Here is a 45,323-nt window from a genome sequence, read left to right as displayed (position 1 = left end):
AAAAAGGTAATGAGCATCGATAAGCAAGCTTTATAACTTTAATAATTAATTTTTTATAAATTAATTTGTTTAAATGTTAAATAAAATCCGTTTAAGTTAGATCATTTTTCAACTTTACTTTTAATATCAATAGATAGGCCATAAACACGGTTTTGTGATCATCGGGTTTGTTGTTCTATATCTTCTATTTACCTACTCTTCTTAAGATACTTTCCCATTAAAATAGATAACAAATGTTAAATTGATGTTGCAAAAAGTTAAACATATACTATCAATAAGTAACTTAATTAGATGTTATGAATGATTTTTACACACGATAATGCGCTTGTTTATCAAGGTGAATATAATGAAGAATATAAAATCTGTTAATAGCCAAATATTTAGGGATATTGTTGCCGTTAATAAGCAAAAGGAACACGAATTCAACAATGGTCAAGATGGGGCAATTATCTTATCTCTGCTGGTGATGTTTTTTACGCCTTTCTTACTACTGAATGAGGCTCGCCAGCTTCTACACATAGATTACAGTTTTGCTGCTATGGCTGGTATAGCAGTGGTTAGTTTTGTATTGGCGGGGATCCTCTATAAGGCATTTAATATTAGCCAGAAATTTGCGAACAAAGAAATATCGCTAAATATATTATTATCAATGTATGTACCTAATAACAAATCTGAGTTCGAGAACTTTAAAGTCGAAGTAAAAAACCAACCAGCACGCTTTTTTGAGTTAGTTGATGAGTGGGTAAACACTGAAAAAATGACTTATGCGAGATAACGTGGTTTTATACAGATTAAAAAAGCGGCTTATTAAGAGCCGCTTTTTTTATGTTTCTTTCTAGAGGTAATATTAAGGGTTAGTGAGATTTACCTTGCTCAATACCTAAGCCAATTTGTGAACGTACAAATTGCTCTCTAAAGCGTTCTCTCTCGAATTTGCCTCTTTCTGAGTTATCTGTGATAGAGAATAACCAAGAAGCGACAAATGCCACTATCATCGAGAAGAATGCAGGATACTCATAAGGATAGATAGGTTTCTCATGATGTAAGATGCTTACCCAAATAGTTGGCCCTAATATCATCAGCACAACGGCGGTAATAAGTCCTAACCATCCGCCTGCTAAGGCACCACGTGTTGTTAATTTCTTCCAATACATCGATAACAGGATGATAGGGAAGTTACAGCTTGCAGCGATAGAGAATGCGAGGCCTACCATGAAGGCGATATTTTGGTTTTCGAACAAAATACCTAACCCGATAGCAACAAAGCCTAAGATCACTACCGTAATTTTGGATACACGTAACTCCTCTTTTTCATTTGCCTTACCGTCTTTGATTGCCATGGCATAAAGGTCATGGGAAACCGCTGAGGCGCCGGCGAGTGTTAGCCCCGCAACAACAGCTAATATCGTGGCGAAAGCAACAGCAGAAATAAAGCCAAGGAAGAAGTTCCCTCCGACGGCATCTGCAAGGTGTACGGCGGCCATGTTTGTTCCACCGATCAATTTGCCTGCTGCATCTTTAAAGTCAGGGTTTGCACTAACAAGAACAATCGCACCAAAACCGATAATGAAAGTTAAAATATAGAAGTAGCCAATGAAACCTGTTGCATAGAACACACTCTTACGAGCTTCTTTCGCGTCACTGACCGTAAAGAAACGCATAATGATATGAGGTAGCCCTGCTGTACCAAACATCAGCGCTAGCCCAAGTGATAAAGCCGATATAGGATCTGAAACTAATCCTCCTGGGCTCATAATGGCAATGCCATTTTTATGTACTTCGACGGCTTCTTTAAATAGGGTATTGAAATTGAAACCAACATGTTTCATGACCATTACGGCCATAAATGTTGCGCCTGCTAATAAGAGAATTGCTTTGATGATTTGTACCCATGTAGTGGCTAACATTCCACCAAATAGGACGTATAACACCATCAAAATACCTACAATTACGACGGCAACATGGTAATTAAGACCAAACAGTAGTTCGATCAACTTCCCTGCACCAACCATTTGTGCAATGAGGTAGAGTGCAACGACAACAAGAGAGCCAACGGCAGACAGTATCCGTATTGGTCTTTGTTTTAATCGATATGACGCAACATCGGCGAAGGTATAACGACCGAGGTTACGTAAGCGTTCTGCAATTAAGAAAAGAATAATAGGCCAGCCAATTAAGAAGCCGATGGAGTAGATCAAGCCATCATAACCGGAGGTGTAAACCAGTGCTGAAATACCTAAGAATGAGGCTGCGGACATAAAGTCACCCGCAATGGCCATCCCATTTTGAAAACCTGTAATTTTACCGCCTGCGGTGTAGTAGTCTGAGCGAGAACGTGTTCTTTTAGATGCCCAATAAGTAATATAGAGAGTAAACCCGACGAATAACAAGAACATGATAATGGCTTGAATATTCACAGGTTGCCGCTCGACATCCCCTGTCAGTGCATCAGAAAATGCGGCTGAAGAGGCGAAAAGTAAGATGAGAGGAAGGAGTTTTATCATTTTTGCACCTCTTTTAAGATTTCAGCCGTTAAACGGTCGTATTCACCATTTGCCCGAATAACATATAGGCCAGTTAATAAGAAAGAGATGACAATCAATCCTACACCAATAGGTATACCTCGTGTGATATAGGATCCTTCACTAATCGGCGTTCCAAGCCAACTTGGGTTAAAAGCAATAAGAAAGATAAAACCGACATACAATATTAATGTGATAGCTGACAACAACCATGAAAATCGACCGCGTTTCCTTACCAATTCTTTAAAGCGAGGGTTATTCTCTACCTCTTGATAAGCAGTAGCATTCATCAGAGTTCTCCTCTGTTATCGTCTTATTGGAATGTATGTAAGGTCGCCATAAAGGCGACCTTCAGGCTTATGACATACTCATTGATTGTTTTTCTTCGAGTAGTTTTTCGACAACGCCAGGATCTGCCAGTGTGGAAGTATCTCCTAAGTTACTAGTATCTCCTGAGGCAATTTTACGTAGGATACGGCGCATGATCTTACCGGAGCGGGTTTTAGGTAAAGAGTCCGTCCAGTGTAGAACATCAGGTGTTGCAATTGGACCGATTTCTTTTCGAACCCAATTACGAACTTCGGTATATAGCTCAGGTGAAGGCTCTTCCCCCGAAATTAAGGTGACATAAGCATAGATAGCTTGCCCCTTAATATTATGAGGAATACCAACAACGGCTGCTTCTGCAATTTTTGGGTGTGCAACTAATGCAGATTCAATTTCAGCAGTACCTAGGCGGTGACCGGAAATATTTAATACATCATCAACACGGCCCGTGATCCAGAAATAGCCATCTTCATCGCGGCGAGCACCATCGCCACTGAAATACATACCTTTAAAAGTAGAAAAGTAGGTTTGCTCAAAACGCTCGTGGTCACCAAATAAGGTACGTGCTTGACCAGGCCATGAATCAACAATGACGAGGTTACCCTCTGTTGCACCTTCTAATGGTTCCCCAAGATTATCAACAAGAGCAGGACGAACCCCGAAGAAAGGTAACGTTGCTGAGCCTGGTTTTAGCATGGTCGCTCCCGGTAGCGGAGTGATCATAAAGCCGCCAGTTTCTGTTTGCCACCATGTATCAACAATTGGGCAACGACTATCACCAATCTTCTTATAGAACCATTCCCATGCTTCAGGGTTGATAGGTTCACCAACGGATCCTAGGATACGCAACGAGCTACGGTTGGTGCCTTCAATGGCTTTATCACCTTCAGCCATTAGGGCGCGGATAGCAGTCGGCGCGGTATACAGGATATTGACTTGGTGCTTATCGACCACTTGGCTCATGCGATTGACCGCAGGGTAGTTAGGCACGCCTTCAAACATCAATGTCTTGGCACCATTAGATAGAGGGCCATATAACAAATAGCTGTGACCCGTTACCCAGCCAACATCGGCAGTACACCAATACACTTCACCGGGATGGTAGTCGAAAGTATATTTAAAGGTGAGTGTTGCATAGACTAAATAACCGCCAGTAGTATGCAGTACACCTTTTGGTTTACCTGTTGAGCCTGAAGTATACAGAATGAATAATGGGTCTTCTGCGTTCATTTCTTCAGGTGGGCAGTCGGCGCTGACGCCATCAATCACATCGTGCCACCATAAGTCACGCCCTTCTACCCAGCTTGGAACATTCCCAGTACGACGGTAGACAATGACATTCTTAACGGTGGTGACATTGGCATTGGTTAATGCGTCATCAACGTTTTTCTTGAGAGGTATTGAGCGGCCAGCACGTAGGCCTTCATCGGCTGTAATAATCAGTTTTGCTTTACAGTCGATAACACGACCCGATACCGCTTCTGGAGAGAAGCCAGCAAAGATAACAGTATGAATTGCCCCAATGCGAGCACAAGCTAACATTGCGACGGCAGCTTCAACCACCATTGGCATGTAAATCGCGACAACATCGCCTTTACGAATACCATGTTGTTTTAATACGTTAGCGAACTGACTAACATCATGATGCAGTTCACGGTAAGTGACATTTTTTGATTGAGAAGGGTCATCACCTTCCCATATGATTGCGGTTTGATCGCCCTTATCTGCCAGATGACGATCTAAACAGTTAGCGCTTAAGTTAAGGGTGCCATCTTCAAACCAGCGAATGCTGATATGGCCAGGATCGAAGGAGGTGTTTTTTACTCGGGTATACGGCTTAATCCAATCAACAACCTTTCCTTTCTCCCCCCAAAACGTTTCAGGGTCTTGAATAGAGAGTTGATACTCATTGTTGTACTGTTGCTCGTTTATCAGGGCATTTTCTGCAATTTCAGCAGTAACGGGATGCTTAGTTATTTGAGTCATATTTTTATCTCCTTGCAGATGTTAATACTATGTCAAAAAATGGTTAACTAAAGCAGGAAATATAAATTTGTTTTTCTTTTGAGCGGGAGATCACGTATTAATTGTAATGGATTTAACAGGATTATCATTTGATGCGAAATCGTCAATTAGATTAATCATCTGATTATCTGTATAAGGGTAGAATTAAAGAAAAACAAAGCAGGGCGATATTGGTATTAGTTGCTAAATAAATCAACAATGATAGTTGATGAGAAAGACCATATAAATATCATGGGTTTGATAATGATTTTCATTAACAGTAAAATAACTATAATTGATACCGACTCACAAGGTGTGAAGTTTCTGAAGTGTATACCCTATGTGTCTTGGCATTGAGTGAGAGATATAGAGGTATATGTCAATAAGTCACTGGAGACAAATACAATGAGCTATACATTACCTGCTTTACCTTATGCTTATGATGCGCTGGAACCTCATTTCGATAAGCAAACAATGGAAATCCATCACACCAAGCATCATCAAACCTACGTTAACAACACTAACACTGCGTTAGAAAAATTACCTGAACTGGCTAACCTAGACATTGATGATCTGATCCAACAATTGGATAAAGTTCCTGCTGATCAACGTACTTTTGTTCGTAACAATGCTGGTGGTCACTCAAACCACAGCCTGTTCTGGAAAGGCCTAAAATTAGGTACTGAACTAAGCGGTGATCTGAAAGCAGCTATCGAGCGTGATTTTGGTAGTGTTGACGCTTTCAAAGAACAATTTGAGAAAGCAGCAGCTTCTCGTTTTGGTTCTGGCTGGGCATGGCTAGTTCTAAAAGATGACGGTAAGCTAGCGGTTGTTTCTACAGCTAACCAAGACAGCCCTCTGATGGGTGAAGCGATTTCTGGTACTTCAGGTTATCCAATTATTGGTCTTGATGTTTGGGAACACGCTTATTATCTGAAATATCAAAACCGTCGTCCTGACTACATCAAAGCATTCTGGTCAGTCGTTAACTGGGATGAAGCTGCAAAACGTTTTGCAGAAAAAACTAAATAATTCATTAAATTAAATGATAATTAGATGGGCGTAACCCTTTTGGGGTTGCGCTTTTTTTATGCCTCTCTTTTTCTTTTTTCTATTAATCTCAGCTTTGTCTCGTTTTAATATCTTGTGTTTTGTTCATAATGTGTCTCATAAGTACAAAAAACAGATTGATATTCTATCCAGTAATAATTCAATAAAGTGAATGATAAGGGAGATAATATGGCGGCTGACATGGTTATGGGGATTGATCTTGGGACCAGTAATAGTGCAGTGAGTTTATGGATTGAAGGGCGAGCGGTATTGGTACCCAATAAACAAGGTGATGTTTTAACGCCATCTGTTGTTGCTCTTGATGATGATGACCAGATCTTGGTCGGAAAATTCGCTCGTGAACGTCTACAGAGTCACCCCCATTTAACCCAAGCCAGCTTTAAGCGCTTTATGGGCACGGATGCAACGTTATCATTAGGCTCTCTGACTTTTCGGGCTGAGGAGCTTTCTGCTTTATTATTACGGCAATTAAAAGAGGATGTTGAAGCTTGGCTTGGTTACCCCGTTAAAGATGCAGTGATCACGGTTCCTGCTTATTTTAATGATGTTCAGCGTCGGGCGGTTAAAACAGCGGGACAACTTGCTGGGCTAAATGTTTTAAGGTTATTGAATGAACCTACTGCGGCATCGTTGGCCTTTGGGTTACTCGAAAACAAAGAACACAAATACCTAACCTTTGACCTTGGTGGGGGAACGTTTGATGTTTCGATAATTGATATGTTTGAAGGCGTCATTGAGGTTTGCGCGAGTAGTGGCGATGTCCGTTTAGGCGGTGATGATTTCAGTGAAGCTATTTATCTGTGGATGTTAAAGCAGCATCCTGAACTGAAAGAAGCCCAAGCAGATATTCGCGCGGAATTACTCAAACAAGCAGAAACATTAAAAATCGCATTAGGTCAAAGCAATGAAGCGACGGCTTCGCTACGGTGGAATGATCAGGATTGGCATTGGACAATGACAGATCAGGAGCTAGCTTCTTGTTGCCAATCTTTATTAGCACGATTGCAACAACCTATTTTGCAGGCTTTGCATGATTCTCGTTTTACTCTCAATGATTTGGACGACATCTTATTAGTTGGTGGTGCAACACGAATGCCACTTATCCGACAAACGGTAGCGCGTCTGTTTGGACGTTTTCCTCGCCATGACCTTAATCCAGATGAAGCCGTTGCATTAGGTGCAGGGGTTCAAGCGGGTATGGTGATGGCAGATACAGCCCTTGATGATGTTATTTTAACCGACGTAATGCCATTTTCTTTGGGGATTGAAACCTCAAAAAGAAACGGAACCCATTATGATTCGGGTTATTTTTTACCTTTAATTGAGCGAAATACCTTTTTACCTGTGAGCAAGATGCAAACGGTCAGCACGATTGAAGATAACCAAAAAATGATTTTATTAAAGATTTATCAGGGGGAAGCGCGTCGCGTCCAAGATAACGTATTTTTGGGGGAGATGGCGATTGATATCCCTCAGAAGCCTGCTGGAGAAGTGGATATTGATGTCCGGTTTACCTATACCGTTGATGGATTACTAGAAGTTGAGTGTCGTTATCAAGGTAACCCTGAGGTGTTTCGGCTAGTGATAGAGAAAGTTCCGGGGCAAATGAATGAAGCGCAAATCGAACAAAGCTTATTAAAAATTGCTGATTTAAAACAGCATCCGAGGGATAGAAAAGAGAATCGCGTGTTATTGTCACGCTGTGCTCGGTTATATGAGTTTTTACTGGGTGAGGATCGCTATTGGATGGATCAAGTCACAACGGAGTTTGAAAGAGCACTCGATAGCCAAGATCCACGTCGTATTGCGGCCATTCGTCAACAAGTGGAACAATTTTTGAGTCGCTATGAGGGAGACTCGCATTAATGAGTATATGGCAAACATTGGGAATCACTCAAACAAACGATGAAAAGGAAATTCGGCGTGCTTATGCGCGGCAGGTAAAAAAATATCGACCCGATAGCCACCCTGAAGAGTATCAACAATTACGTGAAGCTTTTGAGGAGGCAAAAAGATATGCCGCTTACGCTATTTATGATGATGAATCTGCCGATGATGAATATGTTGAAGAGCAGGCGAATATAGACGTTGATGTGCCTCATTTAGAAAGCCTCTTACACCAAGAGGCTGTTAATGAAGAAGCCGTTAATGATGATCAACAACAGCAAGAGCTGTCTGAAATTCGGATTACTTACCCATTTTCAGATGTGTTGTTAGATGATTATCAACCATCGATTAATGAATTACCGGTTGTTGAAACAGCTTATACCCAAGAGTTAATTGATTGGCTCGCGAAGCTGTTTATTATTGATGAAAACGCGGCAAAACGTGAATTAGTCGAATTGTGGGAAAACGTCTCTCAAAAAGGCAGTTTGCAGACACATCAGCAATTTCATCAAGATTTTGCGTGGGCATTATCAGAGCAAGAAGGTTTAACCGAAGCTGTTGTGGAACATGTTTCGTCTCTATTAGGCTGGCGGCTTGATGAATATAACTCAGAGCAAATTATCCCGTTTTATATTCAAAACGCATTAACTGAACAGCTACGCCAGACTGAGGTGGCTCGAGCATGGAAGCAGTGTCAGATTGATGCTGTCCATGGAGACTATATCGTTTCTCAATCTTTACGTGTACTGACGAGTAAAAATGAGAAAGTTTCTTATAAAGTTCGCTTGATACCTGGATTGATCCCTCAAATCGCTGAGCAAGTGAAACAACGAACCAGTGAATACCCAGAGCTAAAGGATAAATTTAACCCTGCTATTTTATCTTTCATACAGCAGCCTAGGCTAGCGTTCAACTGGCGCGGGGTCTTCTTATGTATTTTTTGGGGATTGTTATTGAACATGGTTGCTACTCAGCCTGATGTTAATAGCGGCGTGGCAATAGTTGCTGGTGTGATTATTTTATTCTATTTATTTTTCAATGACCTGATTATGTTTGGGCTTCATTCTAGGAAAAAAGCATTCACTGTATTTTTGGTCAGTGAATTTTTTATAACGTTATTCGTTATCCTGATCTTTTTTCTTGGTCTGTCTGAGGTACTCTTATTCTTTATCACTGGCTTGGATATTGGGCCTGCACATGGTGCACAAGCGATGGTGATTTTTATTCTTATGTGGCTTTTTTGGTATGCATGGCCGAAAGATAAACCTAGTATACGCAGACCGGGCATAATGATGTATCGGGTGTTTGCGAGTCCATGGAAATTTTTGGAGTACTTTAAGTTTTCATGGTTTTCACTCGTTTGGTTAGTTATTATCTATTTGATTTATTATAGTGCTATGCATAACTTATTGAAGTATTGTACAGAATTTCTAGTAAATTGAACTCTGATGCTCGTTCAACGTGATAATGATGAGTTCATTGAATTTAAAGCCACGATAAAGGTGTAATCGCAATGCAAATTCATCCTCAAGTCTATATCGGCGAAGTCAAAGCCACATTAGATTGTGGTCAGAGCGCTATTCATAAGCGTCAAGTGGATGGGCCGTTGCCATTAGGGCAATTAGGGCTTGAGGGAGATGAGCAAGCTGAAAAACGCTTTCATGGTGGCCCTGATCGGGCGCTATGCCATTATCCGGCAGAGCACTATCAATTCTGGGCTAATGCTTATCCTGAACTTGAATCTCTTTTTACGCCACCAGCGTTTGGTGAAAATATCTCGACTCAAGGTATGACAGAAGAGAATGTCTTTATTGGTGATATTTATGCTTGGGGTGATGTTCGTATTCAAGTCACCCAACCACGCTCGCCATGCTATAAGCTCAATGGCCTGACAGGCGTTGAAAACTTTGCTCAAATAATGCAAGAAAATGGTCGTTGTGGTTGGTTGTATCGAGTGATAAAGACGGGGTCAGTCAGTGCCGCAACACCGATCACCCTTTTAAGTCGTAATAGCGATATTTCTGTTCAAGAAGCGATTATGATCGCTTTTCATGCCCCATTCGATGAAGAGTTATATCAACGTTTGCTAGGAGCCGCGGGGCTGTCTGCAAGTTGGAGCCTGACGATGCAAAATAGGCTTGAGCATCGCCGTATTGAAGAGTTCAGCCATCGCTTATTTGGTAAGCGAGGCTGATATTCTTAAAGGCTGCCGCTGATAAATTGTTGATACCAAGGCTCACGGGCTAATAATTCTGCATGTGTTCCTTGGTCAACGATTTCGCCAGATGCCATCACAATAATATGATCGGCTTGGCTGGCAAGCATCGGTTGGTGAGTCACAACAATACGTGTCTGCTGGTTGGCAGTGAGTAGCTGTTCAATAACAGCGGCAGTATTGATGTAATCAAGGCTAGCTGTCGGCTCATCCATCAAAATAATATCAGGACGGCTTAATAGTAGTCTTGCAATACACAAACGTTGCCTTTGTCCACCAGAGAAAATTTGCCCGCCAGCACCTACCTCTCCATCTAGTAAAGTATGATCTGCATCGATATTGAGTTGTTGAAGCATGGCGATGATTGATGGATCATCGATCTCTTCTGAACTGGCAGTCATATTTTGCCGTAAACTGCCTTTAAACAGCCGGTTATCTTGAAATAATATGCCTCGCTTACTACAGAGCACTGCTTGCGATAATTGAGCGATATCTTTATTGCCATACCGCACTACGCCTTGTGAAGGGTCTTGCAAGCGCGCCAACAAATTCAATAACGTGCTTTTTCCAGCGCCAGACGCCCCCACAATGGCCGTGAATGTATTTGCTTTAAAAGTTAAGTCGAGCGGTTTTAATAGGACTTTCCCCTCCTCTGTACGCTGAGATAAGGCGTTACAGCTCACGGTATTTTCAGATGGGGTTTGAGATGAACGAACAAAATTAAGCTCAGGTGTTTCCAGTGCTTGGGTTATCTGATTGAGCGATTTTTTAGCTTGGCGTAATGCTTGGTCTAAATGGGAAAGCAACCAGAGTGGCTCAATAAAACGCGCTAATAACAGCATGGCGGCTAACCACATAGGTAGGGTAAGTGTTTCACGATTGACCGCCAATAAGCCGAAAGCTAATAAGCCGATAAAGGTTACTTGAATAGCGAATGAAAATAGCAAATGAAAAGGCAAGCTACGGCGTTGAAGTTGTTTTTGTGTCTGATATTGCTGAGTCAGGCTCTGCTCTAAACCTTGTTGTTGCTGTTGACTGACACCCGCTCTGCGAAGCAGCGGTTGATGTGTGGCAAAGTGGCCTAATTCATCGATAACCTTCTGCTGTGAGGCGTGTACTTGCTTTTCGGCGAATGACACGTGTTTGGCGGAAAAACGTAAAATAAGTAATAACATGAAGCCAATCATTAACAGGATGCTTCCTAGCCAAAAGTTCAGAATCAATGCCCCTAAGATCACGGTTAAAGGGGTGACAATACCGCTAATGATTGGGTGTAATAAGTGAGCAGGAATGGACATCACATGGGAAATAGGCCCAGAAACTAAACTTGTCGCACTTGGGATTGGTTTTAATGAGACAGGTAGATGGCGTATTAATGCGTTGGTGAGCGTGCGCATAACAATGCCACCTGCAAGGTAGCCTTTCTGAGTGGCGATAAAAATAACGGTTAATGACACTAAGCTACTCACCAGTAGCCAAATCAGCGCACTTATATCGTCGGAGCCCCAATTGATGATCACAGGAACGAGTAGCAACCCGCTGATACCATCTAAGATAGCAGCGAATATCATCCATAATAGCGCACGACGGACGGTACTTAAGAACAGACGGATCATGCGGCGTCCTCCAATGCACTTAGTAATTGTTGATATTGGGGAGTATGTTCAGATAACTGTAGGTGTGTACCTTGAGCAATTATTTGCCCTTCTTCCAGTAAGATCACCGTATCTGCATGGCATAAATAGCTCAGATCATGGGTGACCAAGACTCGTGTACGCTGCTCTTGGTTTAAAAGCTGGAAAAATAACTCGGCATTTTGCGGATCTAATGCAGATGTTGGCTCATCAAACAACAAAATAGGGACTTTAGAGAGCAGCACGCGAGCGATAGCTAAACGTTGAGCTTCACCACCTGATAAGGTGATATCATGACCGACTAAACTGTCTAGCCCCTTTGGTAATTGCTGGAGCCGTGTTAGTAGATTTAATTTTTCAAGGTAGTCAGTGATTTCGACCGCTGTCGCATCGGGGGCAAATAGCTGTAGATTTTCTTTCAGCGAACACGGCATAGGTTGAGTATTCTGCATCACGATAGATACTTGCTGGTTTAACCCTGCTAATGAGAATTGAGGTAGGGGCGTCGTATTAAAGTATAACTCGCCACGAGTTGGGTCGAGGAACCGTGCCATCAATTGTAAAAGTGTACTTTTTCCTGCTCCCGATGCACCAACAATAGCGACAAGCTGACCGGGTTGAATGGTTAAGTTGATGTTAGAGAGTAAAGTTTTATCCTGTACACAATAATCCACATCGTGAATATGAACGGCACAAGGCGCTCCTTGCAGTGATTTATCACCATACTGCATTTCTGTTTGCTCAAGAAAATGGCGAATACGCTCTGAAGCGGCGACTGCATGGTTGAGGGCATCGGCACCATGCCCCATGGCAGCGATTGGAGCGGTAATGCTATGCATCAAAAGAATAAACAACACCATTTGCGACAGTGACACCGAGGTCGGCACTACCAACGACCCAATAATCACCCATAACGTCAGTAATGTGGTACTCATTCCAATTTGAGTCAGTGAACTGAATGCGCCGATTTTGTTAATCCAGCGATTAAAGGCCACGAGAAAAGCGGAGAGTGCTTGTGTCACAGCAAGTTGAATGGCGCGGTTTGGATACTGTCTTGCAAGTAATGGGTTATCGGCAAACTCTGCATATTGAGCATATAAATTCCCCATCGTCTGGTCACGAGCAGTGAATAGCGATTGATAACGTGGTGAGCGTAGCTGGCGGAAAAGGTAAATGGTGATGATTAAAGGAAGTAGGCAAAAAATCATTAATGCCCAGTTGGTCCATAATAAGATCAGCGTTGCAGTTATTGGAACGACAAACAGTTGAGCCAAGTCGGCAGGTGCATGGGCGGTGAGTTGATGCAGCAAGCGCACATCGCGATCAACAATTTTTTGGATCCCTTCTTTACCTGAATAAACAAACTCACTCAAAGGAAGTCGATTGAGTTTATTGAGTATTTTTAGCCTTAATTGATAGCACAATTGGTTATCCGTTTGATGGGTTAGGTATAGGGCAAGTGTTTGGCAAACGAGCCATACGACTCCGCTAATAAATGCAATAATGACCCAAGTGTTCCCTTGTTCAACAGGGGATAAGGCGATTTGGCTAATTGCAACCCAAGGGATCAGGGAGCTAATGCCAGCGATAGCTTGTAAAATAACAGCAAATATTAAAACAAAACGATAAGGGCGTAACAATGCCCAAAGTGCGCGGTACATAGAAACCTCCATAGCCGGGTAGTTACTTTAATTGATTTCCTTGTTTAACTGGCAATGAGTTGTTTCGATACCGAAACTATTTGTTTGGCTAACGGGTCTTATTGACGGGGTAAATGGCGTAATTTAAGCAGACTTATTATCGATTTTCAGTAATATAAATAGGTTTTAGTAAAAAGGGGAATAGGGATGCGGTACGATTTAAATGACCTCTACTACTATGTCAAAGTAGTCGAGCATGGCGGGTTTTCACAAGCAGGTCTTGCTTTGGGGATCCCGAAATCTAAACTTAGCCGCCGTATTGCTGATCTTGAGCAGAAACTCAATGTTTCCTTAATTTATCGTTCAACACGTCAGTTCCATGTGACTGAAATCGGCCAAACCTTTTATCAACAATGCAAAAATGTTGTCGATGAAGCGAAAATTGCTGAGGAGCTGATCTGCTCTGTACAAACTGACCCGAAAGGGATCATTAAATTGTCTTGTCCTGTCGCTTTACTCCAAGTGTATCTGCAAGATTTATTAGTCGATTTTATGGTGAAGTATCCGGAGATCGATGTACAAATTTTAGCTGTTAATCGGCCCGTTGATGTGATCAGTGAAGGGTTAGATATGGCGCTGCGAGTGCGTTCGCTGCCGTTAGATGATTCGGGTTTAATGATGAAAGTATTGGGTTATTCACGGCGGGTTTTGGTCGCTAGCCCGCTGTTATTTAAAGGCGGAGAGCCGCTGCAACAACCTGAAGAGTTAGTGAATTACCCAATATTGGCAAATACCGAACATTCCCAAAATTATACGGTGACACTGAAAAACAGTGAGGACTTAAGCTTCACTCAGCACTTTATCCCCAAATTAGCAACAACCGATATTTTGACCTTGTATAAAGCCGCATTAAAGGGAATTGGTATTGCTCGATTGCCTTATGGTGTGGTGGAAAAAGACTTAAGTTCAGGGGCATTGATTGAGATATTACCTGAATGGCGTTTTCCTGAAGATATTATTCATGCGGTTTACCCATCAAGAAAAGGTTTATTGCCATCAGTACAACTATTATTAAATTATTTGGCTGAGAATATTTCACCAACTGTTAAATCATCATAATCCATCACCGTAAAAAGATAACTCCTCAATAGTCACCCTATCGAGGAGTTATTATCTTATTGATTTTGAGGGATTCGGCCAAATTTACCACGATTAAAATCATTAACCGCTTCGATAATTTCTTTATCGCTATTCATCACAAAGGGACCATAGCCGACAACGGGTTCATCAATGGGCTCACCGCTTAAGAAGAGTACAACAGCATCTTCCGTGGCTTCCATAACAATATTACTGTCACTACTATCAAGGATGAGCAGCTCTCCTTCATTTAAACTAGCGTGACCATCAACAATTAACGAGCCATGTAACATCACTAAACCAACATTACGACCGGCTTTAGTTTGTAACCCTACTGTTTTACCTTTTTTCAGTTTGAGATCCCAAACATCTAAAGGGGTAAATGTACGTGCAGCACCATTATTTCCTAGATAGTTACCTGCAATGACGCGTAAATAGCCTGCATCATTAGGTAAAGCAATATTCGGAATATGGCTACTTTTTAGCAGTTGGTATCCCGGAGACGCCAATTTATCTTTAGCCGGTAAGTTGACCCACAGTTGCACCATATCTAAGGTGCCGCCATTTTTCATAAAATCATCGGATTGGTATTCTTGATGTAAAATACCGGATGCCGCGGTCATCCACTGAACATCTCCTGGACCAATCACGCCCCCTTCACCTGTAGAATCATGATGTGCAACCTCACCATCATAGACGATAGTTACCGTTTCGAACCCTTTGTGCGGATGCTCTCCAACACCACGGTTCTCAGCATCTGAGCTTGGGAAGGTAAAAGGCCCCGCTCTATCAAGTAAAAGAAATGGGTTGAGATATTTCCCGTGGTTGTTATAGCTAAATAATGAGCGAACAGGGAAGCCATCTCCAACCCAATGACTGCGAGGTGCGTTATAAATACCAATGATCTTTTTCATGGTTATGCTCCTAAAATAGATTCTGATGTATTTATCATAGGGGCACGATTTCGTTATCAGTAGTGGTAAAAATAGGTTTCATTGTTTCATTATTAGAACAATAGTTCTGGTTTCCATTATCCTATTTTTAGAACAGTGTTTACTAAAAACCGGACTACTCAACAAAAAATCGATGAATTAATGTAAATAACAAGAGAGCGGGGCAACGATTGTTCTATTTCTCGTTTAAAAGCATTTCATTATTTTATTGATTGAGAGGTTTCATTATGAGTAATCCGGCAAACTTCAATGGACAGCGTCCTGTTATTAATCCAGATGATGCAGTGATGTTATTGATAGACCATCAAAGCGGCTTGTTCCAAACTGTCGGTGATATGCCAATGACAGAGCTGCGAGCGCGTGCTGCTGTTCTCGCAAAAATAGCTTCATTGGCAAAAATGCCTGTCATCACAACAGCATCTGTACCACAAGGCCCGAATGGCCCTCTGATCCCTGAAATTCACCAAAATGCGCCACATGCACAATATATTGCACGTCGCGGTGAAATCAACGCATGGGATAACCCTGAATTTGTTGAAGCAGTTAAAGCAACGGGTAAAAAACAACTGATTATCGCGGGCACGATAACCAGTGTTTGCATGGCTTTCCCTGCTATTAGTGCGGTAGCTGACGGTTACCAAGTTTTTGTCGTCATTGATGCATCTGGTACTTATAGCAAAATGGCACAAGAAATCACCTTAGCACGCATGGTTCAAGCTGGTGTTGTACCAATGGATACAGCCGCGGTCGCGTCTGAAATTCAGAAAACGTGGAATCGTGAAGATGCGGCAGAATGGGCACAAGCTTACACGCAAATTTTCCCTGCATATCAACTGCTCATTGAAAGCTATATGAAAGCTCAAGATGTTTTGAAAAACAATGAGCAATTAGATTCAGAACGCTAAGCCTTATTTTTAACTCGAATTATCCGTAGCCTTTACTAAAAGTAGAGGCTACTTATCTGTATTAATTTAGATAAAACAAATAATTAGGATGTATTCCATGAAAAAGATTGTATTGCCATTATTGGCTTCACTATTGGTAGCCGGTACTGCTCAAGCCGCAAATTATCAGTTAGATCCAACCCATACTAAAGCGGTTTTCTATATTGATCACTTTAATACATCGACCAATAGCGGTGGTTTCTACAACATTCGTGGTGATATGAGCTATTCCCCAGAAAAAAACAAGGGAAGCATTAATGTCAAAATCCCAGCGGAGACATTAAATACCGGTCTAACAGCGTTTGATAACCATATTAAGAGCGCCGATATGTTAGATGTAGCGAAATACCCAACCATCGAATTTAAATCAACTAAATGGAACTTTGCGGATAATAAACCTGTTTCTATTGATGGCATTTTAACCATGAAAGGACAGTCTCATCCCGTTCAGTTGAAAACAACGAAATTCGGCTGTTATTTCAGTCCTATTTTTAAAGCGGATGTTTGTGGTGGTGACTTTGAAACGACCATTGACCGTACAAAATGGGGGGTGGACTTCCTTGCAAAAGAGGGAATGGCAAAAGAGGTAGTGATAAAAATACAAGCGGAAGCTATCAAACAATAAGTTGAGGAGGTGGAGTATGTTACACAGAGCAAAAAAACAGCCCATTGCGGTGATGTCATCGGCGATACTGGCTTTGACCTTATCTGTTGGGGCTGTACAAGCCGCGGATTATCAAGCGAGTACCAAAGAAGGACCGATTAAAATTATCAATTTAGATGAGTTAGAAGACCAAGTTGCGAAAAACATGGAAAAAGGGGCTTTTGGCTATATTCGTGGTGGGGCCGAAGATGAGCTGAACCTAGATAAAAATACGCGTAGCTTTGATAGAAAATACATTATGCCACGGGTAATGCAGGGGATTGAAATTAAAGATATTGACTTATCAACCCAATTTTTAGGGATTAATTTAAAAACGCCAATTATTCAAGCCCCAATGGCAGCTCAAGGTTTGGCCCATCAAGACGGTGAAATTGCGACAGCCAAAGGGATGGCGAAAGCTGGCTCAATTTTTTCATTAAGTACTTATGGTAACAAGACTATTGAAGAAGTCGCCGAAGTTTCAGGGGAAAGCCCATTCTTCTTCCAACTTTATATGAGCAAGAATAATGCTTTCAATGAGTTTACCTTGAAACGAGCTAAAGAGAGTGGTGCTAAAGCGATTATTTTAACGGTGGATTCGCCAGTTGGTGGCTATCGCGAAGATGATATTCGCAATAACTTCCAATTCCCACTTGGTTTTGCCAATTTAGAACTGTTCGCTAAACAAAATGATGATGGCTCTAAAACAGGTAAAGGGGCAGGGATCAGCGAAATTTATGCTCAAGCTAAACAAGCCTTTACCCCAGCAGATATTGCTTACGTGAAAAAACTATCGGGTTTGCCTGTGATAGTGAAAGGGATCCAATCACCTGAAGATGCAGATAGAGTGATCAAGGCTGGTGCAGATGCGATTTGGGTATCTAACCATGGTGGGCGACAATTAGATAGCGGCCCAGCTTCTTTTGATGTTTTGCCTTCCATTGCAAAAGTGGTCAACAAACGTGTTCCTATTGTTTTTGATAGTGGTGTTCGCCGTGGCTCCCATGTGTTTAAAGCGCTAGCAAGTGGTGCTGATGTTGTCGCGGTGGGTCGTCCAATTTTATATGGATTAAATTTAGGGGGCTCGGAAGGGGTGAATTCCGTTATTCAGCAACTGAATAAAGAATTATCCATTAATATGATGTTGGGTGGCGCGAAAAATATTGAAAGTGTAAAAGCAACGAAGCTTTATACCGATATGGATTTTCAATAAATTTCATTAAGTGAAAAGACGGGAGATGCCTCCCGTTTTTTTATGCTGTTAAGATAATTAGATGCTAAATCCACCATCAATATTTAAGCTTGCACCTGTGATATAAGCAGCGGCAGGGCTGGCTAAATAAACGACAAAACTGGCTATTTCATCGGCGCTGGCATAACGTTTTAATGCCATGATCTGTTTTAAACTCTCTGCAAACTCACCTTGTTCAGGATTCATGTCCGTGTTGACAGGACCGGGCTGGATATTATTCACAGTAATGCCTCGGCTAGCGACATCACGAGCCATCCCTTTAGTAAGCCCTACGATAGCGGCTTTGCTCATCGCATAAGCACTACCGCCTTCAAATGGTACTCTTTGTGCGTTAATGCTACCAATATGAATAATGCGCCCATTATTATTCATCACTTCTAATGCAGCTTGGCTGGCAATAAATAGGCTGCGAACATTGAGGTGATAGGAGCGATCGAACGCTTCTAATGATAGGGTATCTAATGTTCCTAGCTCTAAAATACCAACATTGTTAACTAAGATATCAAGGCTACCAAATGTATTGGCGGCTTGTGTGATGGCGGCTTTTATTTCATTTTCATCAGCGCTATTTGCTTTGATTGCCAATACGTTACCTGAAAATTGCTCAATTTCAGCCACTAAAGCTTTAGCTTTATCGTCAGAAGAGGCGTAGGTAAAAGCGACACTGGCCCCAGCTTGAGCAAATTGTTTGACGATAGCAGCACCGATACCTCTTGATCCACCTTGAACAAAAGCATATTTATTTTTGAATAACATAGATTCACCTTAACGTTATTACATATCAATGAGTGAGCTATTTGACTGAGAAAAGCACAGAGACACCAGAGAGATAAATCGATGAGGTTGTTGAAAATAATTGAAGGTGAAGAGAAAGGTGAGTTTTTAAATTAAAAGCCCTTACCTTTTAGAAGAGATAAGGGCGTGTATGAATTACAGCTGAGGGCGTTTTACAAAACCAATGGCTTCATAAACTTTATCAACGGTTTCTTGCGCGCGTGCTGCCGCTTTGGTTGCGCCTTCATCCATAATTTTGTTGAGCAGCGCTTCGTCATTACGGAATTGATGATAACGCTCTTGGAGTGTAGCCAACATGCCAGAGACGGCATCTGCCACTGCCCCTTTAAGATGACCGTACATTTGACCTTCAAATTCGGCTTCAAGCTCGGCAATCTTTTTACCCGTTACGCCAGATAAAATATCTAGCAGGTTTGAAACACCTGGTTTGTTTTCGATGTCATAACGAACACGAGGCGGCTCTTCTGAGTCAGTGACCGCACGTTTGATTTTTTTCGCTGCTGATTTTGGGTCTTCAAGCAGGGCGATAACGTTATTGCGGTTATCATCAGACTTAGACATTTTCTTCATTGGATCTTGCAAAGCCATGACACGAGCGCCACCTCCAGTTGGAATAAAAGGATCTGGCACGGTAAAGATATCGCCATAAATCGCGTTAAAACGCTGTGCAATATCACGGCTTAACTCAAGATGCTGTTTTTGGTCGATACCAACAGGAACTTGGTTAGTTTGATAAAGTAAAATATCGGCAGCCATTAATACAGGATAATCAAATAAACCAGCGTTAATGTTTTCTGCATGACGCGCTGATTTATCTTTAAATTGTGTCATACGGCTTAGTTCGCCGAAGTAAGTGTAACAGTTTAGCGCCCAGCTAAGTTGCGCATGTTGCGGCACATGGGATTGAACAAAAATAGTGCTTTTATTCGGGTCAATGCCACAAGCGAGGTAGAGTGCTAAGGTATCGAGGGTTCTTTTGCGTAGCTCGTCAGGGTCTTGACGTACAGTGATCGCATGTTGGTCAACGATACAATAGATGCAGTCGTAATCATCTTGCATTTGTACCCACTGACGTAGCGCACCCATGTAGTTACCGATGGTCAATTCACCGGAAGGCTGCGCGCCGCTGAATACGATAGGTTTTTGGGTTTGCTTTTGTTTTTCAGTGGGTTCACTCATTTCTTTTTATATCCTTTAATTATTTTGTGTCAGATAAACCGATGGTAGGCAGGATATCTGAAAAGTGTGTTAATACACAGTCAGGCTCACTCAGAGCGATTGATTCACCATAGTTATAACCGTAAGTTAGGCCAACGCTAGGGCATTGTGCGCTTTTTGCCGCAATAATATCATTACGGGAATCACCGACAAAAAGCAATTCCTCTTTACGTAAACCAAGCTTGCCCATGGTGAGATACAGTGGCGCTGGGTGTGGCTTTTTCTCTTTCACATCATCGCCGCCAAGCACTAACGAAAAATAGCGATCAATGGCTAATTTTTTCAGTAATGGCGCGATAAAAGGTGTGGGTTTATTGGTCACTATGGCCATAGGGATGTTATGGAATGCGAGCTTTTCTAACGTCTCTTTGACTTCTGGAAATAGTTCGCTGCCCGTTGTCACAGCGGTGGCATAGAATTTATCAAAACTGTCACGGGTCGCTTGGTGAAGCTCGGGAGTGATGGTTGCTCCCGCCCATGTTAATGCGCGTTCAATCATGACATCGGCACCGTTACCTACCCAAATTGAAACACGCTCTTTCCCTGCTGGTGGAAAACCTTGTTCTTTTAATGCGTTATCTAGCGCTTCAGCTAATCCACCGGCACTGTCAACGAGAGTACCATCTAAATCAAAGGCAATTGCTTTGATGTTTTCTAAACTCGGTTGTGTCATTGAGATACCTTTTGTAATTCCTTACGCATTTGATCAATGACGGTTTTGTAATCAGGCTGACCAAAAATTGCAGATCCTGCAACAAAGGTGTCGGCACCAGCAGCGGCAATTTCGGCAATATTATCAACTTTAACACCGCCATCGATTTCTAAACGAATATCATAGCCACTTTCATCGATCATTTTACGGACTTGGCGCAATTTAGTCAGCGTATGTGGAATAAAGGATTGACCACCAAAGCCTGGGTTTACCGACATGAGTAGGATCATATCGACTTTATCCATCACATACTCTAGGTGGCTCAATGGTGTTGCTGGGTTGAAAACGAGGCCAGCAGTACAGCCATGTTCTTTGATTAACTGTAGTGTTCTATCGACATGTTCGCTGGCTTCAACGTGGAAGCTGATATGATTTGCGCCTGCTTTTGCAAAGTCAGGGATAATTCTGTCGACAGGTTTAACCATCAAGTGGACATCGATTGGCGCAGTAATTCCGTAGTCGCGTAGGGCTTTACAAATCGGTGCACCGAACGTGAGGTTAGGAACATAGTGGTTGTCCATAACGTCAAAATGCACGATATCCGCGCCAGCGGCTAGTACTTTTGCGGTATCTTCGCCTAAACGGGCAAAATCTGCAGATAAAATAGATGGGGCAATGAGAAAATCTTTCATTATTGTCTCCGATTATTTAAACGTCACCTGAGAGTCATTCCACGCCAGACGAGAGGCGCTTGATGTTTTTCTTATCAGCGTTTTTGGGGAGTTTTAGCGCAGGCTCCCCGTTATATAGTGCCAACAACTCATTGACTTTCGCGCGATTAAGTATGTTTCGACTGATTGTTCGACGCACTTTGACAATGTGTAATTTAGCTTGATGATACCACTCTCTTGTTGCTGGCGTGTCATGATTTGAAATCAGAACCGGAATTTTGCGATCTGAAGACAAATAATGGGCTAATCGCGCAAGATTTTGTTGTTCTTGAGCGCTAAAGGCATTGGTGTGATAGGCCGTAAAGTTCGCTGTTTCGGAAAGCGGAGCATACGGAGGGTCACAATAAACGACCGAGCCTGATTCCGCAGATAGCAGCGTACTTTCATAATCTTGGGTCACAAAGGTCGCTTTTTGCGCTTTATCGGCAAACCACAGTAGTTCTTCTTCTGGAAAGTAGGGCTTTTTATAACGACCAAAAGGCACATTAAATTCGCCGCGTGAATTATAACGACATAGCCCGTTGTAGCAGTGGCGATTTAGATATAAAAATAATACGCTACGTTTGATAGGGTCTGTAGATTGGTTAAATTCTTGACGTTTAATGTAATACTGCTCGGCGGTATTAAATTCAGGCGTAAAGATCTCGCGTACTTCTCCGATGAAAGAGTCTGTACGGTATTTTACGGTATTGTAGAGGTTAATGAGGTCGCTGTTGATATCAGCTAGGACATAAGCATCGTAGCTGGTATTTAGGAAAACAGAACCTGCTCCTACAAAGGGCTCGATCAAGCAATCACCCTGTGGAAGATGTTTTTTGATATCTTCCACTAGAGGGTATTTGCCGCCGGCCCATTTCAAAAAAGCGCGTGTTTTTTTCATGCCGTCTTATTGTTACAAACGTTTAGAGTAGTATTGGGTACTCTGTCAGGACAGCATAATGCGCCCGCTATAAAACGTTGTTATTTCTGATCCTGTTGAACTTGCTTCATATTTCTAACCCATGGTTTTTTCGCTTGAATTTCGGCTGGTAAAGTCGCAATAGCGCTTTTAGCTTCATTGACGGAGCGATAGTTGCCGTGGATCAGAACATACCAAGTTTGCCCATTACGGATTGTTTTATAAACTTTATAGTTATTGAGTTTATGTTGTTTAGCGAAAGCTTCTAGTGTATCAGAACGGCTTGCACTGCTTAATTGTAATGTGTAGTTACTCGCAGGCGCTGACATTAAGTTACCACTTTGATTTTGGTTCGCCGTGGTTGTTTTTGCTGGCTGCTTAGGTTGAGCCGGTTGTTTAGTTTCAACAGGCTTTGTTTGCGTCCTCTCTGGTTTTGCAGGCACCGTTTGTGGCTTTTGGGCCGGTGGCGTTTGTGTCACAGGAGGCGGTGCAATATTTTGTGCCGGCGTATTCGCCGTGCCTTGGTTGAGTGATTGACCTTGGTTTAGAGCATCGACAACATCACCCGGGATTTCAATCCGTTCACCATAATTATTTGTTTGTTGCTGTTGAGTACCTTGGGTAGGTACTGGGTTCACAGGCGGTACGTTTATCTCTTGTGCCTGGCCTGATGGGCTTTGATTATTGCTAAGCGATGAAGAGCTAGACAAATCGATATTACGCTCGTTTGCCGTTGTATCAGTTTGCTGCTTTTCATGCTCAGTTGGAGCTTTTAAGGCTGAGCTAATGGCGATAATCAGTAATAACAGCACCAAAACACCTACACCAATCATAATATGTTGGCGAGATATCGTGAGTTTAGGTTTTGCTGTTGATGATGGACGGCTACGACCTGCCGGTCGGTCGGATGTATCTGGCCGTAGATCATTTTGTGTATTAGGCTGATTATCTGGTTTAAATTCGTCCATTTTGCCCTCCCGAATAAATATCACCTTGTAATCGAGATAAAATTTCTCTTTTCATTACGGCCTCTTCACGAGTAAATAGTGTATACCCGCGATGTTGCAAAGGATAGTCTTATACTTGTCATATCGTCTTCATATGATTAATACGACATATGATATTGCATGTCTAAAAGTCTAAGTGTTTGAGAGTGTGTTGTAACCTGAAACTTTAGGCATAGCTTATAATTTAACGATTTTAAGACATATCTGCCAGAAACATTTTAAAACCTCAAATTGTCTGGATGGTTTTATCTGTTTCTGGCTGATAATCACACAAGATGGCTTAGGTTTCGGGTAAACAGGACGATATCGCATCTCGTACTGTTTGTGTTTCAATATCTGAGCGCATTTCTGCATGGCCGATTGTGGTAGGTAAGATAAGATGGAGTTTCCCGCCCATGACCTTTTTATCCCGCATCATATGAGGTAAATAGTCATCCGGTTTCATTTGCTCAGGACCCGTCACAGGTAGCTCAGCGCGTTCTAACAAGGCGATAATTCGCTGAGTTTGGTGTGCGGTGAATGTGCCTATGCGTTCTGCCGTTTTAGCCGCCATCACCATACCTGCTGCAACGGCTTCACCGTGCAGCCAAACGCCATAGCCCATATGGGCTTCAATAGCATGACCAAAAGTATGGCCAAGGTTAAGTAGCGCCCTTAAGCCGCTAGTCTCTTTCTCATCAGCCGCGACGACCTGTGCTTTTAATTCACAGCAGCGACGGATGCAGTAAGCCATGGCTTGATTATCAAGAGCCATTAGAGCGTCGATATTCGCTTCTAGCCAGCTGAAAAACTCCCCATCAAGGATGATGCCATACTTGATGACCTCAGCAAGACCAGATGAAAGTTCTCTTTTCGGTAACGTTTTTAAGCAATCAAGGTCGATGATGACAGAGGCGGGCTGATAAAATGCCCCGATCATATTTTTGCCTAATGGATGGTTTACCGCGGTTTTGCCGCCTACGGATGAATCTACTTGTGATAACAAGGTGGTTGGTACTTGGATAAAACGAACCCCACGTTGATAACTTGCTGCGGCGAAACCTGTTAGGTCACCGATAACACCCCCACCAAGTGCTATGAGGGTGGTATCGCGATTATGGCGTTTTTCGAGTAAGGCAGTGAAAACATCGTTCATAATGAACAAGGATTTATACTGTTCCCCATCCGGTAAAATGATTGAATCTACTGTTATCCCTGCTGCTTCAAGAGCACGCGTCACTTTCTCAAGATAGATAGGCGCAAGTGTCTCGTTGGTCACCAACATAGCTCGTTGACCCGCTTTGAGTGGCCAAAAAGCATCTGGTTGGTTATAAAGACCCGGAGCAATTGTGATTGGATAACTGCGTTCATCCAGAGTAACAGTGACTTTTTCCATCTTGCTTTACCTTGTTGCCATGAGTAATGTTAAGTTAGTTTTTTTCTAACAGCTCAATGATTTGGCTTGCGACAACTTTGGCACTTTGCTCATCAGTATGAATGGTGATATCAGCAATTTCTTCATACATCGGGTTGCGTTCAGATGCCAATTTTTCAAGAACTTCACGAGCCGGTTCATCCACTTGTAATAGTGGCCGTTTTTTATCACGTTGAGTTCGAGACAACTGTTTCTCGATAGTGGTTTCGAGATACACAACAACACCACGAGCAGATAGGCGATTGCGAGTTTCTTTCGATTTTACTGAACCGCCACCCGTTGCCAGTACGATGCCTTGTTTTTCGGTAAGCTCATTGATGATTTTTTCTTCGCGCTCGCGGAAGCCTTCCTCGCCTTCTAGGTCAAAGACCCAGCCTACATCTGCACCTGTACGTTTTTCAATCTCGTGATCAGAGTCGAAAAACTCCATATTAAGCTGTTGAGCCAATTGACGACCAATAGTGCTTTTGCCGGCACCCATCGGTCCAACCAGAAAGATATTGCGTTTCTCTGCCATGTTTTTTGGTATTACTACGATTATTCGTTAATGATAACCCGCCCCGCCAATCGAATTAGCGACGGGACCTAAACTGAAACCTCATGAGTGATAAGTGAGATCAGATAAGAAAATTATCTCAATACATCAACCTGAATTGCAACTATATAAATGTGGCACTGAGCGAACAAAGTGCCACATTTGTGTTACTGGTTTCTTTTATTATGCCGTCTATTTTGCCTAACGTTTTGTTCAACATGAGTTTTAACAGTATTGCCACTGCATATAAAAGCAGAGGAACGTGTTAATTTATAGAGCAAATTGATTGCGGCTATTTTATAAGCGGCTGATAGCTTGTTCTTTAATCTACTGATAGTTAGAACACTCAATGGGTAACCTTGTATGCTAAAACGACGTCAGCGTCAAATTTATCCGGTAAGTTTATGGCATAAAAAATAATTTTCTCTGCTCACATTTCCTTTATATTCATTCAACTACTTGAAGTATCAATATTATTTTTTTATCTAAATATTGATCAGCTTTGGTGTGATAAAAACCACAAGAACTCTACGGTCAATATGTTCACCTGTATTGGTAAATAACTTTCCCAAAAGGGGAATGTTGGAAAGAAAAGGTAGGCCTGTTTCTGTTTTTTCTTGCTTCTGTTGAAAAATGCCGCCGAGTATCAATGTTTCATTGTTGCGTATCGTGACAGAGGTAGCGATTTCTTGCTTATTGATCGCTAAATAGTGTTCATCACTGGTGGTAATCGCTTTATCAGGGGAGTTATGACTGATTTTCAATAGTAGCTCAACGTGATCTCCGCGTGAGAGAGTTGGCGTGACCTCCATTCCTAATACCGCATCTTTAAACTGAACGTGTGTTTTCTTTTCTGTGCTAGTGACATAGGGGATTTCAGACCCTTGCTGAATACTGGCAGGGTGTTTGTGTGAAGCCATCAAACGAGGGCTTGCGATAATAGAGAGCAAATTTTCTTTTTCTAAAGCATTAAGTTTAAGTTCTAACAGCCCTTCGCCCAGCCGAAGTAAATTAAACTGACCTGATGAAGAGTCATAGCGGTTATAACGCTGGTAGCGGCTATTATTGGGGCTACCCGATAACATTCCCCACTCCAAGCCTAACTCTTGCAGGGCTGTCCGGCTGCTGCTGATAATGTGTGCGGTAATTTGGACTTGCTGTTTAGGAACATCAAGTTGCTTTAACCACTCTTCAATCAGCTGTAAGCGGGTTTTTGTCTCTTTTATCACTAAACTATTTGTTGCAAAGTGGCTGATGGCGGTAGCTTGGCTCGATAATAAAGCATTTTCAGGGTGTTTTAACTGTTCGAGGGCATCTGTTGCACTTATGGATGTGAGTTTAAAGATTTTTTCGATGAATGGATTCTCGACGGGTTGATGAGAGGGAGTTGGTGAGGGAGAGGCGAGCTTTTGGTGAGTTTCATCTAAAGGCAGAGGGATGAAGGGGTCGCGCATCTCTTGAGCGATCACGTTTAAGGGAATAGTAAAAACAATGATTACAGCTAAAAACAGTTTATTGTTCATTAATATCATCCTTGATAAATGAGAGGGTGAATGTGGCTGTTAACTCGCCATTACGAGGCGAAAAACGTACCTCAGAAATGAGACCTGTTTGGTATGATGCGGGCGTGATAATGGCATGGATGAAGCGGTAAATTTGCGGGTAATCACCTTGAACTTCAACCTGATAACGCTGCTCATTGGCCGCTACAGCCGGCGAGGGTTGTAAACGGTTAAGTACGACCTTTGTTTGGGTAACCATGTGTTGTATATGAGCCACAAATTGTGTTGCGTTTTGTTTTGATAATGTTAATTCTTGCTCCAGAGCCACCATTTGTTGCTCAAGTTGATGGAGTGAAGGAAGTTGTGTTAGTGCCTGCGTATATTGTTGTGATTGAGAGGCGATATGCTGAGTTTTATTTTTAAGTTCAGTCAGTTGAGACTCCACTTCCTGCCAATAAAAAAAGGTGTAAGCCAGTAAGATAGCAATCGTAGCAACCCAAAGAGGAATAGTTTGTTGCCAAAAAGGGCGATACCAAAACCCAGAGGCATTATCATTCATTCGTCTCCTCCTGATAGTGTGCACTTACATGCAAGTAGTTAACCTGACGAGTTTTCCCCATTTTTATGAGTTGTACTTGATGCAATAACGGGTTGCTTTCTAAGCGAGTGATCAATTGGCTAATATCGTGAAAATCATAGCTAACAGCAGCTATTTCTAGGTTATTACCAGTGAGTGAGACCTTCGCGAGCCAGCTTTTTTGCGGTGTAAGTTCAGGTAGCTTATAAAGAAGATTTAACCGAGTTCGGTTACTTTGTGCTTGCCGATTAAGGTGTTGTCGGTGCGTTTGCCATTCAGCGAGCTTGGCTTGTTTTTCGTTAATCACCTTTATCTGTTGCTGCTTTTGCGCGACATGTTGTTCGAGTTGCATTTTGGTGATCTGCCACTGTGTTTGTTCGAACTGCTGTTGTGAAGAACTGTAGATAACCACGATCGCGACTAGACAACTTTGCAGAATAAATAGCGCGAAACACCGCCGTTTATTGCGAGTAATACGCTGTTGCCGCCAAGGTAAAAAATTAACTTGATACATGGTCACGATCCTTATCGCGTAACGCTAAACCTGTTGCAACCACAAAATCACCGAGTTGGTGAGGGAGCCTAACGGTATGGTTATGAAAGGCTTGCAATAGGCTCCATGAATGTACTGCCTGAGACTTATGGTGATCGCCGATATAATAGAGAGGCAATTTTAGTGGCCCATTGTTTTCATTGAGTAGAGCGATAATTTGTGGAAGTGTGGTGATGTCATTTTCTTGGATTTGATTATAAGTTGCAGGTTGACTGACGGGGCCAGTCCATAGCCACTCCCCTTGGCGATAATGTATTAGCCAACTCTCATCGGGTAACCCAGCATAGCGTGCAATGTAACGTAAGACACAAGGGGCGACATCAATTGCGGTTAACAAGAAGCCACTGTCATGTAATAAATTTTGCCAAAACACGATCTCTGACTTACGTACCCCGTTTAGGTAGGCTCGATTGTCTATCACACGATAATCGATCACCAAATCTTCTGAACTTAGTGGAAACAATTTTTCGGCGCAGCTTTGTAAGTACCAACCTAGCTCAGGTTGCTTTAAAGTCACTTGTTCAGGTAAAGTCACTTGCTGTTTTAATGTTCTCAGAGCAGAAAATGCCATTGAGACCTGACAATTTTTAGGTAATTTCCGACGCCATTGTATTAAAATTTTCAGTAGCATCTCGTATCTATCATGTTCAGATTGGCTGGTGATTTCGTTTGGAATATTATGTTGCCAACACTCGCATAAGTACCGCCGTTTGCGGTTTTGTTTTGTGGCAACAAGTTGAATTGAGGCTTGGCAAAGGTCTATTCCGATGTTCCATTTTTGTGAATACATAGATAATTTCCTTATCATCAACAAATAAATTACGATTTCTATTGAGCTGTATAAGCTTTATACTACGCGCCAGCTATATCTAAACCCTCCTGTCTGTTGAGTATGGGAATTATCCGGTGAAGTTCGTAAAATATTTTTTTATTATTGTTATTTGTTGCATTTTTTTGGGAACCGCTTCGATTTTTGGCATGTACAAATATGTCGAAAATGAGTTACCTGACGTCGCAACAATGAAAGACATCCGCCTACAAACGCCGATGCAAATCTTCAGTGCTGATGGTGAATTAATTGCACAATATGGTGAAAAACGCCGTATTCCGCTGCCATTAGCTGATATCCCACCCCTGATGATCAAGGCCTTTATTGCAACGGAAGATAGCCGTTTTTATGAGCATCATGGTATCGACCCTGTGGGTATTTTCCGTGCCGTTACGGTAATGGCATCTTCGGGTCGTGCTTCCCAAGGGGCGAGTACAATCACCCAGCAATTAGCCAGAAACTTTTACTTAAGCCCAGAAAGAACCATAATGCGTAAGGTAAAAGAGGTCTTTCTTGCGGTGAGAATTGAGCAGTTATTCACCAAAAATGAGATCATGGAACTGTATCTCAATAAAATTTACCTTGGTAACCGTGCATATGGGGTTGGCGCAGCCGCGTATGTGTATTTTGGTAAAACGGTTAATGAATTAACGCTCAGTGAAATGGCGATGATTGCGGGTTTACCAAAAGCACCTTCGACATCAAACCCTTTATTCTCTTATGAAAAAGCGATTAGCCGTCGTAATGTGGTGCTTGGGCGTATGCTAGAAGAAAAATACATCACCCAAGCGGAATATGAACAGGCAAAAAATGAGCGAATTGAAGCGTCTTATCACGCACCGAAAATTGATTTCTCAGCACCCTACCTCGCCGAAATGGCACGCCAAACATTGTATGAGCAACATGGTGAAGATGCTTATACTGACGGTTACAAAGTCTACACAACGGTTATTCGCAAAGACCAACTCGCAGCCACTGATGCGGTACGCAATAATTTAATTGATTATGATGTCCGTCATGGTTATCGCGGGCCAGCAGACGTGTTGTGGACAGCAGGAGAGCCTGCCTGGACGACAGAAAAAATTATCGAAAAACTTAAAAAATCCCCTGTTTATGGGCCATTATTACCTGCTGTTTTCCTTTCCTCAACGGACAGCGAAGCGACGGTGCAATTGGCCGATGGCTCAACAGAGAAAATCACTTTAGCGGGTGTGCGTTGGGCGCGTAAATTTATTTCCGATACCCAGCAAGGTGCCATGCCAAGTAAAGTGAATGCGGTGATGAAAGCAGGTGAGCAAGTTTGGATCCGCAAAGTAAAAGATATTTGGTGGCTGGGACAGGTTCCTGAAGTTAACGGGGCTTTTGTGGCATTGAACCCAAATAATGGTGCGATTATCGCCTTAGTGGGTGGCTTTGACTTTAATATGAGTGAGTTTAACCGCGTCACTCAGTCATTACGCCAAGTTGGCTCGAATATCAAACCTTTCTTGTATACAGCAGCGATGGATAAAGGTTTGACGTTGGCATCACTGTTAAATGATGTTCCTATCAGTCGTTGGGATGCGGGAGCAGGGTCAGATTGGCGGCCGAAAAACTCACCACCTCGTTATGCAGGCCCTATCCGCTTAAGACAAGGGTTAGGTGAATCAAAGAACGTGGTTATGGTACGCGCCATGAGAGCGATGGGGGTTGACTATGCAGCCGATTACCTCACACGTTTTGGCTTCCCTGCGGAAAATATCAATCGGACTGAAGCCTTAGCGCTCGGTGCGCCATCATTTACGCCAATGCAGATGGTGCGAGGCTATGCGGTGATGGTGAATGGTGGTTATCTGATTGACCCTTACTATATCCAAAAAATTGAGAATGCAGAGGGTGAGGTGCTTTTTGAAGCTAATCCAAGAATAGCTTGCCCTGATTGTACTGATATTCCAGTGATTTATGGAAATACGGAGCGTACGATCGCCCTTAAAGGCGTTGATGACGAGTCGACAGAAGAAATTACTCAATCAGATGATAAACCAACGGAGCAAGAGCCAACGATGGAAGTGACATCTGCGGCACCAAAAGAAGCGACACCTCAAGATATGTATGCGCCTCATGTTATCAGCACACCTTTAGCGTTCTTAATTAGGGATGCAATGATGACGAATATCTATGGTGAACCAGGTTGGTTAGGTACTGGCTGGCGTGCAGCGAGAGATCTAGGTGGTCGCCGTGATATTGGTGGTAAAACAGGCACAACGAATAGCTCGAAAGATGCTTGGTTCTCCGGTTACGGCCCTGATGTTGTCGCCTCGGCTTGGATTGGTTTTGATGATAATAGGCGTACCTTAGGGCGCACAGCAATCAGCGGTGGTGAAGCGGGGGCGAAAAGCGCTCAACCAATATGGGATGACTTTATGAAGTCAATCTTAGAAGGTGTACCGGTTACGATGATGAAGCCACCGAAAGGGATCATTGCTGTTTCTATTGATAGTCGGACGGGTAAGCTAGGCAATTCTCGTAAAGAGTATTTTATTGAGGGTACTGAGCCTAAAGAGCATGCTATTCAAGAGGTTGGAACGACTATCTTTGAAGAGGGCGGCGAGAGCCAAGAACTGTTCTAATGTGTTTGGCTCCCTGTTCAAAGGGGAGCTAACAAGAGAGTAAATGTTAAATAGGAAAATCGTTGTATTGATTTTCCTATTTATTTTTAACGCAAAAATTAATCGGTGATCTATTTGGAAAAATGGCGCTAATTGTATTTTTTTAAATAACGCTCAAGATAGAATAAGGCACTGATATTACGCGCTTCATTGAAATCAGGGTGTTCAAGTAACTCCATCATGCGTGCAATTGGCCATCTAACCTGTTGTAAAGGCTCTGGTTCATCCCCTTCTAGCTTTTCATGGTAGAGGTCGCTTGCGATGAGAATATTCATCTTACTAGAGAAGTAAGAGGGTGACATGGTGAGTTTCGCCACTTGTGTGATGTGATTGGCACCAAAACCGATTTCTTCTTTTAACTCGCGTTGTGCTGCTTCTATTGGGGTTTCACCGGGATCGATAGCGCCTTTAGGGAACCCTAATTCGTAATCTTCAATACCGACAGCGTATTCACGGATTAGGATCAAACTATCATTGATGATAGGAACAATGAGTACGGCCTCACGTTTCCCTGGACGCATCCTTTCATAAATGCGTTTTTCGCCGTTGCTAAACTCGAGGTCAACAGATTGGATACTGAATAACTTGGAATGAGCAACATCCTGAATATTCAAGATTTTTGGCTTTTTAAGCTCAGTCATAACAATTCCCGAATAGGGTGAGTGAATAAAAATATCAGCGACGCTACAATGTCGCTATTACACTGTTGTTAACTATGACCCATATCAAAAAAAATTGATAGAGATTATCGGGTTGATAAAATGCTGTTAGTATACCTATCGCACTTCTAGTTGTGTGAGAGGTATGATAATAAGGTACAGTGCTTCGTCTCTTAGGTTTTTATATTAAAATGGCGTACTTAGCATGTATACAAACATACAACTTGAATTATTTTATGTATATATGAAGTGTATAAAAAGAGCACAGATTAATAAATAAAATTTTTTAATTACAACATATTGTAAATTAACATAAAAACTAAAAATAGAATAGGAATTGGCTTATATAGCGATAGCGCCGTGATTGCTATGCTTTTCTTGATATTATTTCACTGGGGAAAAAATGCTTACTTACGTCATTATAATGGCTATTTTTATAATTAGCCTAACTATAATGGCTTCCTTTCTGTATTTCAGGCGGGGGCGGAATTCTGGTGTCTATCAGATCCCTTCTCAAGCTGAGCCATCTTACCGGAAGATGATAGATAACGACTATCAAATCATCTCTCAGTACTTACGTACCAACCCTTTTCCTTCCCAAAGCGCTGAGCAAACACCGTGGCAATTGAAGAAAAATGCCGTGATCGCAACGGTGTGTAATTCAGTCACTCGATTTAATTTGCGGCAAGAGCAAGCGAATAGTTGGCGTTATTTTATTGATACCATTGAAGTTAAACTTCCCCACCAGCTTGAACCTTATTTACAGCAAAAAAATGTGATGGAGTTAGTTGAAACTAACCATCTACCATTAATTATTTCTCTAAATAATTTCTCGTTAAAAGATTTTAATTATGAGTGGACCTCTGATGATATTCAGGAAATTGTTACCCCTGAAGCGGCAATTCATGAAAGAGGAGAACCTAATGTTCAAGTATTGCGTGTTCGCAAAGAAACTATTGAGGAGCATCGGCTAAATCATTCCTCTGGTTGGCTAGGCACTTTACTGATTTGTTTGAGCTTTTTACTTGGGTATTTAGCACTAATTGCCATTCCTTTTTTGCAGTCATGGGGGTTTGTCGGAGCCTTTTTCTGTTTTGTTGCGGGCCTATTGGCTCTCTTTCGCTTACGTGTCTTCCCTAAGAAATTACAAGATGTGCAGTGCGTTTTTGGGCAGCCGAAACGGTGGGAACTGTATGGGGAATTAGATAAAAGGCAATCATCGACCGTCTCTATAGGGGGGATCGATCTCTATTATCCTTCCCATTGGGAACCTTATATCCACCATGAGTTAAACAAAGCGACTCAGATAGACATGTACCCGTCAGGGCAGGTTTTGCGGCATGGGCAATTTCTATCATTGCACGAAGAGGAGCGCTATTACCCTTATCGGCGATATAAAAAAAATCTCCTGATACTCGCAACTGGTTTACTGGTTTTATTTTTGATGTTTTCCTACCAATCCATGTGCTTACCCATCAAACTCGGGTTTGCATGGCTTGAGGGCGCTGAAAAGATCAAGGTCATGAATGTGGCTGAACTGGAAACGCGAAAATTAAAAGTTGGTGATAGCTTAAGTGCGAAAGGGGTTGGGATGTGCTATCGGCCGCCTAATCTGTCTGATACGAATCATGCTCAGTTTGCGCCTTTTGATTGTTCAGGTGTGTATTGGAACAATATGAATTTGACGCCAGACCCGGAATCTGAAGTGATAGAGCGCGCAATTAGGCTACTTAATACAGTGCAAAAGCAGCTACACCCTGAAAAAAACAGTGTTGGGGTTAACCCGCGCTTACAGCGTGATATTATGAAATCAGGGATGAATATTATTTTTGATTTCTCTGAAATAATATTGAAAACCAACGAGTTATGTTACCAAGAACATGCCTGCTCTAAGCTGAAAAGTGCGCTAACCAATTTAGGCAGCACCGATGATTGGGGAACACTTGTTGTTAAAGCGTCCACAGGGAAATTAAGTGGCGCTCATGTTTTATTACGCGCAGGTAGTGCCGAGGCCTTGGAAAAGCTAGTTGAAGTCACCACATATGAATTTATCAAAGTCGAAGTTGAAAAAGAGGCTGCAAAACTGAATAGCCCTCCACCGGGTGGCGTGCTACTGATCAGTGATGAAAATAAAGCGCTCGTCGATTTTATCGTGGGGAGCACATTCAATGATATGACGCCTTTGCAACGCTGGGTGGAGCTTAAACGGATAGCGGGCTTGCTTATCAACACCCCGTTTGATGTCGAAGGTATTATCACGGATTTGTCGACGGATGCGAACGGGACATTACATATCACCCTTCATAGCAAACCGGATGAGAAGGTATTGTCGCAATATGTGATCAGTTCCTTATTCACTCTCTTTCTCGGCATTGGCGTGTTATTAAATGGTACTTTAGTCATATTCCGTATCATGAATAATAAAAAGCGATTACGTAATATTAAACGATATTATGATAAGTGCTTTGAGGCAGACAATCCCTCCAATCAAAGTTAGTTTCTAAATGATGGAGGCCTCATTTTAAAGATTGGCACTGAGGATAACATCATGAAACAATCACCTACAGAACAAGTTCGCCTAGATAAATGGTTATGGGCAGCGCGTTTTTACAAAACACGCTCGATAGCTCGCGATATGATTGATGGCGGAAAAGTTCATTACAACGGGCAAAGGACCAAGCCCGGTAAAATTGTTGAACTGAATGCGTTAATCAGGCTAAGGCAAGGTAATGATGAACGGACTGTCGAAGTATTGGAAGTGAGTGGTCAGCGCAGAGGCGCTCCAGAAGCCCAATTACTTTATCGTGAAACCCCCGAGAGCCAAGAGCAGCGTGAAAAATTGGCCCAAGCTCGGAAGATGAACGCATTAACGATGCCGCATCCAGAACGGCGACCCGATAAAAAAGAGCGTCGAACCCTGCTAAAATTTAAGCAGACAAATTCCCATGACGTGTAACCGTTGATGTTATTCGTATTTAAAAACATTTTAATCAAGGTGAGAGGTTTTTAACGAGGCCTCTCATAAGCAATAGAGAGAAATTATGGCTAAACAAGACCTACTCCACCGTTTCCTTTTTGAACAGCATGCTGTACGTGGGGAGATGATCACTGTCGATGAGACATTTCAGCAGATCCTGAACAATCATGACTACCCAGATGCCGTTAAAGGACTATTAGGTGAATTGCTTGTTGCTACCAGCCTGCTTACCGCAACATTGAAATTTGACGGTGATATTACTGTACAAATCCAAGGTGATGGCCCAGTGAATTTGGCTGTTATTAATGGCAATAACTTACAACAAATGCGGGGTGTTGCACGTGTTGATGGCCCCGTAGTTGCTGGGAGCACACTAAAGCAGATGATTGGTAATGGCTATATGGTCATTACTATCACACCCAATCAAGGGGAGCGTTATCAAGGGATTGTTGCAATCGAAGGTGAAACGCTAGAAGAGTGCATTGATGCTTACTTTATGCAGTCAGAACAGTTACCAACGCGCTTGTTTATTCGCGTTGGTGAATCACAAGGTAAAGCGATTGCCGGCGGCATGTTACTGCAAGTACTCCCTGCTGCGGATGAAGGTAGCCATGATATCTTTGATCACTTAGTGCAGTTGACCGCGACCATTAAAGGCGAAGAGTTGAGTGAGCTGGATGTCAAAGAGGTGCTACATCGTTTATATCATGAAGAAGATGTCACGCTATACGACCCACAATCCGTTGAATTTCGTTGCACTTGCTCACGGGAGCGTTGTGAAAGCACATTAATGACTTTACCTGAAGAAGATGTTATCGATATATTGCAAAAAGATGGAAAAATTGATATGGAGTGTGAATATTGTGGCTCACACTACGTATTTATTGAATCCGATATTCAAGGGTTGAAAAATGAGCAAAATCAGCAACTTCACTGATACGATTTAGCAACCTAATTATGTGACGAGGGTGCAATTTTGCACCCTTTTTTTATAATTTTAAAGGCTTATTACGTGCTCTAAGTCTCATAATGAATTAAAAAAAATTATACATTTTCAATTCTTTGATAGCTATCGCTGTTAATTAGTCGTAAAGAATTATGATCATCTGTAGATTAGTTATGATTACCAGGAGCAATAATAATGAGCGCTAAAAGTATTACCCCGAAGGAACTCGAACAATATGGCATTCATGATGTAGCCGAAGTTGTCTATAACCCTAGTTATGAACTGCTATTCAAGGAAGAAACTAAACCTGGATTAGAAGGCTATGAGCGTGGCACAGTGACCACGTTAGGTGCTGTTGCGGTTGATACCGGTATTTTTACTGGTCGTTCACCAAAAGATAAGTACATTGTGCGTGATGATGTCACCCGTGATACTGTCTGGTGGGCTGATCAGGGCAAAGGTAAAAACGACAACAAACCAATGACCCAAGAAGTTTGGAGTGAATTAAAACATTTAGTGACAGAGCAGCTATCAGGTAAACGTTTGTTTATCGTTGATGCATTCTGTGGCGCGAATGCGGACACTCGCTTAAAAGTGCGTTTTATCACGGAAGTGGCATGGCAGGCGCATTTCGTTAAAAACATGTTTATTCGCCCAACTGACGCAGAACTGGTTGGTTTTGAGCCAGACTTTATCGTTATGAACGGTGCAAAATGCACTAACCCAAATTGGAAAGAGCAAGGTCTGAACTCAGAAAACTTTGTGGCTTTCAACCTAACAGAGCGCATGCAGTTAATCGGTGGTTCTTGGTACGGCGGCGAAATGAAAAAAGGTATGTTCTCAATGATGAACTACCTGTTGCCACTTAAAGGCATCGCATCAATGCACTGTTCTGCTAACGTTGGTGAAAAAGGCGATGTCGCTATTTTCTTCGGCCTGTCTGGTACAGGTAAAACAACATTGTCTACAGATCCAAAACGTAAGCTAATCGGTGACGATGAGCACGGTTGGGATGACGATGGTGTGTTTAACTTTGAAGGTGGTTGCTATGCAAAAACTATCCACCTTTCTAAAGAAGCCGAGCCAGATATCTATGGCGCCATCAAACGTGATGCTCTGTTAGAAAACGTCACGGTACTAGCGGATGGTAGCGTTGATTTTGACGATGGTTCGAAAACAGAAAACACGCGTGTTTCTTACCCAATCTACCATATCGAAAACATTGTTAAGCCAGTCTCTAAAGCGGGTCACGCGACGAAAGTCATTTTCTTAACGGCAGATGCGTTTGGGGTGTTACCTCCAGTTTCACGTTTGACGCCAGAGCAAACACAGTATCATTTCCTATCTGGCTTTACGGCTAAATTGGCAGGTACTGAGCGTGGTGTCACTGAACCAACACCAACCTTCTCTGCCTGTTTTGGTGCGGCATTCCTATCACTGCACCCAACACAATATGCTGAAGTATTAGTTAAGCGTATGGAAGCTGCCGGCGCGAAAGCTTACTTAGTGAATACGGGTTGGAACGGTACTGGTAAACGTATTTCTATTAAAGATACGCGCGCTATTATTGACGCTATCTTAAGTGGTGATATCGAAAAAGCAGATACCATTAAGCTGCCAATCTTTGATTTGGAAGTTCCAACAGCATTACCGGGCGTTGATACCAATATCCTTGACCCTCGTAATACCTATGCTGATAAATCACAATGGGATGAGAAAGCGAAAGACTTGGCTGATCGTTTTGTGAAGAACTTCGACAAATATACTGACACGCCAGCAGGTGCAGCATTAGTGAAAGCAGGCCCTAAACTGTAATGGGTTTGTTGAACCAATAATTATAAGGCCCTGAATTCAGGGCCTTTGTTTTTTTATTGAGTGAGTAAATCTGCATGCAGTCATCTATTAGTCAGCTGCAGGTAAATCAAACAGTAAAATTTCGCTGTCTTCACTCGCTGTCATTGTGAGGCTAGCTTCTTGCCAGATCGCTAAGCCATCGCTGGTTGTGGCAGTTTGGCCATTAACCTCGATGTTGCCTTTAACCACTTGGATCCAAACAACGCGTTTGTCGGCAATCGCATAGGTTTGGGTGTCATTGTTCGATAACGCCCAACGCCACAATGTCATGTCTTGATACACTTTTAGCGAGCCATCTCTCGCATCAGGTGATAGCACCAGCTGTTTCCCATCCTTTGAATCAAAACGTTTTTGCTCATAACGTGGCTCGATACCGGCCTTTTCCGGCAAAATCCAGATTTGATAAAGGTGAAGGTGGTTTTTATCATCAGGATTGTACTCGGAATGACGTACCCCCGTACCCGCACTCATTATTTGAAATTCACCGGCTGGGATCTGCTCCATATTGCCCATGCTGTCTTTATGTTCAACGGTGCCTTCTAGAACATAGGTGAGGATCTCCATATCTTTATGAGGATGGGTACCAAAGCCTTGCCCTGCGTCGATAACGTCTTCGTTGATGACACGGAGCGCAGAGAAGCCCATAAATTGCTTATCATAATAATTGGCAAACGAAAAAGTATGCCAGCTATCTAGCCAACCATGATTAGCATGGCCACGTTCATTTGCTTTGCGTAAATAGATCATTGTGTCATCTCCTTAAAAGCCTATCGCCAACCGATGTTGGAACAGTGCTAAATTTGTTGATGACAGTTTAAACAATTTAATAATAGAGAGAAGCCGTTACGATTGACCATAGAATTCAAAAAGTTTGAACAAGATCAGGAGATAAAAAAGTAGCCAGCACAAGGCTGGCTAAACTAAACACTGGAAGCAATGTGAGCAATGTCGTACTGCCAAGACAGTGACTGTATCAGTGATGTCGAGGTAGTGATTTGATGATAATAGTTATCACTATCGTTTGTAAAGTGTTTTTTTTAATCAAAATCGTATAAATTACAATAAAAATCGCAATTATATGATTTCTATCAAATTAAATAATATCCATTATTTTTCAATGGATTAACTTTTTATAGGTTCAGCGAGATTTTTGAACGATACATAGGGAAAGTAGGGGTATTATTGAGGTTAGAATGCCTCGCTATTACCCCGTTTAATTATGTTTATGCAAAAACCATTGCGTGGCTTTAAATGATTTTTTGCGTAGGTTACGCCTTTAAATAGTTTATTGCTCTGTATGTAACGGCAGATTTTCCGCGCAAGCCGCAGCCGAACTCCACGCCCATTGGAAGTTATAACCGCCTAGCCAGCCTGTGACATCCAAAACCTCACCGATGAAATATAATCCTTCTGTTTTTAGTGAGCCCATCGTTTTCGATGAAATTTCGCGGGTATCAACGCCACCTAAAGTGACCTCAGCGGTACGATAGCCTTCAGTACCATTAGGTTGTATTTGCCACTGATGTAAGTTGTTATGCAGTGTCTCAATTTGTGGGTGGGTAAGTTGTTTGAGTGCGCAATCAGGTATCTGGCCTAGCGTTTGCAAAACTTCAACTAACCGTTTTGGTAATAATTTGGCGAGTGTTGTTTTAAGGGATTGGTTTGGATGTGTTTGCTTTTCTTCAGCCAAATAATCCGTCAGAGAGTGTTCAGGAAGTAAGTTAATACTTACAAACTCTCCGGGGTTCCAATAATTGGAGATCTGTAAAATAGCGGGGCCAGATAGGCCACGGTGAGTAAAAAGAATATTTTCTTTAAATAAAGTACCATCGGCGGAGGTAACGGTTGCTGCAACAGAGACACCCGAGAGGACTTGTAGCGTCTCTAACAGTGGCTTATGCAGTGTAAAAGGAACTAACGCTGCGCGGGTTGGTAAAATCTGATGACCGAACTGTTCGGCAATTCGATAACCAAAAGGTGTCGCTCCTAGTCCGGGCATGGATAGGCCGCCCGTTGCGACAACAAGTGAGTGTGCACTCACTTTATTTCCGTTCACTGTTACCACAAAACCGTTGTCTATTTTTTCAACGCCAGTCACTTCGCTACGCAATTTTATGGTGATATTGGGTAAGCGGCACTCTTCTTCGAGCATATCAACAATATCTTGGGCGCTATTGTCACAGAATAATTGGCCTAATGTTTTCTCGTGGTAAGGGATATTATATTTATTAACCAACGCAATGAAATCCCACTGTGTATAGCGAGCAAGTGCTGACTTACAAAAGTGAGGGTTGGCGGAAAGGTAATTACTGTGTTCGGCATAGATATTGGTAAAGTTACAACGCCCGCCTCCTGACATGAGGATTTTTCTGCCAAGTTTTTTTCCGTTATCCAAGACTAGTGTATTCAAACCACGCTTCCCTGCGAGTGATGCACAAAAAAGTCCTGCGGCACCTGCACCCAGAATAATGACGTCATAATTTTTCACAATAAGAAATTCTCTATTTGTTTGATTTTAAAAGACACTACAATTTTATGAGTGGCTAGAGTTCGTTAAACTTTTATCGTTGCGATACCATGTATCGTGTAACAACTGATGAAAAGTATTGAATACATATTATAATTAGGGTCTGCTGAACTTTTAGGCTTATTTTTTGGTCAGTGATTAATCAATGACGCTGACCTAAAATTGGTTTTAGGGTTTTTCTAAAAGATCAGCAGCTCGTTCGATATTCGCCAAAAAAGATGAATTTACTCTGATTTGCGTGAAATTCTAACGAAAAAGAGAAAAAAAATCAGAATAAAAACAAATTGTGTAATATGCTGATAATTATAGGATAATAATCATGTTGTACTTTTTTCAACAGTAGTGAAATCAAAAAAAGGTTAGATTTTGCTTCCACCGCTAGCGTTTGTCACTGATAATGCGCCGCGTTCATGACCAACATAAAATGGCTTAACGTCTATGCTACATCTTTTTACAGGTTTGGAATTTTACACCGGCCTACTGTTAGTACTGGCACTGTTATTTGTGCTGTTCTATGAGGCTATAAATGGCTTCCATGATACCGCGAATGCGGTAGCGACAGTTATTTATACCCGTGCAATGCGCGCTCAGTTCGCGGTTGTTATGGCGGGTGTTTTTAACTTTTTTGGCGTTCTGCTCGGGGGGTTAAGCGTTGCTTATGCAATTGTGCACCTATTGCCGACAGATCTTTTGCTTAATGTGAGTTCAGCTCACGGCCTAGCAATGGTCTTTTCATTGCTATTGGCTGCAATTATCTGGAACCTTGGAACCTGGTACTTTGGTATCCCTGCATCCAGTTCTCATACGTTAATCGGGGCGATTATTGGTGTTGGTTTAACCAATGCAATTGTGACTGATTCATCGGTTGTGGATGCACTCAACATACCCAAAATGATCAGTATTTTCATGTCCCTTATCCTTTCTCCTGCTATTGGTTTTGTGATCGCGGGCTTGATGATATTTGTTCTACGCCGTTACTGGAGTGGTACGAAAAAACGTCGCCGTATTCACTTAACGCCCGCAGAGCGTGAGAAAAAAGATGGTAAGCGCAAGCCACCATTCTGGACCCGTACTGCACTGATTCTTTCCGCCGTTGGCGTGAGTTTCTCACATGGTGCAAATGACGGTCAGAAAGGCATCGGTCTTATCATGTTAGTACTGATTGGTGTTGCGCCAGCCGGTTTTGTCGTCAATATGAATTCAAGCGGTTACGATATCGCAAGAACGCATGATGCTGTTGTTCACTTGCAACAATACTATGAGACACATAAACCAGCACTCAACCATGCAATTGAAAATACACCAGCAGTGACTGGCACCGATGAAATTGGCGAAGAGTTCCATTGTGATAGCTCACGTACGGCTATCGTTCTGAGCCAAGCTCAAAAGTTGTTGAATGGCGTACAAAGCTACGATGAGTTATCACCAGAGCAACGTAATCATATGCGTCGCTTATTAATGTGTATCTCTGATACCGCAAATGCGGTTGCTAAGCTGCCAGAAACTAGCTCTCAAGATGCAAGCTTGCTGAAAAAATTGAGTAATGACTTACTGTATACCGTTGAGTATGCGCCATTGTGGATCATTATTTCAGTTGCTTTAGCACTGTCTCTCGGAACAATGTTTGGTTGGAAACGCGTTGCTGTCACTATCGGTGAGAAAATCGGTAAGAAAGGCATGACATATGCGCAAGGTGTTTCTGCTCAGGTGACTGCCGCTATTTCAATTGGTGTTGCGAGCTACACAGGGATGCCTGTTTCGACGACTCAGGTATTATCTTCCGCAGTTGCGGGAACCATGGTCGTTGACGGTGGGGGTGTTCAGAGCAAGACAATTAAGAGTATTGCTTTGGCATGGTTATTAACACTGCCTGTTTCTATCTGTCTATCTGGTGGTTTGTACTGGATTGCATTGATGATTATCTAGAACAGTTTCACAAACTGTTGATAGAATGAATACAACATAATAGTGATGAGCTGCTCAGTTCATCACTATTTTTTTGCCTTGAAAACCGTGGAGTATCGAGTTTGTTTTTTTACCCTGCTATTAAGCAAAAATAAGTAGGTAAATTAAGCTAACAATCACTAAGATGCTTAGCTGACTAATTTGTAGAAATTGTTTGCGTATCCTTTCACACCGTAATATGACCTCATCGTCAAAATGCTCAAGGTATTGCTTACTATTGATATAACGAACCAGTTTTAGCTGTTTGTTTAACTGGCCGTGGGTTGTGAAAAAGCCATTACCATCGACAGATTGATAAAGCAACGGGTCGGTATCCCGTAGGATATAAAGCAAAACACGGATGGAAGAAAAGTAGCGTATCATATTGATGATACACAAAAAGCATAAAGCCCAGAACAAGGCAACCATACTGAACATACTCACCTCCTTAGGTATCAGCTTGCGCTGTTGCTACAAAGGAAATAAAGCAAACACAGTGTTAAGCTAGCTTATTGTTTATTGTAGGATAATAAGTTGCCTAAAAAAAGTGCAAACCCGAGGATTTTTGAGCGATTTTTATCCGAATTTAAGCTGATAAAAAAGAGATATTGGGTAAAAGTGTGTAATAACAGAATGATTATCTAAGAAATAGGCTACTGCTTGTTTATATTGAAAAATATCACACATAACTCTCGTTTATATATTAATATTGTAGAGATGATGTTATTGTTTTCTAAAATGTTATGTGATGAAAGATTCACTAGGCTAATCTGCACAGATGTGATCAAAACGACACTTATCTATCATAGTATGCAGGTATAGTATTTATAAGCGATTGGTGAGTTAAGAGGCTAAGAATAGGATAGGCTCTTAACTTATCACAAAATCAGCATTCGGAAGGAGTTTACTTTATGGCGTACAAACATATTCTCGTAGCGGTAGATTTATCACCTGAAAGTAAAATATTACTGGATAAAGCCGTCTCTATGGCAAAACCTTACGGGGCTAAAGTATCCATGATCCATGTTGATGTGAACTACTCAGATCTCTACACTGGCCTTATTGATGTGAATTTGGGCGACATGCAACAGCGTATCACGGATGAAACTCGTAATTCACTCAAAGACCTCTCCGCAGGCGCAGGTTATGAAATTCAAGAAACATTGAGCGGTAGTGGTGATCTTGGTCAGGTCTTGGTTGATGCAATCAAAAAATATGATATGGACTTAGTGGTCTGTGGTCACCACCAAGATTTTTGGAGCAAGTTGATGTCTTCAGCTCGCCAGTTGATTAATACTGTCCATGTTGATATGTTGATTGTTCCACTGAATGACGATGATGAATAATCCATTCAGTTAAAAATGAAAAACTATTCGCTAAAAACGCTTGCTTATGCAGGCGTTTTTTTTGGCTTAAAAAATTTAAATTAAGTTACTTATTGTCAGGTCAAGAAAAATTTTTTTGTATTAGAGTAAAAAAACCTTGAAACTTGAATACAAACTAGTGATATATTCAATAGGCAAATGCAAATCAACCTCACATTTCCCCAAAAATTATCACAAGAAAGAGTGAGGAATATCACAACAAAAAATTTAAAAAGGAAGATATAGATGAATTCACTATCATCGTTCTTGGAGTCTGTACAAAAAAGAGACCCTCAGCAACCTGAATTCCTCCAGGCTGTTCGCGAAGTCTTTACCTCACTTTGGCCATTCTTAGAAAATAATCCTAAATATCGTGAACAAGCACTACTTGAGCGTTTTGTTGAGCCTGAAAGAGTGATTCAGTTTCGTGTTTGTTGGGTGGATGACCAAGGTAAAGTGCAAGTGAATAGGGCTTGGCGGGTTCAATATAGCTCTGCTATCGGCCCATTTAAAGGCGGTATGCGTTTCCACCCTTCAGTTAACCTTTCCATTCTAAAATTCTTAGGCTTTGAACAGACACTAAAAAATGCACTGACAACCTTACCAATGGGCGGTGGCAAGGGTGGCTCTGACTTTGATCCGAAAGGCAAAAGCTATGGTGAAGTGATGCGCTTTTGCCAAGCACTGATGACCGAATTGTATCGCCATTTAGGCGCGGATACTGACGTACCCGCGGGTGATATCGGGGTTGGTGGTCGTGAAGTTGGTTTTATGGCTGGGATGATGAAGAAATTATCGAATGATACTTCATGTGTTTTCACGGGTAAGGGACTCTCTTTCGGGGGAAGCTTAATTCGCCCAGAAGCAACCGGTTACGGTTTAGTTTATTTCACAAATGCGATGTTAAAACGCCATGGTTTAGGTTTTGAAGGCATGCGTGTAGCGGTATCTGGCTCTGGTAACGTTGCGCAGTATACGATTGAAAAATGTATGGAGCTTGGCGCAACGGTCGTCACGGCATCCGACTCAAATGGTACTGTTGTTGATGAAGCTGGCTTTACACCAGAAAAATTAGCGCGTTTGGAAGAAATTAAAAACAATTATGGTCGTGTAGAGGCCTATGCAAAAGAGTTTGGCTTAACCTACTTAGCAGGTCAGCAACCTTGGTGTGTACCTGTTGATATTGCTCTACCATGTGCGACACAAAACGAATTAGATACTGCTGCCGCAGAATTGCTGATCAAAAATGGTGTTAAAGCGGTTGCTGAAGGCGCGAATATGCCAACGACAATCCCAGCGACTGAGCTTTTCCTTGAGGCCGGTGTTTTATTTGCACCAGGTAAGGCCGCGAATGCGGGAGGAGTGGCGACATCCGGTTTAGAGATGGCACAAAACGCAGCTCGTATGGGATGGAAAGCAGAGAAGGTTGATGCGCGCTTACATCACATTATGTTAGATATCCAC

Annotated in this window: 39 protein-coding genes; 17 read left to right on the top strand and 22 right to left on the bottom strand. The window is 42.1% G+C overall.

Annotated elements, in window-relative coordinates; translation table 11 throughout:
* The first annotated feature begins 346 nt into the window (after window positions 1–346).
* The gene (locus PR699_RS15640) at window positions 347–775 is read left to right on the top strand and encodes a hypothetical protein (RefSeq protein ID WP_272577858.1); all 429 of its coding nucleotides are present in this window, start codon (window positions 347–349) and stop codon (window positions 773–775) included.
* A gap of 79 nt (window positions 776–854) precedes the next feature.
* Here the strand turns inward: PR699_RS15640 and actP are convergent, their stop codons facing one another.
* From actP to acs, 3 genes are all read right to left on the bottom strand, one after another.
* The gene (gene actP / locus PR699_RS15635) at window positions 855–2,504 is read right to left on the bottom strand and encodes a cation/acetate symporter ActP (RefSeq protein ID WP_004916106.1); all 1,650 of its coding nucleotides are present in this window, start codon (window positions 2,502–2,504) and stop codon (window positions 855–857) included.
* Window positions 2,501–2,812 (bottom strand): DUF485 domain-containing protein, encoded by a 312-nt coding sequence (locus PR699_RS15630; RefSeq protein WP_004916081.1) that lies wholly within the window; start codon window positions 2,810–2,812, stop codon window positions 2,501–2,503. Before PR699_RS15630 ends, actP begins: the two co-directional genes overlap by 4 nt.
* Before the next feature lie 67 nt (window positions 2,813–2,879).
* Window positions 2,880–4,835, bottom strand: a complete 1,956-nt coding sequence (gene acs, locus PR699_RS15625; RefSeq protein WP_004916080.1) for an acetate--CoA ligase — start codon at window positions 4,833–4,835, stop codon at window positions 2,880–2,882.
* A 423-nt stretch (window positions 4,836–5,258) separates the two neighbouring features.
* Here acs and sodA point away from each other — a divergent pair, with 423 nt between their 5' ends.
* From sodA to yiiM, 4 genes are all read left to right on the top strand, one after another.
* Window positions 5,259–5,885, top strand: coding sequence for a superoxide dismutase [Mn] (sodA, locus tag PR699_RS15620; RefSeq protein WP_014657135.1), 627 nt, complete (start codon window positions 5,259–5,261; stop codon window positions 5,883–5,885).
* A 207-nt stretch (window positions 5,886–6,092) separates the two neighbouring features.
* On the top strand, window positions 6,093–7,790 hold the full coding sequence (locus tag PR699_RS15615) for an Hsp70 family protein (RefSeq protein ID WP_014657134.1): 1,698 nt from the start codon (window positions 6,093–6,095) through the stop codon (window positions 7,788–7,790).
* Entirely contained in the window at window positions 7,790–9,253 is a 1,464-nt protein-coding gene (locus tag PR699_RS15610; RefSeq protein WP_060561501.1) for a J domain-containing protein, read from the top strand. The genes PR699_RS15615 and PR699_RS15610 overlap by 1 nt, the downstream gene beginning before the upstream one ends.
* A 71-nt stretch (window positions 9,254–9,324) precedes the next feature.
* Window positions 9,325–10,005, top strand: coding sequence for a 6-hydroxyaminopurine reductase (yiiM, locus tag PR699_RS15605; RefSeq protein WP_014657131.1), 681 nt, complete (start codon window positions 9,325–9,327; stop codon window positions 10,003–10,005).
* 5 nt (window positions 10,006–10,010) lie between these two features.
* On the opposite strand, the gene PR699_RS15600 is transcribed toward yiiM, so the two are convergent.
* Both PR699_RS15600 and PR699_RS15595 read right to left on the bottom strand, forming a co-directional pair.
* The gene (locus PR699_RS15600; protein WP_014657130.1) at window positions 10,011–11,642 is read right to left on the bottom strand and encodes an ABC transporter ATP-binding protein; all 1,632 of its coding nucleotides are present in this window, start codon (window positions 11,640–11,642) and stop codon (window positions 10,011–10,013) included.
* Window positions 11,639–13,321 carry an ABC transporter ATP-binding protein gene (locus tag PR699_RS15595; protein WP_014657129.1) on the bottom strand — a complete coding sequence of 561 codons (1,683 nt, stop codon included), beginning with the start codon at window positions 13,319–13,321 and terminating at the stop codon, window positions 11,639–11,641. The genes PR699_RS15600 and PR699_RS15595 overlap by 4 nt, the downstream gene beginning before the upstream one ends.
* A gap of 186 nt (window positions 13,322–13,507) precedes the next feature.
* Here PR699_RS15595 and PR699_RS15590 point away from each other — a divergent pair, with 186 nt between their 5' ends.
* On the top strand, window positions 13,508–14,419 hold the full coding sequence (locus PR699_RS15590; RefSeq protein WP_004916076.1) for a LysR substrate-binding domain-containing protein: 912 nt from the start codon (window positions 13,508–13,510) through the stop codon (window positions 14,417–14,419).
* Between the two features lie 56 nt (window positions 14,420–14,475).
* On the opposite strand, the gene PR699_RS15585 is transcribed toward PR699_RS15590, so the two are convergent.
* Window positions 14,476–15,351, bottom strand: a complete 876-nt coding sequence (locus tag PR699_RS15585) for a pirin family protein (protein ID WP_004916075.1) — start codon at window positions 15,349–15,351, stop codon at window positions 14,476–14,478.
* Between the two features lie 266 nt (window positions 15,352–15,617).
* Here PR699_RS15585 and PR699_RS15580 point away from each other — a divergent pair, with 266 nt between their 5' ends.
* The 3 genes from PR699_RS15580 (at window position 15,618) to PR699_RS15570 (ending at window position 18,190) form a co-directional block, all read left to right on the top strand.
* Window positions 15,618–16,295 (top strand): hydrolase, encoded by a 678-nt coding sequence (locus PR699_RS15580; RefSeq protein ID WP_004916074.1) that lies wholly within the window; start codon window positions 15,618–15,620, stop codon window positions 16,293–16,295.
* Between the two features lie 97 nt (window positions 16,296–16,392).
* Window positions 16,393–16,959, top strand: coding sequence for a YceI family protein (locus PR699_RS15575; protein WP_004916073.1), 567 nt, complete (start codon window positions 16,393–16,395; stop codon window positions 16,957–16,959).
* A 52-nt stretch (window positions 16,960–17,011) separates the two neighbouring features.
* Complete coding sequence (locus tag PR699_RS15570) at window positions 17,012–18,190, top strand: lactate oxidase (protein WP_237713191.1); 1,179 nt, start codon at window positions 17,012–17,014, stop codon at window positions 18,188–18,190.
* 57 nt (window positions 18,191–18,247) lie between these two features.
* Here the strand turns inward: PR699_RS15570 and PR699_RS15565 are convergent, their stop codons facing one another.
* The 12 genes from PR699_RS15565 to pilM form a co-directional block, all read right to left on the bottom strand.
* On the bottom strand, window positions 18,248–18,985 hold the full coding sequence (locus PR699_RS15565; protein ID WP_014657127.1) for a 3-oxoacyl-ACP reductase family protein: 738 nt from the start codon (window positions 18,983–18,985) through the stop codon (window positions 18,248–18,250).
* Window positions 18,986–19,159: 174 nt separating this feature from the next.
* Window positions 19,160–20,203: a tryptophan--tRNA ligase gene (gene trpS / locus PR699_RS15560; protein ID WP_004916068.1), complete on the bottom strand. Its 1,044-nt coding sequence runs from the start codon at window positions 20,201–20,203 to the stop codon at window positions 19,160–19,162.
* Window positions 20,204–20,222: 19 nt separating this feature from the next.
* Window positions 20,223–20,915 (bottom strand): phosphoglycolate phosphatase, encoded by a 693-nt coding sequence (locus PR699_RS15555; protein WP_004916066.1) that lies wholly within the window; start codon window positions 20,913–20,915, stop codon window positions 20,223–20,225.
* Complete coding sequence (rpe, locus tag PR699_RS15550; RefSeq protein WP_004916064.1) at window positions 20,912–21,586, bottom strand: ribulose-phosphate 3-epimerase; 675 nt, start codon at window positions 21,584–21,586, stop codon at window positions 20,912–20,914. Before rpe ends, PR699_RS15555 begins: the two co-directional genes overlap by 4 nt.
* 34 nt (window positions 21,587–21,620) lie before the next feature.
* Window positions 21,621–22,505, bottom strand: coding sequence for an adenine-specific DNA-methyltransferase (gene dam, locus PR699_RS15545; RefSeq protein WP_004916061.1), 885 nt, complete (start codon window positions 22,503–22,505; stop codon window positions 21,621–21,623).
* An 80-nt stretch (window positions 22,506–22,585) separates the two neighbouring features.
* The gene (locus PR699_RS15540; RefSeq protein ID WP_014657126.1) at window positions 22,586–23,491 is read right to left on the bottom strand and encodes an SPOR domain-containing protein; all 906 of its coding nucleotides are present in this window, start codon (window positions 23,489–23,491) and stop codon (window positions 22,586–22,588) included.
* Window positions 23,492–23,810: 319 nt separating this feature from the next.
* Window positions 23,811–24,905, bottom strand: a complete 1,095-nt coding sequence (gene aroB, locus PR699_RS15535) for a 3-dehydroquinate synthase (RefSeq protein ID WP_014657125.1) — start codon at window positions 24,903–24,905, stop codon at window positions 23,811–23,813.
* A gap of 34 nt (window positions 24,906–24,939) precedes the next feature.
* The gene (aroK, locus tag PR699_RS15530) at window positions 24,940–25,461 is read right to left on the bottom strand and encodes a shikimate kinase AroK (RefSeq protein ID WP_004916057.1); all 522 of its coding nucleotides are present in this window, start codon (window positions 25,459–25,461) and stop codon (window positions 24,940–24,942) included.
* A gap of 503 nt (window positions 25,462–25,964) precedes the next feature.
* Window positions 25,965–27,002, bottom strand: coding sequence for a secretin N-terminal domain-containing protein (locus PR699_RS15525; protein WP_014657124.1), 1,038 nt, complete (start codon window positions 27,000–27,002; stop codon window positions 25,965–25,967).
* Window positions 26,992–27,540, bottom strand: coding sequence for a hypothetical protein (locus PR699_RS15520; protein WP_014657123.1), 549 nt, complete (start codon window positions 27,538–27,540; stop codon window positions 26,992–26,994). The genes PR699_RS15525 and PR699_RS15520 overlap by 11 nt, the downstream gene beginning before the upstream one ends.
* On the bottom strand, window positions 27,533–28,072 hold the full coding sequence (locus PR699_RS15515) for a PilN domain-containing protein (RefSeq protein WP_004916052.1): 540 nt from the start codon (window positions 28,070–28,072) through the stop codon (window positions 27,533–27,535). Before PR699_RS15515 ends, PR699_RS15520 begins: the two co-directional genes overlap by 8 nt.
* Window positions 28,059–28,901: a pilus assembly protein PilM gene (gene pilM / locus PR699_RS15510; RefSeq protein WP_014657122.1), complete on the bottom strand. Its 843-nt coding sequence runs from the start codon at window positions 28,899–28,901 to the stop codon at window positions 28,059–28,061. The genes PR699_RS15515 and pilM overlap by 14 nt, the downstream gene beginning before the upstream one ends.
* Before the next feature lie 116 nt (window positions 28,902–29,017).
* Between pilM and mrcA the strand changes: the two genes are divergently transcribed.
* On the top strand, window positions 29,018–31,549 hold the full coding sequence (mrcA, locus tag PR699_RS15505; protein ID WP_272577857.1) for a peptidoglycan glycosyltransferase/peptidoglycan DD-transpeptidase MrcA: 2,532 nt from the start codon (window positions 29,018–29,020) through the stop codon (window positions 31,547–31,549).
* A gap of 128 nt (window positions 31,550–31,677) precedes the next feature.
* Here the strand turns inward: mrcA and nudE are convergent, their stop codons facing one another.
* Window positions 31,678–32,229: an ADP compounds hydrolase NudE gene (gene nudE / locus PR699_RS15500; protein WP_004916049.1), complete on the bottom strand. Its 552-nt coding sequence runs from the start codon at window positions 32,227–32,229 to the stop codon at window positions 31,678–31,680.
* 421 nt (window positions 32,230–32,650) lie between these two features.
* Here nudE and PR699_RS15495 point away from each other — a divergent pair, with 421 nt between their 5' ends.
* The 4 genes from PR699_RS15495 to pckA all read left to right on the top strand — a co-directional run bounded on the left by PR699_RS15495 (window position 32,651) and on the right by pckA (window position 37,985).
* Window positions 32,651–34,744 (top strand): IgaA/UmoB family intracellular growth attenuator, encoded by a 2,094-nt coding sequence (locus PR699_RS15495; RefSeq protein ID WP_004916096.1) that lies wholly within the window; start codon window positions 32,651–32,653, stop codon window positions 34,742–34,744.
* Window positions 34,745–34,795: 51 nt separating this feature from the next.
* Window positions 34,796–35,203: a ribosome-associated heat shock protein Hsp15 gene (gene hslR / locus PR699_RS15490; RefSeq protein ID WP_004916047.1), complete on the top strand. Its 408-nt coding sequence runs from the start codon at window positions 34,796–34,798 to the stop codon at window positions 35,201–35,203.
* A gap of 85 nt (window positions 35,204–35,288) precedes the next feature.
* Window positions 35,289–36,161, top strand: coding sequence for an Hsp33 family molecular chaperone HslO (hslO, locus tag PR699_RS15485; protein ID WP_004916045.1), 873 nt, complete (start codon window positions 35,289–35,291; stop codon window positions 36,159–36,161).
* Between the two features lie 204 nt (window positions 36,162–36,365).
* Window positions 36,366–37,985, top strand: coding sequence for a phosphoenolpyruvate carboxykinase (ATP) (pckA, locus tag PR699_RS15480; RefSeq protein WP_004916041.1), 1,620 nt, complete (start codon window positions 36,366–36,368; stop codon window positions 37,983–37,985).
* Between the two features lie 87 nt (window positions 37,986–38,072).
* Here the strand turns inward: pckA and PR699_RS15475 are convergent, their stop codons facing one another.
* On the bottom strand, window positions 38,073–38,771 hold the full coding sequence (locus tag PR699_RS15475) for a pirin family protein (protein WP_272514113.1): 699 nt from the start codon (window positions 38,769–38,771) through the stop codon (window positions 38,073–38,075).
* A 538-nt stretch (window positions 38,772–39,309) separates the two neighbouring features.
* Window positions 39,310–40,512 carry an NAD(P)/FAD-dependent oxidoreductase gene (locus PR699_RS15470; protein ID WP_004916038.1) on the bottom strand — a complete coding sequence of 401 codons (1,203 nt, stop codon included), beginning with the start codon at window positions 40,510–40,512 and terminating at the stop codon, window positions 39,310–39,312.
* 477 nt (window positions 40,513–40,989) lie between these two features.
* Here PR699_RS15470 and pitA point away from each other — a divergent pair, with 477 nt between their 5' ends.
* Window positions 40,990–42,477, top strand: coding sequence for an inorganic phosphate transporter PitA (pitA, locus tag PR699_RS15465; RefSeq protein ID WP_014657117.1), 1,488 nt, complete (start codon window positions 40,990–40,992; stop codon window positions 42,475–42,477).
* Between the two features lie 120 nt (window positions 42,478–42,597).
* Here pitA and uspB read toward each other — a convergent pair whose 3' ends face one another.
* Window positions 42,598–42,933 carry a universal stress protein UspB gene (gene uspB, locus PR699_RS15460; RefSeq protein ID WP_004916033.1) on the bottom strand — a complete coding sequence of 112 codons (336 nt, stop codon included), beginning with the start codon at window positions 42,931–42,933 and terminating at the stop codon, window positions 42,598–42,600.
* A 473-nt stretch (window positions 42,934–43,406) separates the two neighbouring features.
* On the opposite strand from uspB, the gene uspA reads away from it, so the two are divergent.
* Window positions 43,407–43,841 carry a universal stress protein UspA gene (uspA, locus tag PR699_RS15455; protein ID WP_004916030.1) on the top strand — a complete coding sequence of 145 codons (435 nt, stop codon included), beginning with the start codon at window positions 43,407–43,409 and terminating at the stop codon, window positions 43,839–43,841.
* 264 nt (window positions 43,842–44,105) lie between these two features.
* Window positions 44,106–45,323: NADP-specific glutamate dehydrogenase (gene gdhA, locus PR699_RS15450; protein ID WP_272526408.1), on the top strand; the 1,218-nt coding region annotated here is incomplete at its 3' end.

This window comes from Providencia sp. PROV268 (assembly GCF_028477805.1).
In the GTDB taxonomy this organism is placed as follows: Bacteria; Pseudomonadota; Gammaproteobacteria; order Enterobacterales; family Enterobacteriaceae; genus Providencia; species Providencia stuartii.
Note: the sequence above shows the minus strand (reverse complement) of the source record. Positions and strands in the feature narration are given on the sequence as shown.

Excerpts from the sequence above, each read along its gene's own strand:
- trpS (WP_004916068.1), bottom strand. The coding sequence starts at position 20,203 with ATGAGTGAACCCACTGAAAAACAAAAGCAAACCCAAAAACCTATCGTA.
- PR699_RS15555 (WP_004916066.1), bottom strand. The coding sequence starts at position 20,915 with ATGACACAACCGAGTTTAGAAAACATCAAAGCAATTGCCTTTGATTTA.
- PR699_RS15525 (WP_014657124.1), bottom strand. The coding sequence starts at position 27,002 with ATGAACAATAAACTGTTTTTAGCTGTAATCATTGTTTTTACTATTCCC.
- PR699_RS15570 (WP_237713191.1), top strand. The coding sequence starts at position 17,012 with ATGTCATCGGCGATACTGGCTTTGACCTTATCTGTTGGGGCTGTACAA.
- PR699_RS15630 (WP_004916081.1), bottom strand. The coding sequence starts at position 2,812 with ATGAATGCTACTGCTTATCAAGAGGTAGAGAATAACCCTCGCTTTAAA.
- sodA (WP_014657135.1), top strand. The coding sequence starts at position 5,259 with ATGAGCTATACATTACCTGCTTTACCTTATGCTTATGATGCGCTGGAA.
- PR699_RS15495 (WP_004916096.1), top strand. The coding sequence starts at position 32,651 with ATGCTTACTTACGTCATTATAATGGCTATTTTTATAATTAGCCTAACT.
- dam (WP_004916061.1), bottom strand. The coding sequence starts at position 22,505 with ATGAAAAAAACACGCGCTTTTTTGAAATGGGCCGGCGGCAAATACCCT.
- PR699_RS15585 (WP_004916075.1), bottom strand. The coding sequence starts at position 15,351 with ATGAAAAAGATCATTGGTATTTATAACGCACCTCGCAGTCATTGGGTT.
- PR699_RS15575 (WP_004916073.1), top strand. The coding sequence starts at position 16,393 with ATGAAAAAGATTGTATTGCCATTATTGGCTTCACTATTGGTAGCCGGT.
- PR699_RS15475 (WP_272514113.1), bottom strand. The coding sequence starts at position 38,771 with ATGATCTATTTACGCAAAGCAAATGAACGTGGCCATGCTAATCATGGT.
- PR699_RS15640 (WP_272577858.1), top strand. The coding sequence starts at position 347 with ATGAAGAATATAAAATCTGTTAATAGCCAAATATTTAGGGATATTGTT.
- nudE (WP_004916049.1), bottom strand. The coding sequence starts at position 32,229 with ATGACTGAGCTTAAAAAGCCAAAAATCTTGAATATTCAGGATGTTGCT.
- yiiM (WP_014657131.1), top strand. The coding sequence starts at position 9,325 with ATGCAAATTCATCCTCAAGTCTATATCGGCGAAGTCAAAGCCACATTA.
- PR699_RS15520 (WP_014657123.1), bottom strand. The coding sequence starts at position 27,540 with ATGAATGATAATGCCTCTGGGTTTTGGTATCGCCCTTTTTGGCAACAA.
- PR699_RS15610 (WP_060561501.1), top strand. The coding sequence starts at position 7,790 with ATGAGTATATGGCAAACATTGGGAATCACTCAAACAAACGATGAAAAG.
- rpe (WP_004916064.1), bottom strand. The coding sequence starts at position 21,586 with ATGAAAGATTTTCTCATTGCCCCATCTATTTTATCTGCAGATTTTGCC.
- PR699_RS15565 (WP_014657127.1), bottom strand. The coding sequence starts at position 18,985 with ATGTTATTCAAAAATAAATATGCTTTTGTTCAAGGTGGATCAAGAGGT.
- PR699_RS15590 (WP_004916076.1), top strand. The coding sequence starts at position 13,508 with ATGCGGTACGATTTAAATGACCTCTACTACTATGTCAAAGTAGTCGAG.
- PR699_RS15540 (WP_014657126.1), bottom strand. The coding sequence starts at position 23,491 with ATGGACGAATTTAAACCAGATAATCAGCCTAATACACAAAATGATCTA.
- PR699_RS15580 (WP_004916074.1), top strand. The coding sequence starts at position 15,618 with ATGAGTAATCCGGCAAACTTCAATGGACAGCGTCCTGTTATTAATCCA.
- uspA (WP_004916030.1), top strand. The coding sequence starts at position 43,407 with ATGGCGTACAAACATATTCTCGTAGCGGTAGATTTATCACCTGAAAGT.
- actP (WP_004916106.1), bottom strand. The coding sequence starts at position 2,504 with ATGATAAAACTCCTTCCTCTCATCTTACTTTTCGCCTCTTCAGCCGCA.
- acs (WP_004916080.1), bottom strand. The coding sequence starts at position 4,835 with ATGACTCAAATAACTAAGCATCCCGTTACTGCTGAAATTGCAGAAAAT.
- aroB (WP_014657125.1), bottom strand. The coding sequence starts at position 24,905 with ATGGAAAAAGTCACTGTTACTCTGGATGAACGCAGTTATCCAATCACA.
- pitA (WP_014657117.1), top strand. The coding sequence starts at position 40,990 with ATGCTACATCTTTTTACAGGTTTGGAATTTTACACCGGCCTACTGTTA.
- PR699_RS15515 (WP_004916052.1), bottom strand. The coding sequence starts at position 28,072 with ATGTATCAAGTTAATTTTTTACCTTGGCGGCAACAGCGTATTACTCGC.
- uspB (WP_004916033.1), bottom strand. The coding sequence starts at position 42,933 with ATGTTCAGTATGGTTGCCTTGTTCTGGGCTTTATGCTTTTTGTGTATC.
- pilM (WP_014657122.1), bottom strand. The coding sequence starts at position 28,901 with ATGTATTCACAAAAATGGAACATCGGAATAGACCTTTGCCAAGCCTCA.
- PR699_RS15595 (WP_014657129.1), bottom strand. The coding sequence starts at position 13,321 with ATGTACCGCGCACTTTGGGCATTGTTACGCCCTTATCGTTTTGTTTTA.
- pckA (WP_004916041.1), top strand. The coding sequence starts at position 36,366 with ATGAGCGCTAAAAGTATTACCCCGAAGGAACTCGAACAATATGGCATT.
- PR699_RS15600 (WP_014657130.1), bottom strand. The coding sequence starts at position 11,642 with ATGATCCGTCTGTTCTTAAGTACCGTCCGTCGTGCGCTATTATGGATG.
- hslR (WP_004916047.1), top strand. The coding sequence starts at position 34,796 with ATGAAACAATCACCTACAGAACAAGTTCGCCTAGATAAATGGTTATGG.
- hslO (WP_004916045.1), top strand. The coding sequence starts at position 35,289 with ATGGCTAAACAAGACCTACTCCACCGTTTCCTTTTTGAACAGCATGCT.
- PR699_RS15615 (WP_014657134.1), top strand. The coding sequence starts at position 6,093 with ATGGCGGCTGACATGGTTATGGGGATTGATCTTGGGACCAGTAATAGT.
- aroK (WP_004916057.1), bottom strand. The coding sequence starts at position 25,461 with ATGGCAGAGAAACGCAATATCTTTCTGGTTGGACCGATGGGTGCCGGC.